The organism is Curvibacter cyanobacteriorum (genome assembly GCF_028649475.1).
GTDB classification, from domain to species: domain Bacteria; phylum Pseudomonadota; class Gammaproteobacteria; order Burkholderiales; family Burkholderiaceae_C; genus Curvibacter; species Curvibacter cyanobacteriorum.
On record NZ_JAQSIP010000005.1, the window covers coordinates 114,282 to 169,220 of the forward strand.

Annotated in this window: 54 protein-coding genes and 1 pseudogene (2 of these 55 running past the window's edge); 29 read left to right on the forward strand and 26 right to left on the reverse strand. The window is 66.7% G+C overall.

The genetic code is table 11. The features are described 5' to 3' along the window. On the forward strand, positions 1-2,431 hold the 3' portion of the coding sequence (gene glnE / locus PSQ40_RS12470; protein WP_273951843.1) for a bifunctional [glutamate--ammonia ligase]-adenylyl-L-tyrosine phosphorylase/[glutamate--ammonia-ligase] adenylyltransferase. 281 nt of this gene lie to the left of the window's left edge; the window shows 2,431 of its 2,712 coding nt (coding positions 282-2,712); the start codon falls outside the window, past its left edge; its stop codon occupies positions 2,429-2,431. Positions 2,432-2,480: 49 nt separating this feature from the next. Here the strand turns inward: glnE and PSQ40_RS12475 are convergent, their stop codons facing one another. Further along, on the reverse strand, positions 2,481-3,131 hold the full coding sequence (locus tag PSQ40_RS12475) for a DsbA family oxidoreductase (protein WP_273951844.1): 651 nt from the start codon (positions 3,129-3,131) through the stop codon (positions 2,481-2,483). Positions 3,132-3,266: 135 nt separating this feature from the next. On the opposite strand from PSQ40_RS12475, the gene PSQ40_RS12480 reads away from it, so the two are divergent. Both PSQ40_RS12480 and PSQ40_RS12485 read left to right on the forward strand, forming a co-directional pair. After that, positions 3,267-3,854: an IMPACT family protein gene (locus tag PSQ40_RS12480; RefSeq protein WP_273951845.1), complete on the forward strand. Its 588-nt coding sequence runs from the start codon at positions 3,267-3,269 to the stop codon at positions 3,852-3,854. A 152-nt stretch (positions 3,855-4,006) separates the two neighbouring features. After that, entirely contained in the window at positions 4,007-5,224 is a 1,218-nt protein-coding gene (locus PSQ40_RS12485; protein WP_273951846.1) for an HD-GYP domain-containing protein, read from the forward strand. A 135-nt stretch (positions 5,225-5,359) separates the two neighbouring features. Here the strand turns inward: PSQ40_RS12485 and PSQ40_RS12490 are convergent, their stop codons facing one another. Both PSQ40_RS12490 and PSQ40_RS12495 read right to left on the reverse strand, forming a co-directional pair. Continuing rightward, complete coding sequence (locus tag PSQ40_RS12490; protein WP_273951847.1) at positions 5,360-6,226, reverse strand: ferritin family protein; 867 nt, start codon at positions 6,224-6,226, stop codon at positions 5,360-5,362. A 50-nt stretch (positions 6,227-6,276) separates the two neighbouring features. Beyond that, positions 6,277-7,848 (reverse strand): cryptochrome/photolyase family protein, encoded by a 1,572-nt coding sequence (locus PSQ40_RS12495; RefSeq protein ID WP_273951848.1) that lies wholly within the window; start codon positions 7,846-7,848, stop codon positions 6,277-6,279. Between the two features lie 194 nt (positions 7,849-8,042). On the opposite strand from PSQ40_RS12495, the gene PSQ40_RS12500 reads away from it, so the two are divergent. The 9 genes from PSQ40_RS12500 to PSQ40_RS12540 all read left to right on the forward strand — a co-directional run bounded on the left by PSQ40_RS12500 (position 8,043) and on the right by PSQ40_RS12540 (position 15,980). Beyond that, positions 8,043-8,654 (forward strand): glutathione peroxidase, encoded by a 612-nt coding sequence (locus tag PSQ40_RS12500; protein WP_273951849.1) that lies wholly within the window; start codon positions 8,043-8,045, stop codon positions 8,652-8,654. Between the two features lie 267 nt (positions 8,655-8,921). Continuing rightward, the gene (locus tag PSQ40_RS12505; protein ID WP_273951851.1) at positions 8,922-10,229 is read left to right on the forward strand and encodes an NAD(P)/FAD-dependent oxidoreductase; all 1,308 of its coding nucleotides are present in this window, start codon (positions 8,922-8,924) and stop codon (positions 10,227-10,229) included. Then, positions 10,226-11,047, forward strand: coding sequence for a DUF1365 domain-containing protein (locus PSQ40_RS12510; RefSeq protein WP_273951852.1), 822 nt, complete (start codon positions 10,226-10,228; stop codon positions 11,045-11,047). The genes PSQ40_RS12505 and PSQ40_RS12510 overlap by 4 nt, the downstream gene beginning before the upstream one ends. A gap of 22 nt (positions 11,048-11,069) precedes the next feature. After that, positions 11,070-12,299, forward strand: a complete 1,230-nt coding sequence (locus PSQ40_RS12515) for a class I SAM-dependent methyltransferase (protein ID WP_273951853.1) — start codon at positions 11,070-11,072, stop codon at positions 12,297-12,299. After that, positions 12,296-12,853, forward strand: coding sequence for a chalcone isomerase family protein (locus PSQ40_RS12520; protein ID WP_273951854.1), 558 nt, complete (start codon positions 12,296-12,298; stop codon positions 12,851-12,853). Before PSQ40_RS12515 ends, PSQ40_RS12520 begins: the two co-directional genes overlap by 4 nt. Then, the gene (locus tag PSQ40_RS12525) at positions 12,850-14,130 is read left to right on the forward strand and encodes an MFS transporter (RefSeq protein WP_273951855.1); all 1,281 of its coding nucleotides are present in this window, start codon (positions 12,850-12,852) and stop codon (positions 14,128-14,130) included. The genes PSQ40_RS12520 and PSQ40_RS12525 overlap by 4 nt, the downstream gene beginning before the upstream one ends. Positions 14,131-14,139: 9 nt before the next feature. Continuing rightward, complete coding sequence (locus tag PSQ40_RS12530) at positions 14,140-14,676, forward strand: DUF3833 domain-containing protein (RefSeq protein ID WP_273951856.1); 537 nt, start codon at positions 14,140-14,142, stop codon at positions 14,674-14,676. A 3-nt stretch (positions 14,677-14,679) separates the two neighbouring features. Further along, positions 14,680-15,462: an SDR family NAD(P)-dependent oxidoreductase gene (locus PSQ40_RS12535; protein WP_273951857.1), complete on the forward strand. Its 783-nt coding sequence runs from the start codon at positions 14,680-14,682 to the stop codon at positions 15,460-15,462. Positions 15,463-15,488: 26 nt separating this feature from the next. Beyond that, a complete protein-coding gene (locus PSQ40_RS12540) occupies positions 15,489-15,980 on the forward strand; it encodes a nuclear transport factor 2 family protein (RefSeq protein WP_273951858.1) in 492 nt (163 codons plus the stop codon). 71 nt (positions 15,981-16,051) lie between these two features. Here PSQ40_RS12540 and PSQ40_RS12545 read toward each other — a convergent pair whose 3' ends face one another. Further along, on the reverse strand, positions 16,052-16,666 hold the full coding sequence (locus tag PSQ40_RS12545) for a glutathione S-transferase N-terminal domain-containing protein (protein ID WP_273951859.1): 615 nt from the start codon (positions 16,664-16,666) through the stop codon (positions 16,052-16,054). A 92-nt stretch (positions 16,667-16,758) separates the two neighbouring features. On the opposite strand from PSQ40_RS12545, the gene purB reads away from it, so the two are divergent. Beyond that, positions 16,759-18,138, forward strand: coding sequence for an adenylosuccinate lyase (purB, locus tag PSQ40_RS12550; protein WP_273951860.1), 1,380 nt, complete (start codon positions 16,759-16,761; stop codon positions 18,136-18,138). A 170-nt stretch (positions 18,139-18,308) separates the two neighbouring features. Then, positions 18,309-18,869, forward strand: a complete 561-nt coding sequence (locus PSQ40_RS12555; RefSeq protein ID WP_273951861.1) for a YaeQ family protein — start codon at positions 18,309-18,311, stop codon at positions 18,867-18,869. Between the two features lie 10 nt (positions 18,870-18,879). Here the strand turns inward: PSQ40_RS12555 and PSQ40_RS12560 are convergent, their stop codons facing one another. After that, positions 18,880-19,371 carry a DUF3717 domain-containing protein gene (locus PSQ40_RS12560; protein ID WP_273951862.1) on the reverse strand — a complete coding sequence of 164 codons (492 nt, stop codon included), beginning with the start codon at positions 19,369-19,371 and terminating at the stop codon, positions 18,880-18,882. A gap of 417 nt (positions 19,372-19,788) precedes the next feature. On the opposite strand from PSQ40_RS12560, the gene PSQ40_RS12565 reads away from it, so the two are divergent. From PSQ40_RS12565 to PSQ40_RS12575, 3 genes are all read left to right on the forward strand, one after another. After that, on the forward strand, positions 19,789-20,502 hold the full coding sequence (locus PSQ40_RS12565) for a TerC family protein (RefSeq protein ID WP_273951863.1): 714 nt from the start codon (positions 19,789-19,791) through the stop codon (positions 20,500-20,502). 66 nt (positions 20,503-20,568) lie between these two features. Then, on the forward strand, positions 20,569-21,027 hold the full coding sequence (locus PSQ40_RS12570; RefSeq protein WP_273951865.1) for a hypothetical protein: 459 nt from the start codon (positions 20,569-20,571) through the stop codon (positions 21,025-21,027). A gap of 60 nt (positions 21,028-21,087) precedes the next feature. Further along, positions 21,088-21,441, forward strand: coding sequence for a phage holin family protein (locus tag PSQ40_RS12575; protein WP_273951867.1), 354 nt, complete (start codon positions 21,088-21,090; stop codon positions 21,439-21,441). Here the strand turns inward: PSQ40_RS12575 and PSQ40_RS12580 are convergent. Together PSQ40_RS12580 and tfpZ are read right to left on the reverse strand one after the other, a co-directional pair. Further along, positions 21,409-22,929, reverse strand: a complete 1,521-nt coding sequence (locus tag PSQ40_RS12580; RefSeq protein ID WP_337961830.1) for a M48 family metalloprotease — start codon at positions 22,927-22,929, stop codon at positions 21,409-21,411. The genes PSQ40_RS12575 and PSQ40_RS12580 overlap by 33 nt on opposite strands. Positions 22,930-22,952: 23 nt before the next feature. Continuing rightward, complete coding sequence (gene tfpZ / locus PSQ40_RS12585; RefSeq protein WP_273951868.1) at positions 22,953-23,717, reverse strand: TfpX/TfpZ family type IV pilin accessory protein; 765 nt, start codon at positions 23,715-23,717, stop codon at positions 22,953-22,955. A gap of 68 nt (positions 23,718-23,785) precedes the next feature. On the opposite strand from tfpZ, the gene moaC reads away from it, so the two are divergent. After that, on the forward strand, positions 23,786-24,268 hold the full coding sequence (moaC, locus tag PSQ40_RS12590; protein ID WP_273951869.1) for a cyclic pyranopterin monophosphate synthase MoaC: 483 nt from the start codon (positions 23,786-23,788) through the stop codon (positions 24,266-24,268). Here moaC and PSQ40_RS12595 read toward each other — a convergent pair. The 9 genes from PSQ40_RS12595 to sucC form a co-directional block, all read right to left on the reverse strand. After that, on the reverse strand, positions 24,207-26,015 hold the full coding sequence (locus PSQ40_RS12595) for a PglL family O-oligosaccharyltransferase (RefSeq protein ID WP_273951870.1): 1,809 nt from the start codon (positions 26,013-26,015) through the stop codon (positions 24,207-24,209). The two genes, moaC and PSQ40_RS12595, sit on opposite strands and share 62 nt — an antisense overlap. A gap of 55 nt (positions 26,016-26,070) precedes the next feature. Continuing rightward, positions 26,071-26,568, reverse strand: coding sequence for a pilin (locus tag PSQ40_RS12600; RefSeq protein WP_273951871.1), 498 nt, complete (start codon positions 26,566-26,568; stop codon positions 26,071-26,073). 208 nt (positions 26,569-26,776) lie between these two features. Continuing rightward, entirely contained in the window at positions 26,777-27,568 is a 792-nt protein-coding gene (locus tag PSQ40_RS12605; RefSeq protein WP_273951872.1) for an MBL fold metallo-hydrolase, read from the reverse strand. Positions 27,569-27,579: 11 nt separating this feature from the next. Then, positions 27,580-29,841 (reverse strand): CHASE2 domain-containing protein, encoded by a 2,262-nt coding sequence (locus tag PSQ40_RS12610; RefSeq protein WP_273951873.1) that lies wholly within the window; start codon positions 29,839-29,841, stop codon positions 27,580-27,582. Between the two features lie 43 nt (positions 29,842-29,884). Then, positions 29,885-30,556, reverse strand: coding sequence for an FHA domain-containing protein (locus PSQ40_RS12615; protein ID WP_273951874.1), 672 nt, complete (start codon positions 30,554-30,556; stop codon positions 29,885-29,887). A gap of 60 nt (positions 30,557-30,616) precedes the next feature. Next, complete coding sequence (locus PSQ40_RS12620; RefSeq protein ID WP_273951875.1) at positions 30,617-31,402, reverse strand: Stp1/IreP family PP2C-type Ser/Thr phosphatase; 786 nt, start codon at positions 31,400-31,402, stop codon at positions 30,617-30,619. A gap of 343 nt (positions 31,403-31,745) precedes the next feature. After that, entirely contained in the window at positions 31,746-32,435 is a 690-nt protein-coding gene (locus tag PSQ40_RS12625; RefSeq protein ID WP_273951876.1) for a TerC family protein, read from the reverse strand. A 139-nt stretch (positions 32,436-32,574) separates the two neighbouring features. Further along, a complete protein-coding gene (gene sucD, locus PSQ40_RS12630; protein ID WP_273951877.1) occupies positions 32,575-33,471 on the reverse strand; it encodes a succinate--CoA ligase subunit alpha in 897 nt (298 codons plus the stop codon). An 18-nt stretch (positions 33,472-33,489) separates the two neighbouring features. After that, on the reverse strand, positions 33,490-34,650 hold the full coding sequence (gene sucC / locus PSQ40_RS12635; protein WP_273951878.1) for an ADP-forming succinate--CoA ligase subunit beta: 1,161 nt from the start codon (positions 34,648-34,650) through the stop codon (positions 33,490-33,492). 157 nt (positions 34,651-34,807) lie between these two features. Here sucC and argC point away from each other — a divergent pair, with 157 nt between their 5' ends. Further along, positions 34,808-35,743, forward strand: a complete 936-nt coding sequence (gene argC, locus PSQ40_RS12640; protein ID WP_273951879.1) for an N-acetyl-gamma-glutamyl-phosphate reductase — start codon at positions 34,808-34,810, stop codon at positions 35,741-35,743. 216 nt (positions 35,744-35,959) lie between these two features. Here argC and recX read toward each other — a convergent pair whose 3' ends face one another. Together recX and recA are read right to left on the reverse strand one after the other, a co-directional pair. Beyond that, the gene (gene recX, locus PSQ40_RS12645) at positions 35,960-36,436 is read right to left on the reverse strand and encodes a recombination regulator RecX (RefSeq protein WP_273951880.1); all 477 of its coding nucleotides are present in this window, start codon (positions 36,434-36,436) and stop codon (positions 35,960-35,962) included. Positions 36,437-36,496: 60 nt separating this feature from the next. Beyond that, positions 36,497-37,564 (reverse strand): recombinase RecA, encoded by a 1,068-nt coding sequence (recA, locus tag PSQ40_RS12650; RefSeq protein WP_273951881.1) that lies wholly within the window; start codon positions 37,562-37,564, stop codon positions 36,497-36,499. Between the two features lie 148 nt (positions 37,565-37,712). Between recA and PSQ40_RS12655 the strand changes: the two genes are divergently transcribed. The 3 genes from PSQ40_RS12655 (at position 37,713) to PSQ40_RS12665 (ending at position 40,468) form a co-directional block, all read left to right on the forward strand. Beyond that, the gene (locus PSQ40_RS12655) at positions 37,713-38,192 is read left to right on the forward strand and encodes a MarR family winged helix-turn-helix transcriptional regulator (RefSeq protein WP_273951882.1); all 480 of its coding nucleotides are present in this window, start codon (positions 37,713-37,715) and stop codon (positions 38,190-38,192) included. 137 nt (positions 38,193-38,329) lie between these two features. After that, positions 38,330-39,004 carry a response regulator gene (locus PSQ40_RS12660; protein ID WP_273951883.1) on the forward strand — a complete coding sequence of 225 codons (675 nt, stop codon included), beginning with the start codon at positions 38,330-38,332 and terminating at the stop codon, positions 39,002-39,004. Positions 39,005-39,013: 9 nt separating this feature from the next. Continuing rightward, entirely contained in the window at positions 39,014-40,468 is a 1,455-nt protein-coding gene (locus PSQ40_RS12665) for a sensor histidine kinase (RefSeq protein WP_273951884.1), read from the forward strand. A gap of 66 nt (positions 40,469-40,534) precedes the next feature. Here PSQ40_RS12665 and PSQ40_RS12670 read toward each other — a convergent pair whose 3' ends face one another. Genes PSQ40_RS12670 through PSQ40_RS12680 form a run of 3 tightly spaced genes read right to left on the reverse strand, consistent with a single transcriptional unit; the run spans position 40,535 to position 42,736 of the window. Continuing rightward, the gene (locus tag PSQ40_RS12670) at positions 40,535-41,191 is read right to left on the reverse strand and encodes an SPOR domain-containing protein (RefSeq protein WP_273951885.1); all 657 of its coding nucleotides are present in this window, start codon (positions 41,189-41,191) and stop codon (positions 40,535-40,537) included. 37 nt (positions 41,192-41,228) lie between these two features. Next, entirely contained in the window at positions 41,229-42,074 is an 846-nt protein-coding gene (locus PSQ40_RS12675) for a biotin--[acetyl-CoA-carboxylase] ligase (protein ID WP_273951886.1), read from the reverse strand. Positions 42,075-42,085: 11 nt separating this feature from the next. Continuing rightward, positions 42,086-42,736: an SET domain-containing protein gene (locus PSQ40_RS12680; protein WP_273951887.1), complete on the reverse strand. Its 651-nt coding sequence runs from the start codon at positions 42,734-42,736 to the stop codon at positions 42,086-42,088. 150 nt (positions 42,737-42,886) lie between these two features. Between PSQ40_RS12680 and PSQ40_RS12685 the strand changes: the two genes are divergently transcribed. Further along, a complete protein-coding gene (locus tag PSQ40_RS12685; RefSeq protein WP_273951888.1) occupies positions 42,887-45,814 on the forward strand; it encodes a DNA topoisomerase III in 2,928 nt (975 codons plus the stop codon). A gap of 192 nt (positions 45,815-46,006) precedes the next feature. Here PSQ40_RS12685 and PSQ40_RS12690 read toward each other — a convergent pair whose 3' ends face one another. Beyond that, positions 46,007-46,660, reverse strand: a complete 654-nt coding sequence (locus tag PSQ40_RS12690) for a TetR/AcrR family transcriptional regulator (protein ID WP_273951889.1) — start codon at positions 46,658-46,660, stop codon at positions 46,007-46,009. A 125-nt stretch (positions 46,661-46,785) separates the two neighbouring features. Here PSQ40_RS12690 and PSQ40_RS12695 point away from each other — a divergent pair, with 125 nt between their 5' ends. Together PSQ40_RS12695 and PSQ40_RS12700 are read left to right on the forward strand one after the other, a co-directional pair. Further along, positions 46,786-48,420 carry an acyl-CoA dehydrogenase family protein gene (locus PSQ40_RS12695; protein ID WP_273951890.1) on the forward strand — a complete coding sequence of 545 codons (1,635 nt, stop codon included), beginning with the start codon at positions 46,786-46,788 and terminating at the stop codon, positions 48,418-48,420. Between the two features lie 189 nt (positions 48,421-48,609). Next, a complete protein-coding gene (locus tag PSQ40_RS12700) occupies positions 48,610-49,593 on the forward strand; it encodes a tripartite tricarboxylate transporter substrate binding protein (RefSeq protein WP_273951891.1) in 984 nt (327 codons plus the stop codon). Between the two features lie 63 nt (positions 49,594-49,656). On the opposite strand, the gene PSQ40_RS12705 is transcribed toward PSQ40_RS12700, so the two are convergent. Continuing rightward, positions 49,657-50,385 carry a class I SAM-dependent methyltransferase gene (locus PSQ40_RS12705; protein ID WP_273951892.1) on the reverse strand — a complete coding sequence of 243 codons (729 nt, stop codon included), beginning with the start codon at positions 50,383-50,385 and terminating at the stop codon, positions 49,657-49,659. Between the two features lie 115 nt (positions 50,386-50,500). Between PSQ40_RS12705 and PSQ40_RS12710 the strand changes: the two genes are divergently transcribed. The 4 genes and pseudogenes from PSQ40_RS12710 to PSQ40_RS12725 all read left to right on the forward strand — a co-directional run. Continuing rightward, positions 50,501-51,682, forward strand: a complete 1,182-nt coding sequence (locus tag PSQ40_RS12710; RefSeq protein WP_273951893.1) for an MBL fold metallo-hydrolase — start codon at positions 50,501-50,503, stop codon at positions 51,680-51,682. Positions 51,683-51,770: 88 nt separating this feature from the next. Continuing rightward, positions 51,771-52,247 carry an FKBP-type peptidyl-prolyl cis-trans isomerase gene (locus PSQ40_RS12715; protein WP_273951894.1) on the forward strand — a complete coding sequence of 159 codons (477 nt, stop codon included), beginning with the start codon at positions 51,771-51,773 and terminating at the stop codon, positions 52,245-52,247. A gap of 23 nt (positions 52,248-52,270) precedes the next feature. Beyond that, positions 52,271-52,660, forward strand: a complete 390-nt coding sequence (locus tag PSQ40_RS12720) for an SUI1 family translation initiation factor (RefSeq protein ID WP_273951895.1) — start codon at positions 52,271-52,273, stop codon at positions 52,658-52,660. Beyond that, positions 52,657-52,860 (forward strand): annotated as a pseudogene (locus PSQ40_RS12725) (DUF3820 family protein); the annotation flags it as partial. The gene PSQ40_RS12720 and the pseudogene PSQ40_RS12725, both read left to right, overlap by 4 nt. A 58-nt stretch (positions 52,861-52,918) precedes the next feature. Here PSQ40_RS12725 and PSQ40_RS12730 read toward each other — a convergent pair. From PSQ40_RS12730 to PSQ40_RS12740, 3 genes are all read right to left on the reverse strand, one after another. Then, the gene (locus PSQ40_RS12730) at positions 52,919-54,091 is read right to left on the reverse strand and encodes a GGDEF domain-containing protein (RefSeq protein WP_273951896.1); all 1,173 of its coding nucleotides are present in this window, start codon (positions 54,089-54,091) and stop codon (positions 52,919-52,921) included. 174 nt (positions 54,092-54,265) lie between these two features. Continuing rightward, on the reverse strand, positions 54,266-54,706 hold the full coding sequence (locus PSQ40_RS12735) for a hypothetical protein (protein WP_273951897.1): 441 nt from the start codon (positions 54,704-54,706) through the stop codon (positions 54,266-54,268). 11 nt (positions 54,707-54,717) lie between these two features. After that, positions 54,718-54,939: the end of a branched-chain amino acid ABC transporter substrate-binding protein gene (locus tag PSQ40_RS12740; RefSeq protein WP_273951898.1), read on the reverse strand. Its footprint extends 927 nt past the window's final position; 222 of the gene's 1,149 nt are visible here — the last part of the coding sequence; its start codon lies off the right edge, out of view — the gene reads right to left on this strand; it ends in the stop codon at positions 54,718-54,720.

Genomic DNA, 54,939 nt, shown 5'->3' on the forward strand with positions numbered 1-54,939 from the left:
CACCGAAGTCCAGCAAGAGCTGGACAGCCGGCACGGTGCGCCGCTGGCACCCAACGGCCAGCGTGCCGAGCTGTGGGTGATCGGCATGGGCAAGCTGGGGGCGCGCGAACTCAATGTGTCCAGCGACATCGACCTGATCTATGTCTATGACCACGACGGAGAGACCGCCGGTCTGGCCGACGGGCGCGGGCGCATCACCCACCACGAGTACTTTGCGCGCGCCGTGCGCATGATCTTCGCGCTGATTGGCGACACCACCGAACACGGCTTTGTGTTCCGCGTCGACCTGGCGCTGCGCCCCAACGGCAACTCGGGCCCGGCCGCGGTGTCTTTGTCGGCGCTTGAAGAGTACTTTCAGGTGCAGGGCCGCGAATGGGAACGCTTTGCCTGGCTCAAGAGCCGCGTCATCGCCCCGCGCGCCTGCCTGGCCAACCCCGGCGTGCAGCAGCTGCGGGGCGTGGTGCTGCCCTTTGTGTTCCGGCGCTACCTCGACTACAGCGTGTTCGAAGCGCTGCGCATCCTGCACCGCCAGATCCGCGAACACGCGGCGCGGCGCAGTGCGGGCCACCCTGAGCGGGCCAACGACGTCAAGCTGTCACGTGGCGGCATCCGCGAGATCGAGTTCACCGTGCAACTGCTGCAGGTGGTGCGCGGCGGCCAATACCCCGAGCTGCGCTGCCGCCCCACGCTGGAGGCGTTGCAACGCCTGGCCCGCGCCGGCCTCATGCCCAGCGAAACCGCCGAGGCGCTGGCCCGCGCCTACACCTTCCTGCGCCGGGTGGAACACCGCATCCAGTACCTCGACGACCAGCAAACCCACCTGCTGCCGACCCAGGACGACGACCTGAAATGGGTGGCGCAGACCCTGGGCTTTGACAACTACTGCCCGTTCCTGCACGAACTGGACGCCCACCGCGAACTCGTGGCGCAGGAGTTCGACATCCTGTTGGGCCAGAGCGACGGGCAAAAAACCTGCCGTGGTGGCGGCTGCGGCGGCCCCAAAGGCGGCCAGCCGCCGGCCGAGATCGAAGGCTTGCTGGAGCAACTGCCCGAGCGCCTGCGCGAGCGCCTGGAGCTGTGGCGCGAGCACCCGCGCGTGCTGGCCCTGCGCGAGGACGTGCGGGCCCGCCTGATCCGCCTGATCCAACGCAGCAGCCTGTGGGTGCGCGAAGGTCGGGTCACCGAAGCCTCCGCGCTGCAACTGGTCAACTGGCTCGAACCGCTGCTGCGCCGCGAGAGCTACCTGGCGATGCTGCTCGAACGCCCCGCGGTGCACGAGCGCCTGATGCACCTGCTGGGGGCGGCCCGCTGGCCGGCCCGCTACCTGCTGCAACACCCCGGCGTGATCGATGAACTGGCCAGTGACGCGATGTTCAGCGAACGCTTCAACGCGGCCGAGTTCAAGGACGAGCTGTCGCGCCGCATCGGCTCGCTGCGCTCCACCGGCGAGGACGACGAGGAAACCCTGCTCAACCTGCTGCGCCGCGCCCACCATGCGGAAACCTTCCGCACGCTGGCCCGCGACGTCGAGGGCCGCCTGAGCGTCGAGCAGGTGGCCGACGACCTGAGCCTGCTGGCCGACACCCTGTTGCAGATCACCGTGCGCTGGTGCTGGGAGCGGCTGAAGAACCGCCACCGCAGCGACGCCGACCTGCCGCAGTTCGCCATCATTGGCTACGGCAAGCTGGGGGGCAAGGAGCTGGGCTACGGCAGCGACCTCGACATCGTGTTTGTCTACGAAGACGAGGACGAGCGCGCACCCGAGGTGTTTGCCGCCTTTGTGCGCAAGCTCATCAACTGGCTCAGCGTGAAGACCGGCGAGGGCGATCTGTACGAGATCGACACCGCGCTGCGCCCCAACGGCAACTCGGGCCTGCTGGTGACCACCTTCGAGGCCTATGCCAAATACCAGGCCCAGCGTGGCAGCAACACCGCCTGGACCTGGGAACACCAGGCCATGACCCGGGCCCGGTTCGTGCTGGGCAGCCCAGCATTGCAAGCGCGCTTTGACGCCGTGCGCGAGGCCGTGATCACCGCCCCGCGCGACGCCCAGGCGCTGCGCCAGGAGATCGTCACCATGCGCGAACGGGTGCGCAGCGCGCACCCCGTGCGACCCGGGCAGTTTGACGTCAAACACAGCGTCGGCGGCATGGTGGACGCCGAGTTCGCCGTGCAGTACCTGGTGCTGTCGCAGTCGGGCCAGCACCCCGAGCTGCGCGCCAACGTGGGCAACATCGCGCTGCTGCAACGCGCCGAAGCCACCGGCCTGCTGCCCCCTGGCGTGGGCGAGGGCGCCGCGGCGGCCTACCGCGAGCTGCGCCGCATCCAGCACCAGGCGCGCCTCAACGAAGAACCGACCCAGGTCGACCCCGCGCAGGTGAAAGCCGAGCGCGAGGCGATCGAGGCGCTCTGGAGCGCGGTTTTCAAGTGAGGTTCATCGGCGGTCGGGGCCCGGCCCCGCCCCCTACCAGGCCTGGCGCTCAGCCCGCGGCAGCGATCTGGCGCAAGGCCTGCTCGAACACCTCGGGGGGCTGACCGCCCTGGATCAGGTGCCGGTCGTTGATGATCACCGCAGGCACCGAATGGATGCCGTGCTGCTGGTAGAAGGCCTCCTGGGCCCGCACCTCGTCGGCAAACTCGTCACTGGCCAGGATGGCCTGCGCGCGCTGCGGGTCCAGCCCCACCGAGGTGGCCAGCTCGACCAGCACCGCCGGGTCGGACGGGTTGCGACCGGCACCGAAGTAAGCATCGAACAGCGCCTTCTTGAGCGCCAGCTGACGCCCCTCGCCCTCGGCCCAATGCAGCAGGCGGTGGGCGTCGAAGGTGTTGTAGATGCGGTCGCGGGCCGCCATGTTGAAGGCAAAACCCACCGAGGCACCACGCTGGCGGATGGCCTCACGGTTGGCGGCACTTTGCTCGGGGGTGGCGCCGTACTTTTCAGCCAGGTGCTCGGTGATGTCCTGGCCTTCGGGGCCCATCTGCGGGTTCAGCTCAAAGGGCTGGAAATGCAACTCGGCCTGCACCTCGCCATCCAGGCGCTGCAGGGCCGTCTGCAGCCCGTTCAGGCCAATGGCGCACCAGGGGCAGGACACATCGGAAACAAAGTCAATTTTCAGGGCAGCAGCGGTCATGGGGCCTCACAGCAAGGGGTGGCGCCCAGTCAGCGCCAAAAGGGATCGAATGGCCGCATGGTAGGGGAAAGCGCGGCGGGCTGCAGCGCCCGGTCGGCACGGCACGGTGCCGGCTCGGGTTAAGCTCCGGGCGCCATGCCCCAGACCCTTGCCGCGCCCGCCCACGCTGAACTGATCATCAAGAAGAGCCGCTTCATCTGCTGCGTCCAGCCCATGAGCGACCGCAGCGCAGCCCAGGCGGTGGTGCAACAGTTGCGCGCCGAACACCCCGGCGCCGCCCATGTGTGCTGGGCCTTGCTGGCGGGTGGGCAGTCGGCGGCGGTGGACGATGGCGAACCCGGGGGCACCGCGGGCCGCCCCATGCTCGATGTGCTGCGCCACCAAGACCTCGAGGGCGTGCTGGCCACGGTGGTGCGTTACTTTGGCGGCGTCAAGCTCGGCGCCGGCGGGCTGGTGCGGGCCTACACCGACAGCGTGGCCCAGGCGCTGCTGGCCGCCCCCAAAGTGAAGCTGGAGAAATGGAGCGCGTTGCGCTGCAGCGTGCCCTATGCGCTTGAGGGCACGCTGCGCCGCGAGCTGGAGGCCGCGCAGGCCGAGCTGCTCGACGTGCAACACGGCAGCGTGGTGGTGGCCCACTGGCGCTTGCCCGCATCGCGTGAATCGGCCCTGGTCGCCCGCTTGCAGGAGATCGGCCAAGGCCGGCTGGCCTGGCTGGAAACCTGAGTGCCCCGGGCGGACGCTCGACCTGTCTCAGTGAAGCGATGCAAAATTCATACAAATTGAGACAAAAAATTGGGCTCAACGGCTTGACAGCCGAGTCACCGTGCGAACGGGTGCCTCTCCAAGAGCCAAAAACCTCATAATCAATTTCGATCATGAAGCTCGTCAAGCTCGACCTCGAAACCATCCCCCTGGGCTACCCACTGCCTTTTGTGCTGCGCAGCAGCACCGGCGTGTTGTTGGCCCAGAAGGGCTATGTGGTGCAGTCCAAAGAAGAGCTGCAGGCCATGGCCATGCGGGGGCTGAACCTGTGCGTGGACACCGACGAGTCCGGCGACAGCCACCGGGCCTATGTCAGCAAGCTGCACGCCATGGTGCGCGAGGGCAAGACCCTGGGCACGATCGCCTCAACCCAGTTCATCACCGACGGCAAGGGCCCCGAAAGCACCGCCCCGACCATCACCGACCCCAGCCGGCGCCCCAACTGGCATGACATCCAGGTGCGCGCCAACGGCATGCTGCGCAACCCCGACAGCAGCGGCTTCATGACCCGCCTGTTCCAGTTGCACGCCGACCTGATGCTGCTGATGCAGCGCCAGACCGACGCCACCCTGTTCGCGCTGATGCACCTGTCCGCCAGCGAGACCCGCATGTACAGCGCCACCCACGCGATGCTGGTGTCGGTGGTCTGCATGTTGGCGGCGCGCAACGTGCTCAACTGGACCGAAGACCAGGTCAGCTGCCTCGGCAAGGCCGCGCTGACCATGAACATCAGCATGACCGAAATGCAGGACCAGTTGGCGCAGCAAGCCCAGCCGCTGACCAACCTGCAGGTGCAGACCATCGAAACCCACTCGGCCCAGTCGGTCGAACTGCTGAAGAAACTGGGCGTCGAAGACCCCGACTGGCTGGAGGCGGTGGCGCACCACCACGACCGCAAGCCCGGCCCCCTGGGGACACGGCCGATTGCCCAGCAGATGGCGCGGCTGATCCAGCGCGCCGACATTTTTGGCGCCCGCATGGCGCCGCGCGCCACGCGCTCGCCGCTGCCGTCGACCGCGGCCATGCAAGGCAGCTACTTTGACGAAGAAAAGAAAGTCGACGAAGCCGGCGCCGCCCTGATCAAGGCCGTGGGCATGTACGCGCCCGGTTCCTACGTGAAGCTGGCGTCGGGCGAGATCGCCGTGGTGACCAAGCGCGGTCAGACCCCCAGCACGCCACGCGTGGCGGTGCTGCTCAACCGCCAGGGCATGGCCACCGCCGAACCCACCGCACGGGACACCGCCCAGGCCAACTTCAAGGTCACCAGCGGGGTGCCGGTGCGCGAGGTCAAAACCCACCTGCCCCTGGAGCGCCTGCTGACCCTGATGTAGGCGCGCGGGTCCGGCCCAGCCAAGCCGCCCCCAAGCCAAACAAAACGGCCCGCGAAGGGCCGTTTTGCTGGGGCGCGTCGCGCAGCGTGAAACCCGCGGCGCCAGGGGACTGTGCAGCCCCCGGGTCGACTTGGATCAGACCGGCTGAACGCCGGCCACCGGCACCGCGGGCGCCAGGCTGGCGGCCAGCTCCTTGCGGTAGCGGTTGAGTTCCTGCACGCTCTTGAAGCTGCGGTCCATCAGCAGGCTCATGTTGTGCAGGATGCGGTCCACGACCTTGGTTTCCCACACGGCGTCGAAATTGATCTGCTTGTCCAGCCAGTGCTCCAGCCACTCGGGGTTGGGCAGGCGGCTCTGGATGGTGTCACGCGGGAACAGGTCCTTGTTGACGTGCAGATTGGTGGGGTGCAGCGCTTGCGCGGTGCGGCGGGCGCTGGCCATCAGCACGCCAACCTTGGTGAAGGCGGCCTTGGCTTCGTTGCCAAAGTTGTTGATGGCGCGCTTCATGTAACGCAGGTAAGCGCCCCCGTGGCGGGCTTCGTCCTGGCTCAGCGTGGTGTAGATCTGCTTGATCACGGGCTCGGTGTGCCACTCGGAGGCACGGCGGTACCAGTGGTTGAGGCGGATTTCGCCGCAGAAATGCAGCATCAGGGTTTCCAGGGCCGGGGCCGGATCGAACTCGAAACGGATCTCATGCAGCTCTTGCTCGGTGGGCACCAGGTCCGGGCGGAAGCGGCGCAGGTACTCCATCAGCACCAGCGAGTGCTTTTGCTCCTCGAAGAACCAGATCGACATGAAGGCCGAAAAATCGCTGTCACCCCGGTTGTCGCGCAGGAACATCTCGGTGGCCGGCAGCGCCGCCCACTCGGTGATGGCATTCATCTTGATGGTCTGAGCCTGCTCGTCTGACAGCTTGGAGGCATCGAACTGGTCCCACGGAATGTCCTTGTCCATGTCCCAGCGGACGGACTCGAGTTGCTTGAAAAGTTCAGGGTAGAGCATGGCGATCTTTCGTTATTCCCCCAATTTTAAGGGCTAGGCTCAAAAAATCCTTACAAATCATCGAGATGGTCAAGGACATCGGCCGCGGTTTGGTTTATACGCAGCCGCTCCTCGGGGCTCAATCGTGCGGTGCTCTTGACCATCAGGGCGGTGCGGGGGTTGCGCGCCAGTTCGTCGGCGTGGCGCAACAGAAAGTGCCAATACAAGGTGGTGACCGGGCAGGCGCGCGGGCCGGTGCGCTGGGCGGGGTCGTAGGCACAGCCCTGGCAGTAGTTGCTCATGCGCTTGAGGTACTGACCGCTGGCGATGTAGGGCTTGCTGGTGAAGCGCGGACCAGTGGCATGCAGGGCCATGCCCACGGTGTTGGGCAACTCGACCCACTCGACCGCGTCCACGTACATGGCCAGGTACCAGTCGCTGACCTGGCGCGGTTCGATCTCGGCCAGCAGGGCGAACTGGCCGGTCACCATCAGGCGCTGGATGTGGTGGGCATAGCCGTGGGTGAGGGTTTGCTGCACAACTTCGCGCTGGCAGGCCATGCGGGTCTGGCCGGTCCAGTACCAGGCGGGCAGGGCACGGTGGTGGTCAAAGTGGTTGGCTTCGGCCATCTGCGGCATGTCGAGCCAGTACAGGCCGCGGATGAACTCGCGCCAGCCCAGCACCTGCCGGATGAAGCCCTCGACGCTGGCCAGCGGCAGGTGCTGCTCACGCCAGGCGGCCTCGGCGGCGGCAATCACTTCGCGCGGGTCCAGCAAGTGCAGGTTCAAGGCCACCGACAACAGCGAATGCCAGCCCCAGGGCGTGCCGGTCCACATGGCATCCTGATACGGGCCAAACGGCGCCAATCGCACGCTGATGAAGCGCTCCAGCGCCTCCAACGCCTGGGCGCGCGTGACCGGCCAGACAAAATGGGCCAGGTCACCCGGGTGGTCCGGGAACAGCTCGGCCACCAGGGTCAGCACCTGCTCGGTGATGCGGTCCGGGGCAAACAACTCGGGGGCCGCAATCGGGCCCGGCCCCGAGGCCGGGAAGCCCTGGCGGTTGTCGCTGTCGTAGTTCCATTGGCCGCCGGCCGGGTCACGGCCCTCCATCAGCACCCCGTGGCGGCGCCGCATGTCGCGGTAGAAGAACTCCATGCGCAGCGTCTTCTTGCCCTGCGCCCAGCGCGCGAACTCGGTGCGCGAGCACATGAAATGCGGGTCTGCGAAGAGCTCAAGGTCCACCCCCAGGTCGTCGGCCAGCGCCTGGGCCGACGTCAGCGTGCGCCAGTCGCCAGGCTCACACAGGCGCAAGACCCGGGGCTGCAGCGACTGCAGCACGCGCTGCGCGCGCCCGGCCAGGCTGGGCTCGTCGGCCATGTCGGTCAGGCGCACATAGGTGTAGGCCCAGCCGAGTCGGTGCACGTCGTTGCAGAAATGCCGCATCGCGGACAGGAAGACGGCGATGCGGGCGCGGTGGTTCCAGACCGCGCGGGCCTCGCCTGGCGCCTCCACCATCAGCACATGGTCGGTGGCCGGGTTGAAGTCCACCAACGCCGGGTGGCCCATCCACAACTGGTCGCCCAACACCCACACCACCCGCTGCGGGCGGGTCCAGGCTGGGGCACTGCGGTCAGGGCTCATGCACACCTCCTGGCCTGCGGGCGGCTTGAGGGCCCCCGTCGGCGAATCTGACAACAAGCATCAAAGCGCATGGCAAAAGACAGGGTCAATGAAGTGGCGCAAAAAATACCGACTAGTATTCAAACAATACTAAGCAGTATACTAGCGAGGAGATAAAAAGAGATCTTTCCCTCCACCACGGATCCGAGGCCTGCATGCGACACCCACTCTACGCTTCCTTGCTGCCTTTGGCACTCTGCCTGCTACCGCTGGCCAGCGCTCACGCGGCCACGCCGCCAGCCCCGACCGCCGCAGCCCCTGGCCCCGCGGCAGGCGCCGACGCAGCGTGCCCCAGCTTGCTGCAACACACCTTCCCGCGCCTGCAAGACGAAAAGCCCCAGGCGCTGTGCCAGTACAAGGGCAAGGTCTTGTTGGTGGTCAACACCGCGAGCTACTGCGGTTTCACGGGCCAGTACAAAGGACTCGAAGCCCTGCATGCGCGCTTCAAGGACCAGGGCCTCGTGGTGCTGGGCTTCCCGTCCAACGACTTTTCGCAGGAAACCGGCAACAACCAGCAGATTGCCGAGTTCTGCGAAAACACCTTCGGGGTGAAGTTCCCGATGTTCGCCAAGAGCAGCGTTGCCGGCGCCCAGGCTTCGCCGTTCTACAAGCAGCTGGCCCAGATCTCTGGCCAGACCCCACGCTGGAACTTCTACAAATACGTGATCAACCGGCAAGGCCAGGTGGTCGGGAGCTACTCAAGCATGACCGGCCCCGACGACAAAGCCCTGCTCAAAACCCTGCAACGTGAGTTGGCCGCCCCCTGAGGCGATGGAGACTTTTGCCATGCCCCTTGTGCTTTACGGGAAATTAACTTCAAGTTCCTGGAACTTTTGGTCTGCAGCCCCACTCTACCGCTCACTGAAAACCTCTGGTTGGCAGTGTCTTTCGATGTTGCGAAGCCTTCTGGCGCCGTGTGGCCCGGATGAAATCCTGAAACGCTTCTCCTCCTCCCTCCCTCCCTCCTTCGTTTCGGGGCGCTTCGCAACACTTTTCTTCCCCCCGCTCCGGGCCACCCCGGCATGGAGGCTCGCATGAGAGTCGCCATTGTGGGTTCGGGTGTCTCGGGCCTGGCCGCTGCCCACACGCTGCGAGGCCATGCAGATGTCACCCTGTTTGAGGCCGGCAGCTACTTTGGGGGCCATGCCCACACGGTCGACGTGACGCTGCCCACCGCACGCGGTGAGGTCACGCACGGCGTGGACACCGGTTTTCTGGTCTACAACGAGCGCACCTACCCGCAGCTGATCAGCCTGCTGGCCGAACTCGGCGTGGCCACCGCGCCGTCGGACATGTCGTTCTCGGTCCAGGTGCCCGATGCGCTGGGCCCGGGGCGCAAGCTTGAATGGAGCGGTTCCAACCTGTCGACGGTGTTTGCGCAACGCGGCAACCTGCTGAACCGCCGCTTCCTGGGCATGCTGGCTGACCTGCTGCGCTTCAACCGACTGACCACCCAGATCGCACAGAACGGCGAAGAGTCGGCGCTGATGCAGCCGCTGGAAGACTTTCTGCGCCAACACCGCTTCGGCGACGCGTTCCGTGACTGGTATTTCCTGCCGATGCTGGGCTGCATCTGGAGCTGCCCCACCGACCAGATGCTGCGCTTCCCGGTCGCCACGATGATCCGGTTTTGCTACAACCACGGCCTCATCCAGGTCAGCAACCGGCCCGCCTGGCACACGGTCAGTGGCGGCTCGCGTCACTACGTGGACAAGATCACGGCCGGCATTGCCGACAAGCGCCTGAACACCCCGGTGCAGCTGATCGAGCGCGATGCCGCGGGCGTGCGCATCGTCACCGAAGGCCGCGCCGAGCGCTTTGACCGCCTGATCCTCGCCACCCACTCCGACCAGGCCCTGAGCCTGCTGCGCGACGCCAGCGGCCCCGAGCGCGACGTGCTGGGCGCCATCAGCTACCAGCCCAACCTCGCGGTGCTGCACACCGATGCGCGCGTGCTGCCCCAGCGCCGCAGCGCCTGGGCCGCCTGGAACTACGAGCGTGCGCAAGACAACTCACGCGAATCCGCCCGTGTCTGCCTGCACTACCTGCTCAACAAGCTGCAACCGATGCCGTTCGAGCAGCCGGTGCTGGTGTCGCTGAACCCGGTGCAAGACATTGACCCGGCCCAGGTGCTGGGCCGCTACGAGTACGCGCACCCGGTGTTTGACCAGGCCGCCATCCGCGCCCAGCAGCGCGTGCCCGAATTGCAGGGCCAGCAGCACACCTGGTTCTGCGGCGCCTGGACCGGCTACGGCTTCCACGAGGACGGTCTCAAGTCCGGCCTGCAAGCGGCGCGTCAACTGATTCAGAGCCTGCCGCAACGGCAAGCGCAGGCGGCATGAACCTGAGCCGCGTCCCGCCGTCCCACCCCGCGGGCCCGGCCCCGGGGACGCCAGACGAGCGCCCCCTGCTGGGCTTCGGCCAGGTGCGCCACACCCGCTTGCGGCCCGCACACAACGCCTTCGCCTACCCGACCTTTTTTGTCATGCTGCCGATGCGCGGCGCGGGCCTGCACGACAGCGCCCTGGCCATCAACCGGCCTGCTGCGCTGAGCTTTTTTGACCGCGACCATGGCGATGGCCGCCCGCCCGAGCAGGGTGGGGCGCTGGCCTGGCTCGACGAGCTGCTGGCGGCCGAAGGCATCGATGACGCCGATGGGCAGGTCTGGTTGCACTGCTACCCGCGCGTGCTGGGCTACACCTTCAAACCGGTGAGCTTCTGGTACTGCCACCAGCGCGATGGCCGCCTGCGCGCCATCGTGGTCGAGGTCAACAACACCTTCGGTGAACGCCACTGCTACCTGCTCGACCAGCCGGCCTGGGGCCGCGAACTGACGGCGCGCAAGGTGTTCCATGTGTCGCCGTTCTGCGCCATCAGCGGGGGCTACCGCTTTCGCTTCATGCGCACCCACCAGGCCGGCCAGGAGCGCACCGTGGTGCGCATCGACCACGACGACGAACTCGGTCCGCTGATCCAAACCAGCGTCAGCGGCCGCCTCGAACCCATCACCCGCGCCAGCCTGCGCCGCGCCCTGTGGGGCTACCCCCTGATGACGCTGGGCGTGATGGCCCGCATCCACCTGCAAGCGCTCAAGCTGTGGCTCAAGCGCGTGCCTTTCCACCGCCAGCCCAAGGCCCCCGACGCCTTTGTGAGCCGTTGAACCCCACCCCAACGACACCGCCATGAACAGCAGCACCGCCACCACCCGCTTCGCCCTGCCGCAGGGCACCCCCGCGGCCGCCCGCACGGCCATCCGATTGCTGCAACGCCTGCAGCATGGGTCACTGACCGTGCAGTTTCCAGACGGCACGCTGCAGCACTTTGGCAACGGCGACGGGCCGGCGGCGGCCATGACCCTGCGCAACTGGCAGGTGTGCCACGCGGCGCTCAAGTCGGGTGACATCGGCTTTGCCGAAAGCTACATCGCCGGCGACTGGACCACCCCCAACCTGACCGAGTTGCTGAAGGTCTTCCTGGCCAACCGCCAGCATGTGGACGACGTGATCTACGGCAGCTGGGCCGGGCGCCTGCTGTACCGCATCAAGCACCTGCTGCACCGCAACACGCGCAGCAACAGCCGCAAAAACATCCACGCCCACTACGACCTGGGCAATGCGTTCTACGAGCTGTGGCTGGACGACACCATGAACTACTCATCGGCCTGGTTCGAGGGCGGCGCGGCCACCCAGGGCATGCGCGAGGCCCAGCACGCCAAAGTGCGCCGCGCCCTGCGCATGGCGCGCGTCGAGCCGGGCCAGCGGGTGCTGGAGATCGGCTGCGGCTGGGGCGCCCTGGCCGAGATGGCCAGCACCGAATTCCAGGCCTCGGTGACCGGCGTCACGCTGTCCACCGAGCAACTCGACTTTGCCCGCCAGCGCATGCAGCGCCTGGGCGTGGCCGACCGCGCCGACCTGCGCCTGCAGGACTACCGTGACATCCAGGACGCGCCGTTCGACGCCATCTGCTCGATCGAAATGATCGAAGCCGTGGGCCGCGAATACTGGCCCACCTACTTCGAGACCGTGAACCGCCTGCTCAAGCCCGGCGGCCGCGCCTGCATCCAGAGCATCGTGATCGACGACGCGCTGTTCAACCGCTACATCAACTCGACCGACTTCATCCAGCAGTACATCTTCCCGGGCGGCTGCCTGCCCTGCCCGCGCGAGTTCCGCCGCGCCGCCGAGGCCGCAGGCCTGCAGGTCGAGGACAGCTTCGCCTTTGGCCAGGACTACGCGCTGACGCTGCAACACTGGCGCGATCGCTTCCTGGCCCAGCGCAGCCGCATCCAGCAACTGGGCTTTGACGAGCGCTTCATGCACATCTGGGAGTTCTACCTCGCCTACTGCGAGGCCGGCTTCGCGATGGGCAGCATCGACCTGGTCCAGTACACCCTGGTCAAGCCACAGCCATGAGCCCACGCCGCGTCAGCCGCCGCCGTTTCCAGCAGCACCTGGCCCTGGGCCTGACCGGCCTGGCCGTGGGCGCCCGGGCGCAGGCCCCCGTCAGCGAGCCCCCCTTGCCCGGGGTGAGGGCCGCCGGCACAGCCACCATGCGCTTCCTGGGCCTGGAGATTTACCAGGCCCGGCTCTGGCTCAGCCCGGGCTTCCAGGCCGAGCAGTACGCTGAGTTGCCGCTGGCCCTCGAGCTGCAGTACCAACGCGACTTCACGGGGGCGGCCATCGCCAAACGCTCGCTCGACGAGATGAAGCGCATCGGCGACTTCAGCCCCGAGCAAGGCACGCGCTGGCTGCAGCAGCTGCAGGCACTGCTGCCCGATGTGAAACGTGGTGACCGCCTGATGGGCCTGCACCAGCCCGGCGTGGGGGCCACCTTCAAGATGGACGGCCGGGCCATCGGCAGCGTCAACGACCCGGTGTTCTCGCGCCTGTTCTTTGGCATCTGGCTGTCTCCGGCCACCTCGGAGCCCAAGCTGCGTCAAGCCTTGCTCAGCCAGGCCAGCCCATGAACACCCCCCACTGGCGCTGGCAGCACGGGCTGAGCTATGGCCTGCTGGGCCTGCCCCTGGCCTTTGTGGCCCTGCCCCTGTATGTGCTGCTGCCCAACCACTACGCACGCGAATTCGGTGTGCCGCTGGCCAGCCTGGGCGCGCTGCTGCTGGGCGCGCGGCTGCTCGACGCACTGATCGACCCGGGCCTGGGCCGGCTCAGCGACCGCCTGTTCCAGCGCTCGGTGCATGCGGTGTGGCACAGCGCGACCGGCGCTTCGGTGCTGCTGGCGCTGGGCATGGTGGGGCTGTTTTTCCCGCCCACGCTGTCGGCCGACGGTCTGCTGGTGTGGGCCGGTGCCCTGTTGATGCTGACCTACGCCGCCTACAGCCTGTTGAGCATTGCCCACCAGTCCTGGGGCGCCCGACTGGGCGGCACCGAAGTGCAGCGCAGCCGCATCGTGGCGTGGCGCGAAGGCGCTGGCCTGCTGGGCGTCTTGCTGGCCTCGGTGCTGCCCACGCTGGCCGGCTTGCCCGCCTTGCTGGGAGCCCTGGCCCTGGGCCTGTGGCTGGGTGGCTGGGCCTGGCGCCACGCACCGCAACCCGAACGCGAAGCCCTGCAAGACGACCCGGGCGCCAGCCTGTGGCAGCCCTGGCAGCAGCGCGGTTTCAGGCACCTGTTGGGGGTCTTCATGCTGAACGGCATCGCCAGTGCGGTGCCCGCCACCCTGGTGCTTTTTTTCGTGCAGGACCGGCTGCAGGCCAGCGCCGCCCAAGAGCCGCTGTTCCTGGGCGTCTACTTCCTGTGCGCCGCCGTGTCGATCCCGCTGTGGCTGCGCGCGGTGGGCCGCTTCGGGCTGGCGCGCAGCTGGCTGGGCGGCATGCTCTTGTCGGTCAGTGTGTTTGCCAGCGCGGCCACTTTGGGCGCTGGGGACAGCCTGCCGTTCTTGGCGGTGTGCGCCCTCTCGGGCCTGGCCCTGGGCAGCGATCTGGCCCTGCCCGGGGCCCTGCTCGCAGGGCTGATCCAACAGGCTGGCGTGGGCCCGGCCCAGACCGGCCGCTATGTCGGCTGGTGGAACTTCGCCACCAAACTGAACCTGGCCCTGGCCGCCGGCTTGGCCCTGCCGCTGCTGGGCCTGCTGGGCTACCAGCCGGGCAGCCGCAGCGAGGCGGGGCTGCAAGCCCTGTCGTTGGCCTATGCCGTGCTGCCCTGCGGGCTCAAGCTGCTGGCGGCCCTGTGCCTGTATGCCCTGATCGTGCGGCCTGCGGCCGCCGCCGTCCCCCCTCAGTCCCCCTAGGAGTAAGTGATGCAACGACGACAAGTGATGTTGGGTGCCCTTGGCGCCAGCGCCTTGGCCCTGGGAGGCTGCGCCGGGCCCCAGGTCAGCGACTACCGCAACGAAAAACCCGTGCTGGACCTGCGCCAGTACTTCAACGGCCGGGTCGATGCCCAGGGGGTCTTCATGGACCGCAGTGGCCAGATCGTGAAGCGCTTCAGCGTGGTCATGGACTGCCAGTGGCAAGGCGCCCAAGGGGTGCTCGACGAGCAGTTCCTGTACGCCGATGGCAGCACCCAGCGCCGGGTCTGGCGCATCACCGACCTGGGGGGTGGCCGCTACAGCGGACGCGCCGACGACGTGGTGGGCGAGGCCACCGGCGAGGCCGCCGGCAACACCCTGCGCTGGGCCTACACGCTGGCCCTGCCCGTCGATGGCACGGTCTACCACGTGCAGTTTGACGACTGGATGATCCTGATGAATGACCAGGTCATGCTCAACCGCGCCACCATGAGCAAGTTCGGCGTGCGCCTGGGCGAGGTCATTCTGTCGTTTCAGAAACGCTGAGCCATGAGCCTCAATCCCCGCATCACCCGTTGGCAAGGCCGGCGTGTCTGGCTGATTGGCGCCTCCAGTGGCATCGGACGCGCCACCGCCAGCGCCTTGCACCACCGCGGCGCGCAAGTGATCGTGTCCGCGCGCAGTGCAGCGGCCCTGCACAGCTTTGTCGAGCAACACCCGGGCAGCGACGCCGTGGTGCTGGACTGTGCCGACGCGGCCCAGGTGCAGGCCGCGGGCCAGCGCCTGCTGACCGCCGGCCCGCTGGCCCTGGTGTGCTACTGCGCCGGCCACTACCGCGACCTGCGCGCCACCCAGTTCGACTTGGCCGAGATGCTGCGCCACCAGGAAGTCAACTACGTGGGCGCGCTCCATGTGCTGGCCGCCGTGCTGCCAGGGCTGCTGAGCCAAGCCCGCCAGGGGCAGCCAGCCCACCTGAGCCTGGTGAGCAGCGTGGCGGGCTTTCGGGGCCTGCCCAAGAGCCTGGCCTACGGGCCCACCAAGGCCGCCCTGATCAACCTGGCTGAAACGCTGTACCTGGACCTGCACGAGCACGGCGTCGGTGTGAGCGTGGTCAACCCAGGCTTTGTGGCCACCCCGCTGACGGCCCAGAACAATTTTTCGATGCCGGCCCTGATCACCCCGGAGGCGGCCGCACAGGCCATGCTGCAGGGTTGGGCGCAGGGCTGCTTTGACATCCATTTTCCGAAGCGCTTCACGCGCCTCATGAAGCTGCTGCGCCTGCTGCCCTATGGGCTTTACTTCCCGGTGGTGCGCCGCGCCACCGGCCTGTGACCCCGCTCCATCAGACTGCGCCACCGATGACCGTGATCCACTTCCCCCCGGCCACCCCGCCCACCCCCCAGGCCCCTGACACGGCGGCGCCGAGCGAGGCCTGGCCCCGCATCGTGCAGTTTTTTGAGCAGCTGCAAGCCAGCGACGTGGCGCGGCTGGGCCAGTTGTACGCCGCGGACGCCTACTTCAAGGACCCCTTCAACGAGGTGCGTGGCGTGCCGGCCATCGAGGGCGTGTTCGTGCATATGTTCCAGGCGCTGCACGAACCCCGCTTCGTCATCACCCACCAACTGGCGCAGGGCCAGGAGGCGTTCTTGAGCTGGGACTTTGTGTTCCGCTTCAAGGGGCTGGGCGGACCGCAGCTGCAGACCGTGCGCGGCGTCACCCACCTGCGGCTGGACCCGCAGGGCCGCATCGCCTGGCACCGCGACTACTGGGACGCGGCCGAAGAACTGTATGAAAAACTGCCCGGGCTGGGCACCCTGATGCGCTGGCTCAAACGGCGCGCCCGCAGCTGAACCGCCAGCGACAGCCCCATGAAAAAACCGGCCACGAGGGCCGGTTTGTGCGGGAGAGAAGCGGGACCGCGTCACTCGGGGCGCGTGTCCGCGAAGCTGGGACGCTGCATCAGCTTGTCCATCAGGCGCGCCAGGTTGGGGTGCTCGGTGCGCCAGGCGATCTCGGGGTAACGGAACTCGAGCCAACCCAGGGCACAGCCCACAGCGATGTCCGACAGGCTGAGGTGGATGCCACTGCAATAGGGCTTGTCACCGAGGCCTTGGCTCATGGCCTTGAGGGCTTCGTGGATCTTGCCGAACTGGCGGTCGATCCAGGCCTGGCAACGCTGCTCGGGCGGGCGGTGGGCCCAGACGACCTCCATGCGGGCCAGCAGACCGGCGTCCATCAGGCCGTCGGCCAGCGCCTCCCAGGTCTTGACCTCGGCACGCTCACGGCCTTGGGCCGGGATCAGCTTGCCGACCGGGGACAGGGTGTCGAGGTATTCAACGATCACGCGCGAGTCAAACACGGCTTCGCCGCCCTCCATCACCAGACAGGGCACCTTGCCCAGGGGGTTGGAGCTGCTGATCGTGGTGTCGTCGGCCCAGACGTTCTCAACAACGAACTGGTAATCGAGTTTTTTTTCAGCCATCACGATGCGCACTTTGCGCACATAGGGGCTGGTGGTGGATCCGATCAGTTTCATGGGTCTCATTATCAGGGTAGGGGACGCCAGGTCCTTGGGGCGCATTCTATCGAGTCCCCCCTTGCCCGAGGCGGGCGTCCTACAATTCAGGGATGAGCTCCTCACCCATCTCCGCCCTCTCGCCGCTGGACGGCCGTTACGCCAGCAAACTCAGCCCCCTGCGCCCACTCATGAGTGAGTTGGGTTACATGCACCGCCGCGTGCAGGTGGAGGTGGCCTGGTTCATCGCCCTGTCGGACGCCGGCTTCGCCGAATTCAAGCCCCTGACCCCGGGCGCCCGCACCTACCTGCTGGGCCTGGTGAAGAACTTCTCCGAGGCCGACGGCCTGGCCATCAAAGAGATCGAAAAGACCACCAACCACGACGTGAAGGCCGTGGAGTACTGGATCAAGTCCAAGTTCGACGCCCGCCCCGAATTGCTGGCCGCGTCGGAGTTCGTGCACTTTGCCTGCACCAGTGAAGACATCAACAACACCAGCCACGCCCTGCAGATCAAGGCCGCCCGCGACCAGGTGATCCTGCCCGCCCTGGATGGCCTGATCAACAAGCTGCGCGACATGGCCCAGGCCTACGCCGACGTGCCGCTGCTGAGCCGCACCCACGGCCAGACCGCCAGCCCCACCACCGTCGGCAAGGAAGTCGCCAACGTGCTGGTGCGCCTGGCCGCCGCGCGCGAGAAGATCGCAGCCGTCAAGCTGATGGGCAAGATGAACGGGGCCGTCGGCAACTACAACGCCCACCTCTCGGCCTGGCCTGACTTTGACTGGGAAGCCTTCAGCCGCAAGGTCATCGAAACCCCCGAGCCGCTGGGCCTGGGCCTGACCTTCCAGCCCTACAGCATCCAGATCGAGCCGCACGATTACATGGCCGAGTTCTTCGACGCTGTGGCCCGCGCCAACACCATCCTGGTGGACTGGGCTCGCGACGTGTGGGGCTATGTGAGCCTGGGTTACTTCAAGCAGCGCCTGAAGGCCGGCGAAATCGGTTCGTCGACCATGCCGCACAAGGTCAACCCGATCGACTTCGAAAACGCCGAAGGCAACCTCGGTCTGGCCAACGCCGTGCTGCGCCACCTGAGCGAAAAGCTGCCCGTCAGCCGCTGGCAGCGTGACCTGACCGACAGCACCGTGCTGCGCAACATTGGCGTCGCACTGGGCTATGCCTCGCTGGCCTACAGCTCGCTGAGCACCGGTCTGAACAAGCTCGAACTCAACGAAGAAGCGCTGGCCGCCGACCTCGACGCGTCGTGGGAAGTGCTGGCCGAGCCGATCCAGACCGTCATGCGCCGATTCGGCGTGCAAGGCGCCTACGAGAAGCTCAAGGAAGTCACCCGCGGCAAGACCGTGACGGCCGAAGCCCTGCACGGCCTGATCCGCTCGCTGGAGATCCCGCAAGCCGAAAAGGACCGCCTGCTCGCCATGACGCCGGCCAGCTACGTGGGCAAGGCCGCCGAACTGGCGCGCCGCGCCTGACGCCCCCTGCCACCGTGTCCTGCCCCCAGGCCTGCGGGCCCTGGGGTGGGCGAACGGGGCCTCGCGGGCCCGCAGGCCACCCGGCCGAGCGGGCCCTGGTCACCACCTGCATGTCCTCTGCGCCTTGGCCTTGCCTTGCTCTTTGGCGCCGGGCCTGAACACCCTATCCCATGGCCCTCAAATCCACCATCTTCAAAGCCTCGCTGTCGATTGCCGACATCGACCACAACTACTACGCCGACCACGCGCTGACGCTGGCCCGCCACCCCAGCGAGACCGATGAACGCATGATGGTGCGCCTGGCGGCGCTGGCCTTGCAGGCCCACTGGCTGCAAGACCTGTGCAACGGCGACGGCACCCTGGCCTTCGGCGCCGGCCTGTCGGACCCGGACGACCCCGACGTGTCGCTGACCGATTTCACGGGCCAGAAGCGGGTCTGGGTGGAAGTGGGTCAGCCCGAAGACAAGCCCCTGCTCAAGGCCTGCCAAAAGTCGGATCAGGTGCTGGTCTATTGCTTCCACCACGCCGCTGAAGTCTGGTGGCGGGGCATGGAAAGCAAGGTCGCCCGCATGGACAAGCTGCAGGTCTGGCGGGTGCCCACCGACAGCTCGCAGGCGCTGGCCAAGCTGGCACAGCGCAGCATGCAGTTGCAGGCCACGGTGCAGGAAAACACCCTGATGCTCGGCGACGGCGTGCAGACCGTCGACATCGAGTGCGTGCGCTGGAAATGAACTGAGGCGCTCAGTCCTCGCCCAGGCGCGGCCGTGGCCGCCGGCGCGCCGGGGGCTGCTGGCCGGCTGCAGCCACAGCAGCGACCGCCGCATGGGGGCCTTCGGCGGCGCGCTCGACATAGCGGTTGAAACGCCAGGCATCGCCCTCCAGGGTGATGCGGCGCCAGGTGTGGCGCTTCTCGGCCGGGCTCATGCCCGGCCAGTGCTGCACCTCGGAGAAAGTGCGGCCACAGCCCTTGCACAACTCGTCGCCCTGGCTGGTCGAGCAGATCGCAATGCAGGGGGTGTCGGGCGTGCTGTCGTACCAGTGTTGCCAGGCCGCGGCGGCGGCCACGGGCAGGGTGAACTCGTCGGCCTCGTCCTCGTGGAAATACACCATCAGCGCATACACCTCGGCCAAGGCACGCAACTCGGGCGGCAAGGTCACGCCGTCGGGCGATGGCCTTTTGTGGCGCCAGTAGTTGATGGCACTTTCGATGTCGGTGATGTGGATTCCAGCCATGGCAAAAAAGGATCAGGGGGCGCGATCATAAGGCCCGACCACCCGCGCCGGGCGGGAGCACACCGATGCCCTTGGCCCCGACAGGCCCGAACAAGACCCCATGAATAATCCGGTTTTTTGTTGGTTCCGTCCGAGTGATGGTTAAATCAGTGCCACGAAGGGGAGTAGCTCCCTCGGTCATTTCGGCGTATAGCGCTGTTTGACCAGATCAGCAAGTCGTCAATACGAAGCACTTCAATGGCTTCCGGCTTGCTGGGCATATTTCTGCATGTCTCCATGCCGAGCAAGACCTTCGATTCGAACCTGGAGCAGGGTTTGGTCGAAGTGCGCTTGGAGCCGCACCCGCTTGGGTGCGCGCGTCTGATCCATCGTCCACCGCATCCAGGGTATGTATTTCCACATCTGGAGCCTTTTCGCATGGAATTCATGTCCGCACCCTGGTGGTCCGCTTTGCTGGCCATCATCCTCATCGACCTCGTTCTCGCCGGCGACAACGCGATCGTGATCGCCCTGGCCGCACGCAACCTGCCGCCCAACCTGCAGAAGAAAGCCATCCTTTGGGGCACGGTGGGCGCGATTGCCGTGCGCTCCGTGATGACCGTGGGGGTGGTCTGGCTGCTCAAGGTCCCGGGCCTGATGCTGGTCGGGGGGTTGGGCCTGCTGTGGATCGCCTACAAGCTGCTGGCTGACCAAGAGGACGAGCATGGCGACGGCCCCGTGGTCAGCACCTTCTGGGGTGCCATGAAGACCATTGTGGTGGCCGACGCCCTGATGGGGATCGACAACGTGCTGGGCGTGGCCGGCGCTGCCCACGGCGCTTTTGACCTGGTCATTCTGGGCCTGCTGATCAGCGTGCCCATCGTGGTGTTCGGCAGCTCGGTGGTGCTCAAGCTGGTGGAACGCTTCCCCATCATCATCCAAGCCGGTGCCGCCGTGCTGGCGTTCACGGCTGCCAAGATGATCATTGGCGAACCGCTGCTGGACGCTGTGTTCGATCCGCCGGAGACGGTCAACAGCATTGCGCGCTGGGCCACCTACACCGTCGCCATCCTGGGCGTGCTGGGTGCCGGTTGGCTGAGCACGCGCCGCCGTGGTAACGGCGATACATCGTCCCAAAATACCGCTGCCTGAGGCAAGATAGGCATGAGCCCAGTTGATTCAACCCGGCCGACCGAGGCCACGACGCAAGGAGACGCTATGGACACCCTGATTGCCTATATCGACGACGGCGAGCATGCCAGCCAGATGCTGCTGCCCATGCGGGCGGCCCGCCAAGCCGACGCCCCCAACACGCAGTGGATCCTGGTGGCCTGCCCGCCCCGCATGACCCGTCGGGTCAGCCAATGGGTGAGCCATGCCAACCGCGAACACTGGCGCGCGCGCTGGGCTGAAAAAGTGCTCGGTCCGCTGGTCGACCAGCTGCGCAGCCAAGGGGACCAGGTCACCTGGCAACTGGCCCAGCAACCCTTGGTCTCGCTGACCCAGAGCCTGCGCCAACAGCACCCCACGGCTCGGGTGCTCGATGCGCGTCGGCCCAAGCTGGGTGTGGACCTGGCACCGGTGAGCGCCGATCAGCCCGCTTCGCGTGACGCCCGCTGGAGCGTGCCGAGCGCCCTCGTGGGCATGGGCGCCGCCCTGCTGCTGGCCACGGACTGACGTCCTCCCCACCCGCCCCCCCCTGGACCTGGGGGCGGGACCGGGTGCTATGCTGCGCCCATGAAACTCATCCTCAAATGGCTGCTCAGCGCTGCATCGCTGCTGTTTGTGGCCTATGTCTATGCCGGCGTGCAGGTCAGCAGCTTTGCTTCGGCCCTGATCGCGGCCTTGGTGATCGGCCTGCTCAACACCTTGCTGCGCCCCCTGCTGGTGCTGTTGACCTTGCCGGTCACAGTGGTCACGCTGGGCCTGTTCCTGTTCGTCATCAACGCGCTGATGTTCTGGGCCGCCGCCACCGTGCTGGACGGCTTTCAGGTCACGGGATTTGTGGCGGCGCTGATCGGCTCACTGATCTACTCGGGCCTGGGCATGGTGATCGAGTCAGCGCTGGCTCGCCTGCTCCCGCAGGAGTAAACCCACCTCGCGCGATCGCGCGTCAATGATCGATGCTTCGACGTGGTCGGTGCCGGCCTCGCCGCCACGGCGCACCAACTCCTGCGCGGCCTTGAAGCGGTCCATCGCGGCCTGGAAGTCAAAGCGAGCCACCTGGGCCTCGGCCTCGGCGCGCAAGGCACGCAAGGGCTTGCCTGCGGCGCGCCAGGCCTGGGCCAGCAACAGCCACGCCCCCGCGTCGTGCGGCCGCAGCGTGACCCAGGTCTGCAGGGTTTCGGCGGACGCCTCAACCGCATCGCGCCCCCCTTGGGCCAAGCGCCCCTGGACCGCCAAAAACAACGCTGGTCGTGGCCCCTGGGCGCTCAAGGGCTGCGCAGCGGCCACCGCAGGTCGTCCCGCGGCTAGGTCGACCTCGGCCAACAGCCAGGTTTGCAGGCGCTGCGCCTCAGGCTGGCCCCGCACCTTGTCTTGCAGGCGGGCCGCCCACTGGCGTGCCTTGGGCAGGTCGCGCAACTGCAAGGCGGCCAGCGCCGCGGTGTACAGGATGCCGGCCTGGCGGGTCACGGGCAGGGCCGCAAAGCCCGCGCCCTCGGGCTCGGCCACCCATTGGCGCTGCTGGTCGATGTTCACACTGCTCAAGGCCCGGGCACGGGCGGCGATCAGTGCATGCTCCAGCGTGAGGGGCGCAGGCACCACCTCCTTGAGTTGCTGGCGTGCCTGCATGTCGGCAATGCGCTCAGTGGTCAGCGGGTGGCTGCGCAGGTAGGGATAGGCGCCGTTGTCGTTCAGGCGCGACGCCTGCTGCAGCTTGTCAAACATGGTGACGAAGCCCTGGCCGTTGTAGCCAGCGTCGGTCATCACGCTGTAGCCCACCCGATCTGCCTCGCGCTCCATGTCGCGCGAGAAGCGCAACTGGTTCTGCAGGGTCAGCGCCTGGCCACCCACCATCAGCGCACTGGCCGCGTCGGGGCTTTTGCTGGCGGCCAGCGCGGCCAGGATCAGAGCCGCAATCATCAGCGGTGTCTGCTGACCTTCCTTGGACATGAGGCGCGCAATGTGCCGCTGCGTGATGTGGCTCAGTTCGTGGCCCAGCACCGAGGCCAGTTCATCGCGGTTGGCCACCACGGCGATCAAGCCGAGGTACACCCCCATGTAGCCCCCGGGCAGTGCAAAAGCGTTGACCTGCCGATCCCGCCCCAGCACCACGGTCCAGGCAAAGCGCTCGTCTTGGTCGGGGGTCAGCTCGCCGCGCGCGCGTGCGGCCTGCATGAGGGACAACCAGATGTCCTCGACATAGGCCTGCAGCACCGGGTCATCGAGGTAATCGGGGTCACGAAACAACTCCCGGGCGATCTGATCCCCCAGGCGGCGCTCCGCCCCCAAGGTCATGCCGTCGCCGCCCCCCATCGAAGGCAATTGCGCGGTCGCCAGCGGCGGTGCGCTCAGGCTGGCACACAGCAGCCACGCGACGGGACGCCACCAAGACCGAGAGAATGAAAAACGCGCCACGGCGGCACCTGCTCAACAAGAGGTCAGAAGGAGTCGATGGGCAGGAAACCCTGCACCGACCAAGAAACGGGGTCCAGCACCACGGTCCAGAACAGCTTGCGCCCCACCATGGGAATGTAGACCAGGGCATCGCTGGGGGCGCCAGCGGGTCGCTGGCGCAGCCATTCGGCGATGACCGGGGCCTGGGCGGGCAAGCGCTGGCTCAGCTCACCCAAGGGGCGAGCAACCGCCTGGAGGGCCTGATGGGCCTGGTCATAGGGCTGCCAGAGGTCTGGTCGGGCGGACAAGGACACGCCACTGAGGGCCGCCAAGGTCGCTTCCTGCTCTTCTTGGGGGCTCTTGAACGGACGCAAAGCCACCAGGGTCGGGCCACGCCAGGGCAGTGCCTGCAGCCCAGGAGGTGCCTGCGCCAGCAGCCCCTCATCGATCTCGACCGCATGGACCACCCGGAAGCGGTTGATCTCGAACACCAGGTGCACCGGTCGCGCCACCGCCACGGTCCACAGGCCATAGCACAGCGCCGCCACCTGTAACAGGCCGATGACCGAGAAGTCGAGTACCCGTTCGCGCCGGGATTTGGCCGGGTTGAAAACCAGCAGGGTGATCAGGGGGCCGACGATGACATCGACACCCACCACCAACAAAAACAGCTCGCGCCCGCCCGAAACCTCGCGGTAGGGGTAGGGGTACCAAAGCCCGAACACCACGGCCGCGGCCAAAGCTGCGACCATCAAGCTCAACGACAGGTGAAGGCCGCTGGCGCGCAGCCTCGCTGGGATAGGTTTCATACCCGTATGATGGCGAAAAAATGTTAACCCACGGCAAACCGATGGCTTGCCGCACTGCGCCCGCCGCCATGAATCCCCTGACCCACTTTGACGAACACGGCCAAGCCCACATGGTGGACGTCGGTGCCAAGGACCACACCCGCCGGGTGGCCGTGGCCCAGGGCTCGATTTTGATGGAAGCGGCCACCCTGGCGTTGATCCTGTCGGGCAGCGCCAAGAAGGGCGATGTGCTGGGCATTGCGCGCATCGCGGGCATCCAGGGCGCCAAAAAGACCAGCGACCTGATCCCCCTGTGCCACCCGATCGCCCTGACCCGTGTGGCAGTGGACTTTGAACCCTTGCCCAACGATCAAGGCTGCGGTGTGCGCTGCACCGCACGCACCGAATGCACCGGCCCCACCGGGGTCGAGATGGAAGCCCTGACCGCGGTGCAGGTGGCGCTGCTGACGATCTACGACATGTGCAAGGCCGCCGACCGCGGCATGACCATCACGAACGTCCGCCTGCTGGAGAAGCAGGGCGGGAAGTCGGGTCATTTTGTGGCAGCGTGAGGGCCTCTTTCGGAGGTGGCCGGTTGTCGTAGAACACGTCTGGTGAGGGGGCCTGGCGCAGGACTTCTGTGAGTTCGGGGTAGGGGCCTGCGGCGAACGCTTGCAAGGCCTTGAGCTCCTGTTCATAGGTGGCGCGGCCATAGACGTTGCCCATGGTGCGCAACTGATGCAGGGCTTCATCGCCTTGGTGGTTGAGGGCTAATGCGACGATGTACTTGCGATGTAAGCCACCCCAAATGAAGTTACGGTTGGTCTGTTCGATGCGCTTCAGTTCATCCGTCGACATACCTCGGCGTGGCTCAAGGCGCCCCAGCGTCAACAGAGCATCGAACTGATCGAGCAAATGCAACTCTGGGTCCTCAAACTCGGCAGGGCGCGCACCCACCTTGCGCATTTCAAAACGCATCACCCGATAGGCGTCTTCAACTTCGGCATATTCCCAAGCCACCCCAATCGCCAAACCGGACCAAACCAGAAACACACTGGCGAAGACCAACTGCTGCACGTGGCTGCCATTGATGTCGCGTGCCCCACTGGACAATGCCTCGGAGGCCAAGCGCGCGCAGAGACCGCCCCAGACCACTGCCACCGGAAACAAAAAGAAGGCATACGCAAACGGGAACTCCAGCTGGGAATGCACCAGCACAGGGATCGTGAATGCCAGCAACGCCACATCCAGAGGCTGTCGAGCTCGCCAGACCAGACGCGCCAAAAACCAGATCATCAACCCGATCGTGACCAGCCCCAGCGGGATACCCAACCATGCCAGCAAGTCCAACGGCAGATTGTGAGCATAGTCGGTCGGCACCGGGCCGGGCCAGACCTCCGCGCCCACCCGCTGAGCAGCAGTTGTCGCGCGCCAACCGTACCCGAACCAAGGCGCTTGGGAAAGTCCCTCCAGGACTTGCCGCCAGAGGATCATCCGGATGCTGTCGGTTCCAAACTGGAGGTCACGGGGAGCCTCCAAACCGGCGCTCAACGCGAGCGCGCCGTGGAGCATGCGCAGGCCCCATAAACCACCAGCCCAGGCCAACACCTGACGCCATGGCACAGAGCGACCCGCACGCCACTCTGCCACCAACCAGTAAACGCAGACACAAACCACGCTGAGCAAGGCGGCACGTGATTCCGTGAGCACAATGCCGAAACTCAAGGCCAACACCACCAAGCCCAACACCCACGGCCCCAAGCGTTGAAAACGATAAAGACCATAGCTGGCGACGACCGACATCACGAGCAAGGTTCCCAATAGATTGGGCTGAGCCAGATTGCCAACAGCGCGGCCGCCAACGCCAAGATCAACCGCAAAGATCCCAATGGAATCTTCCACACTGAGCCACTGGGTAGCGGCTACGTAGGTCGAAAGCCCGCCAGCGATCAACAGCACGAAAGCGGTAACAACCAGGTACCTTGAGGCCGCAGAGCGGTCCTGAACCAACGAAAAACCCAGAGCCCATGCCACCCCAGCGCCCACAACATACAGGCTGACCAGCAGTGCTTCTCCATGAAAGTAAATGAGCCCCAAGGCCCACTGCCAGCCCACGATCACCAATAGCCAGGCCCACACAGCCCAGGCCTGTTTTGGTAGCAGGCCAATCTTCCTCCACCCAATTTGACAACCCCCAAATATTGCCAGGGCAACAAACGTCAGCGCTTCGTTGTGAAAACTGGTCCAAGGAGGGTAATGGTTGGGGGCCAGCCAACTCAAGGCAAGGAGGGCTGCGGCAAGTGATAACAGGATCGGCATAAAAAAACGCCCCGTCCGGGGCGTTTCCTGGTGATAGGCTGCTCAAGCAGGTTGATCAACCGCGGCAGGAACCCGGCAGATACTTGGAGGGCATGGTGGTGCCGTCAGAGGATTTGCCACAGCGCCAGCCGTAAAGCGGGGTACCAATATTGGTCGTAGCAGCTGCAGTGGTGGCGTTGGCCAACGGCACCAGGGTCACCACTTTGGCATCCACGTTGGTATCAGAGAACCCTTGAGTGGTCACCGAGATCTTGCCGTTTGCATCGGTGGTGACAGAAGCAACGTACTTGGTCTGCTGAGATGCGTTAGACGTGCCAGTGCCAGTCTCGCAACCCCAGCCATTGGCAGCCGGCACGCTGGAAGCGCTACCCGTCTGGTACGTTTCCGTGATCGAAGTGCGGCAAGCCGAACCAGCCAAAATGACTTCCGACACCTTGGCGCGCACGGTGTAGTCTTGGTAAGCCGGCAGGGCCACTGCGGCCAAGATGCCGATGATCGCAACCACGATCATCAGTTCGATCAAGGTGAAACCTTGTTGGATGGAACGCTTCATGTGAAAACTCCTGAAATGAAGGGGATAGACAGTCCAATTCAGCAGATTCCATGCCACCCCCGAATCAAACCTTCCGGGGGTTCAGAACAGGGTTTGGCGGACAGAAATGTCGGGAAGTGCATCATCTGAATCCAGATGTTGATACCAAACCGACATTTTTGTCATGTCAAAAATGTCAGATATTGATGATGCAAGGCCGTTCGCGAACTCAAATGATGAATTCGTCACCGGCAGTCAGCCATTTGAGGGTCAGAGGCCAACCGACCGGGTGGTCCGCGTGGGCCTCCAGGGCCGTCAACTGGGCGGCGATGTCGGCGGTTTCCGAGGGCTTGGTGTGGGTGATGTGAATCGGGTATTCAGGGGCGCGGGGCAGGTGGCGCAATTCCTGGATCAGGGTGATCGGTGACAAGTGCCCGCTGCGCACCGCCAGCTCATGCTCAGCCTCCCCGAACGCGGTCTCGATGACCAGGGCTTTGACTGGCAGCTGCTGCACTCGGGCCCAGAAGCGGGCGTCGCCACCGGTGTCACCGCTGAAGACCCAGGCGCCCGTGCCGCCATCCACCGCCACCCCCACGGCCGGGACCGAATGGGTCGCAGGCAGGACCTCGACCTGCAAACCCGCCAGTGACAGCACGTCGCCCGTGTCGAACGGGTGCAGGGTCACAAAAGGCCGGTCCGGGCGCGGCAGGCGCGTGAAATCAGGCCAGATCACGTCATTGAACACATGCTGGCGCAAGGCCTGCAGGGTGGCCGTGAGACCGTGCACGCGCAGCGGTTGCTGGCGCAACTTGGCGACGGCGTCCAACATCAACGGCAGGGCCGCGATGTGGTCGAGGTGGGAATGGGTCAGGAACACATCGTCGATGCGCGCCATCTCGGCCAGGGTCAAGTCGCCCACGCCGGTGCCTGCGTCGATCAGCAATTGCGAATCAACCAAAAAGGAGGTGGTACGGCAGTCCCGTGCGATGGCACCAGAACATCCCAGAACCCGAATTCTCATGAAGCCATCCCTCATTTGGTGTCGAGCCCGGTCACGCCATCCCAGTCGTCGGCTGGAGGATGCTGCTGAAACCGGCTCAGGCGCTGCGCAAAAAGCTGACACAGCCCGACCAGACACTCTGTCTTCTGCAAATTTTCCAACAACTGCTCACAGACAGGCCAGTCTTTTGAGCGGTAAGCGAGAAGAAATTGATCCCAGGCCTGCGCTTGATCGGTCGACAAGCCCGGCAGCGCGCCAAAAGGCGCCCAAGGCCCGGGACTGAAGATGGTCACGGCGCCTTCCTTGCCCTGCACCCGGACCCGGTCCAGCGCCAGCCACTGGCCCACCCCTGTGGCCTGCTGGCGGGTCGTCTCGCTGGCCACCACCGACACCCCGTACAGCTTGGACAGCCCCTCCAGCCGCGAGGCCAGGTTGACCGCATCACCGATCACGGTGTAGCTGCGGCGCAGGTCCGAGCCCATGTCCCCGACCCGCATGAGCCCGGTGTTGAGTCCAATGCCGACCGAGATCGGCGCCTGCCCCAGCGCCTGCCGCGCCTGGTTGAAGGCAGCCACCTCGGCCACCATGTCCAAGGCCGCAGCCACCGCCTTGGCCGCATGGTCGTCCTGCGCCACCGGCGCCCCCCAAAAGGCCATCACGCAATCGCCCATGTACTTGTCGATCGTGCCCTGATGGCGCCGAATGCACAGCGTCAGGCGACTGAACAGGCTGTTGAGCAGGTCCTGCAAGGCCTCGGGCGACAGGCCCTCGGACAGGCGGGTGAAGCCACGCATGTCACAGAACATGACGGTCAACTCACGACTCGCCGCGCGCATCGAATAGCGCTCGGGCGCCAACAGCATCTGATCGACCAGTTCGGGCGGCACATAGGTGCCGAACACATTGGCCAGACGCCGTTTGGCGCGGCTCTCGACCAAGTAGCCGTAGCTCATGTTGAGCATCAGGGCCAGCAGCACCAGCAGCACCGCGCTGGCCAGGGGAAAGACGAGGCCCGCCGCTTGGTACAGGCCCACGTTGAGCCCCACCACCGCCACACCGGTCAGTGCCCCCCAGCACAGGGCCATGACCGCACTCACCCGGGGCAACACCCAGGCCAGCCAGCCCCCGACCAGCAACAGCACCAAGGCCTCGTAGCCCAGGGCATAGTCTGGGCGCACCGCCAGGCGCTGGTCCAGCAAGCCGCTGACCACGTTGGCATGCGATTCGACCCCGGGGTAGGTCTGCCCGACCGGGGTGGCGCGCAGGTCCAGCAAACCGGGCGAGGTGGAACCGACCAACACAATGCGGCCCCGCAGCACTTCGGCCGGGGCCCGCCCCTGCAACACATCGACCGCCGACAGGTACCGGTAGGAGCCCCCCTGCGGACCGCCCGGCCCGCGGAAGGGCACCAGGGTCGTCCCGCGCTCATCGACCGGGATGACCTGCTGCAAGCCTGGCCCCGACAAGCGCAAGCCCTCCAGGACGGGCACCACTTGCCCCGCGCCAGGGGCCAGCACCGGCAGCACCTCAGGCCGCCCTTGGGCCGCCCGGTACAGCGCCAACGCCAGCGATTCATAGTACTGCCCCTGGTAGCGGGCAAGCAGGGGCAAGGAGCGCACCACGCCGTCCTCGTCGGTCACCGAGTTGAAGAAGCCCGCCAAAGGGGCCGCGGCAGCCAACTCGGGCAGGCTGGCGCCATAGCCGTCCCACTCCAGCACGCGCAGACCCTGGGCGGGCAAGGCGTGGCTGTCCAGCACCGGCGCGGGCAGCACGCCTTTGCGACGCCCCTCGCGATCGCTCGAAAAGTAATACCCCAGCACCACCGGACGCTGCGCCAACACCCGGGCAAAGCGGCGGTCGTAGTTGAGCTGCTCCCCCAGTTGCTGCACGCGTTGCGCAAACCATGGGTCGTCCTGGAAGGTGCTGCGCGCCAGGTCTTGCAGGGAATGCAGACCCGAACTGGTGTCGGCCTCCGAGAACAGCACGTCAAAGCCCAGCGCGCGGATGCCGTACTCGTCAAACAGGCGCTGGGTGAGGTGGGCGAGCTGGTCGCGGCCCCAAGGCCAGTGGCCCACTTCGGCCAGGCTTTTTTCGTCGATGTCGACGATCACCACGCGTTCGTCCAGCGTCCCGGGCAGGGTCAGGCGAAGCCGGGTGTCGTAGATCAGCGCGTCCAGGCGGGTGATGAGGGCCAGTTGGTAAGCCCCCGTCAGGTGGCCCAACAACAGGCACAAAGGCAACAAGATGACGGCCATGCGCCGCCCATGCTTGCGCAGGCCCACAGACCACCGCATCAGAAGGGCGGGCCACGCCATGGGTCCCAGCCCCCGAGCCCGATCAGGCCTGGAAGAATTGCATCTGCGTGCCCGCGAGTTCCATCACGTCACCGCTCTTGAGCGTGACCGGCTCGGCGCCCACCGCATTGCCGTTGAGCGTGGGCAAGGTGCCGCCTTCGACATGAGCGAGCACAAAACCGTGCGGACGGCGGGTGATGGCCGCCACCGCCACACCGGGCTTGCCGATGGTGGTGACGACCTTGGTCAGGCTGACCTCGCGCCCCGCCGCCGAGCCCGACAGAACCTTGATGGAGCCCGACAGCGGTTCATTTGGATGCAGCGGCGGCGACTGGTAGCTGCCCATGGACGCCGGCACAGTGGGCAACACACCCGGCGCGGAGTGCGGCGGGCGGATCACCATGGTCTTGTCGTACTCGGGGGTTTCGACCTCGCCAATGAAGCGGATCTTGTACTTGCCCACCTCGATGGTGTCACCGTTGTGCAGGGCCTGCTTCTTGACCGCCTTGCCGTTCACATAAGTGCCGTTGGTGCTGTTCAGGTCTTCCAGCATCACCTCGGTGCCCACCACCTGCAACACCGCATGCTCACCGCTGACAGCCAGGTTGTCGATCACGATGTCGTTGTAGGGGCGACGACCCAAGGTGGTCCGTTCCTTGGTCAACTGCACTTCCTTGATGACGACCCCATCGATCGAGACGATCATCTTGGGCATGTTCGGTACTCCTGAAAACCTGGCTTGTTATGAAATGACGGTGACTCGCGGCTGGGTGTTTTACGCACCCCAAAGGCGTGACAGCAACCCTCTTTTGGACAAGGCGTCCCCAGCGCGCACCAGCAGCACGCTGATATTATCGCGCCCCCCATGGCGATTGGCGAGATTGATCATTCGCGTTGCTTTTTGGGTCAGCGACTCGGACGCCGCCAACAAATCGGCGATGTCGGACGGGCTCAGCATGTCTGACAAACCGTCGGAACACAGCAGGTACAGGTCGCCGTTTTCGACCCGGCACTCGCTGACCTCCAGCAAGGCCGCGTCCTCCACCCCCATGGCACGGGTCACCAGGTTGCGGTTGATCGACACCGCGGCCTGCTCGGGCGTGATCAGGCCGGCATCGACCTGCTCCTGCAGCAGGGAATGGTCTTTGGTGAGCTGCAGCAACTCGCCCTTGCGCATGCGGTAGCAACGCGAATCGCCGATGTGCCCCAGCATCAGGCGGGCGTCCTGAAACACCCCCATCACCAAGGTTGTGCCCATGCCCGAGTACTGAGGATTGCTGTGCGCGGCATTGAAGATGGCGCGGTTGGCATTGTCGACACAGATCTCCATGGCCCGCTGGATCTCTTTGGCATTCGCATGCCGACCCGCCTGGGCCAGCCAACGGGCCAGCTCGGTGCGGATGAAGGTGGTGGCCATGCCACTGGCCACCTCGCCCGCGTTGTAGCCCCCCATCCCGTCGGCCAGCACCGCCAGACAGGTGGACTCATCAAAGGTCACCGAATCTTCGTTGTTGGCTCGGGCCAAGCCCGGGTCGGTGAAGGCACAAAACTCGTATTTCATTGCTTGACTGTCTGGGACTCCATCCGATCCCGGGCTCCCCGCCAGCCCTCAAAGCCGATGGCGACATCACCCTCCTCGGTCGATGGACACCCGCCCCCTGGGTCGCAGACCCGTGGAACTCAATTGGAAAACGGGCCCCTCCCAAGCGGCTGCCATGGCCGCCGCACAGCGGCCCGTTGGCAGCCCCCATGGCCCCCAATGTGGTATCAATGTCACTCATTTGTGACAAAAACCGACAGGTAGCACGTTAGCAGAGCCCCAGCGGGCGGACAAGTCGGGGCCCAAAAAAAAAGGCCACCGCAGGTCGCGGTGGCCCTCGGTGAGCCGAAGCTCAACCATTCACTCAGGCAGCGGCATGCTTGCTCGCGCTGCGCGCTTGCAGCCACTTGCCCAGACCGATCACGACGGCCGCGCCCACGGCCGGTGCCACGGTGTGCAGCCAACCGTTTTCCTTCAGGAAGCCTTCCAGGAACACGTCGCTGACGATGGTCTCGCCTGCCACCCAGCCGATCAGACCGGCCCCCAGCATGACGATGATCGGGAAGCGTTCCATCAGCTTGATCATCAAGGTGCTGCCGAAGATCACCAGCGGGATGCTGATGGCCAGGCCGATGATCAGCAGCGTGTCGCTGCCCTTGGCGGCGGCGGCCACGGCAATCACGTTGTCCAGGCTCATCACCAGGTCAGCGATCAGGATGGTGCGCACGGCGGCCATCATGCCGCCAGCGGCCTTGGATTCGCCTTCGTCCTCTTCCTCTTCGCTCAGCAGTTGCACGCCGATCCACAGCAGCAAACCACCACCCACGATCTGCAGGAAGGGCAAGCCCAACAACTTGGCGGCGACGAAAGTCAGCGCGATCCGCAGCACCACCGCTGCGGCAGAGCCAAACAAGATGGCTTTCTTTTGCTGCTCAGGGGGCAGCGAGCGGGCGGCCAGAGCGATCACCACCGCGTTGTCCCCCGACAAAATGATGTTGATCCAGACGATCTTGATCAAACCGATCCAGAACTCCGGGTTGTTCAGCATGTCCATGCACGTTCTCCTATGTTTGAATGCGAAAAGCGCCCGAAACCTGCGTTTCGAGCGCTTCTCTGATTTTGGAAGCCGAAGTGTAGCGGCCCCTTGGGCCGCAGCCGTCCGTAATTCTGCGTACGGCCAGGCGGTTTGCGCCTTACTTCAGTTGTGCCTTGAGCAGCTTGCCCAGTTCGGACGGGTTGCGCGTGACGACGAAACCGCACTCTTCCATGATGGCGAGCTTGGCATCGGCGGTGTCAGCACCACCCGAGATCAGGGCACCGGCGTGGCCCATGCGCTTGCCGGGAGGCGCGGTCACGCCAGCGATGAAGCCCACCACCGGCTTCTTCATGTTTTCCTTGCACCAGCGGGCAGCGTCGGCCTCGTCCGGGCCGCCGATTTCGCCGATCATGATCACGGCGTCGGTGTCCGGATCGTCGTTGAACGCCTTCATCACGTCGATGTGCTTCAGACCGTTGATCGGGTCGCCACCGATGCCGACAGCGCTCGATTGGCCCAGACCGACTTCGGTCAGCATGGCCACGGCTTCATAGGTCAGGGTGCCGGAACGCGACACCACGCCGATGCGGCCCTTGCGGTGGATGTGACCGGGCATGATGCCGATCTTGATTTCGTCGGGCGTGATCAGGCCGGGGCAGTTTGGGCCCAGCAGCAGGGTCTTCTTGCCGCCGGCAGCTTCCTTGGCCTTCATCTTGTTGCGCACTTCGAGCATGTCGCGGACCGGAATGCCTTCGGTGATGCAGATCGCCAGGTCCAGGTCGGCTTCAACGGCTTCCCAGATGGCGGCAGCAGCGCCGGCGGGCGGCACGTAGATCACCGACACGGTGGCGCCGGTCTGGTGAGCAGCTTCCTTGACGGAGGCGTAGATGGGGATGTTGAAGATCGACTCGCCGGCCTTCTTCGGGTTCACGCCAGCCACGAAGGCGTTCTTGCCGTTCGCGTATTCCTGGCACTTTTCGGTGTGGAACTGGCCAGTCTTGCCCGTGATGCCCTGGGTGATGACCTTGGTGTCTTTGTTGATGTAGATCGACATGTTTCTTCTCCGGGCTTCTTACTTGACGGCAGCAACGATCTTGGTCGCAGCTTCGGCCATGGTGTCGGCAGCAATGATCGGCAGACCAGATTCGGCCAGCAACTTCTTGCCCAGTTCTTCGTTGGTGCCCTTCATGCGGACCACCAGCGGCACGGACAGGTTCACGGCCTTGCAAGCGGTGATCACGCCGTTGGCGATGGTGTCGCACTTCATGATGCCGCCGAAGATGTTGACCAGAATGCCTTCGACCTTGGGGTTCTTCAGCATGATCTTGAAGGCTTCGGTGACCTTCTCAGCGGTGGCGCCGCCGCCCACGTCCAGGAAGTTGGCCGGCTCGCCGCCGAACAGCTTGATGGTGTCCATGGTGGCCATGGCCAGACCGGCACCGTTCACCAGGCAGCCGATGTTGCCGTCCAGCGAGATGTAAGCCAGGTCGAACTTCGAAGCTTCGACTTCAGCCGGATCTTCTTCGTCCAGATCGCGGAAAGCCACGATTTCCGGGTGACGGAACAGGGCGTTGGAGTCGAAGTTGAACTTCGCGTCCAGGGCGATCAGGTTGTTCTTGCTGTCGCGGTTCAGCGGGTTGATTTCAACCAGCGAAGCGTCGGTGTCCATGTAGCACTTGAACAGCTTCTGGAAGATGTCAACGGCTTGAGCGGTCGACTCGGCGGGCAGGCCGATGCCGTTGGCGATCTTGGTGGCTTGCTCAGCGGTCAGGCCGACCAGCGGGTCGATGAACTCGGTGATGATCTTTTCGGGCGTGGAGTGGGCCACTTCCTCGATGTCCATGCCGCCTTCGCTGGACGCAATGAAGGCGAGCTTCTGCGTGGCGCGGTCGGTCACGACGGACACGTAGTATTCCTTTTGGATGTCAGCGCCATCTTCGATGTACAGGCGACGGACCTTCTGGCCTTCGGGGCCAGTTTGGTGCGTGACCAGTTGCATGCCGAGGATGTCGCCAGCCAGCTTCTTCACGTCTTCGATGGACTTGGCCACCTTGACGCCGCCGCCTTTACCGCGGCCACCAGCGTGGATCTGGGCCTTGACAACCCAAACCGGGCCGCCCAGCTTTTGGGCAGCTTCAACAGCTTCTTGAACTGTAAATGCAGGAATGCCACGGGGAACGGGCACACCAAACTGACGCAAGATTTCCTTGCCTTGGTACTCGTGAATCTTCATGAGGGCTCTCTCAGGAATGGATGATTTTCACCCGGCGACCTCGCAATTTGCCGGCGTCGGGCAGTGGACACAGCAACCCCGAAATGTATCATGTTGCTCTGCACAATCCTTGTGCGTAACTGACACGGCATGAACAGCATTGGGGCACGAAACAACCATGGCCAAGGTTTTTATTGATGGCGAAGCCGGTACCACCGGCCTGCAAATCCGCGAACGTCTGCAGCACATGCCGACCATTGAGGTGGTCAGCATTGCAGCGGACCGACGCAAAGACCCCGCCGCCAAACGCGAACTGATCGCGGGGGTGGACCTGGTCATCCTGTGCCTGCACGACGATGCGGCGCGCGAAACCGTGGCCATGGTGGACGAGCTCGAGGCCAGCACCGGCCGCCCGGGCCCGAAGATCATCGACGCCTCGACGGCCCACCGGGTCGCCCCGGGCTGGGTGTTTGGCTTTCCGGAGCTGGCCCCGGGCCAGCGTGCCGCGGTGCAAGCGGCCCGACGAGTGGCCAATCCGGGCTGCTATGCCACCGGCGCCATCGCCCTGTTGCGCCCACTGATCGATGCCGGCCTGCTGCCCGCCGACCACCCGGTGGCGCTGCCTTCGGTGAGCGGTTATTCGGGTGGCGGCCGCCCCATGATCGAAGCCTACGAAAAGGGCGAAGCGCCTTTGTTTGAAGCCTATGCACTGGGCCTCAAGCACAAGCACATCCCTGAAATCATGGCCTACACCGGCCTGACCCGCCGGCCGCTGTTTGTGCCCGCCGTGGGCAACTTCCGCCAAGGCATGCTGGTGCAACTGCCGCTGCACCTGGACACCTTGCCAGGCCGCCCCAAGGCCGCCGATCTGCACGACGCCCTGGTGCGCCACTACGCGGCCAGCGCAGCCGAGGGTGGCTGGGTCAGCGTGCAGGAGGCCACCCCGGACGGCAAGCTCGACGCCCTGGCACTGAACGACACCAACAAGCTCGAACTGCGGGTGTTCGGCAACGACGACTACCAACACGCGGTGCTGATCGCCCGCCTCGACAACCTGGGCAAGGGCGCCAGCGGCGCAGCGGTGCAAAACCTGCAACTGATGCTGGGCCTCTGAGCCAAGGCCTGAAGGCCTCCGAAGCCGGCCAACAGCCCCTTCAGGCCCTACAGACCCTTGAGCCCGATTGAAAAAGGCCCCACCGGGGCCTTTTTTCATGCCCGCGCGAGCACGCCGGGGCAGGGGGTCAGGGGGAGGGCATGGGGCGCTGAACCCGCCCTTGGGATGGACCCACGGGGTCCGGAGTGCCCCAGCCGCGGCCCCTGAGCGATCGGCTCAATCCGGGCAGAAATCTGCGCCGTCATCGGGCACCCCCTGGCCCGCCAACACACGGCGCACGACCTCGGACGAGAAGCCCCGCGTCAACAAGAAACGGCTTTGTTTGGCGCGCGTGGGCGCATCGCTGGGCAGTTGGTCAAAGCGCTTGGCCCAGACCGCCTGAGCACGCGACAGCTCACTGTCCTTGAGGCCGGCCAGCGCCTGCTGCACCGCCTCACCCTGCAAGCCTTTGGCTTGCAGCTCCTGGCGCAGCCGGCCAGCGCCCAGGCGCGAGGCACGGCGGTAGAGCAGCGAGTCGATCACCCGCTGTTCGTCGATGAAGCCGCGCGCCTGCAAGTCATCGAGGGCCTGGGCGAGTTCGCCCGGCACTTCTTCGTGGGGCGCAAGCTTGCGTTCGAGTTCGGCACGCGAATGCTCGCGCATCGACAGGTAGCGCAGGGCGCGCCCCTTGAGCGAGATTTTTTCAAACGACATGCGGGCCTGGGGTCACCCTGCGGTGCGCGACCGAGGCCGCACACCGCGGGAGCGATCCGCTCACTCGTCGTCGGACACCGCCGCGGCGGCGCTCAGGGCCGGCGGCAGCAGGGCGATGCCCAGGCTTTCGCGCACCTTGTTCTCGATCTCGCGGGCCAGGTCCGGGTTCTCACGCAGGAACTCACGCGCGTTGTCACGGCCTTGGCCGATTTTTTCGCCGTTGTAGGCGTACCAGGCACCCGACTTTTCGATGATCTTGGCGTTCACACCCATGTCGATGATTTCGCCATGGCGGCTGATGCCTTCGCCGAACAGGATGTCGAACTCGGCCGTCTTGAACGGGGGCGAGACCTTGTTCTTCACCACCTTGACCTTGGTCTCGTTGCCGATCGATTCCTCGCCCTTCTTGATGGTGCCGGTGCGACGGATGTCCAGGCGCACCGAGGCGTAGAACTTCAGCGCGTTGCCGCCGGTGGTGGTTTCGGGCGAACCAAACATGACGCCGATCTTCATGCGGATCTGGTTGATGAAGATGACCATGCAGTTGGTCTTCTTGATGGTCGAGGTCAGCTTGCGCAGCGCCTGGCTCATCAGGCGGGCCTGCAAGCCGGGCAGCGAGTCGCCCATTTCGCCTTCGATTTCAGCCTTCGGGGTCAGGGCAGCCACCGAGTCGACCACGATCAGGTCCACCGCGCCCGAGCGCACCAGGCTGTCCACGATTTCGAGCGCCTGCTCACCGGTGTCGGGCTGGCTGATCAGCAGCTCCTGCAGGTTCACCCCCAGCTTTTGGGCGTACTGGATGTCGAGGGCGTGCTCGGCGTCCACGAAGGCGCAGGTGCCGCCTTGCTTTTGCATTTCGGCCACCACCTGCAGCGTCAGCGTGGTCTTGCCCGAGGATTCCGGGCCGTAGATTTCAACCACCCGGCCGCGCGGCAAACCGCCCACGCCCAGCGCCACGTCCAGGCCCAGCGAGCCGGTGGAGATGACCTGGATGTCCTCGATCACCTCGCCCTCGCCGAGGCGCATGATGGTGCCCTTGCCGAACTGCTTTTCAATCTGGGCCAGCGCGGCCTGCAGGGCCTTGGCTTTTTCGGGATTGGCGGCGTTGCCTTTGACGGGTGCGTCCATGGTGTGACTCCTGGTGTGTGTGTCTTGAAACCGGTGGGATCAGCACTGTGATTGGTCACAGGCTGGATGCTTGAACAGTAGTTTACGCAAGCCTTGAAAAAATATCTCTGATTTTTTAGTCAGTTTGCCTGACTATTAAAATCCCCCCATGGCCACCCTTCCCGACCCCCATGATGCGTGGCGCCAGACCCACCTCGGACGCCTGATGGGCCACGCTTTGCGCCGATTCGACGAGCGGGTGCTGACGCTGATGGCGCACAACATCGAGGTGCCCCTGGCCCTGTCCAACCTGGCCGCCCGGGCGCAGGTCAGCGCCGCCCACATCCACATCACGCGCCACCTGGCGCTGGAAGGCTCGCGCCTGACCGACCTCGCGGCCAGCGCCGGCATGAGCAAGCAGGCGATGGCGGACCTGGTCACCCAGTGCGAGGCCTGGGGCCTGGTGCAGCGCGAGCCCGACCCGCTGGACGCCCGGGCACGCCGGGTCTGCTTCACACCCACGGGCCTGGCCTGGCTGCAGGCCTTCCGGGACGCCGTGACCCAGGCCGAGGCGGAGTTCCGCCAGGCGGTGGGCAAGGAGGTGGCCACCGTGGTGGCCCTGGGCCTGGAGGCCTATGCCGGCGCCTGAGCCCCGCCCGGACAGGACGGAGGCCCTCCCAGCACCCGCGCCCCCGGGTCAGCCCCAGTGCCGCCGGCGCGGAAGCCGGGGCCTTCGCGCCTAAAATTTGGCCATGGGGCGTTTGCCCCCATCGCCCAGGAGACCCCATGAGAATTCTGATTGCCGAAGACGACCAGGTGCTGGCCGATGGCCTGCTGCGCACGCTGCGCGCCTCGGGCGCTGCGGTCGACCATGTGGCCAGCGGCACCGAGGCCGACGCGGCGCTGATGACCAACAACGAGTTCGACCTGCTGATCCTGGACCTGGGCCTGCCGCGCCTGCATGGGCTGGAGGTGCTCAAGCGCCTGCGCAGCCGCGGTTCGGCCCTGCCGGTGCTGATCCTGACCGCCGCCGACAGCGTGGAAGAGCGCGTCAAAGGGCTGGACTACGGCGCCGACGACTACATGGCCAAACCCTTTTCGCTGCAAGAGCTGGAGGCCCGTGTGCGCGCCCTGACGCGGCGTGGCATGGGCGGCACCAGCAGCGCCATCAAACACGGTCCGCTGGTCTATGACCAGGCAGGCCGGGTGGCCACCATCGACGGCAAGATGGTCGAGCTGTCGGCACGCGAGCTCGGCCTGCTCGAAGTGCTGCTGCAGCGCGCCGGTCGGCTGGTCAGCAAAGACCAGCTGGTGGAGCGCCTGTGCGAATGGGGCGAAGAGGTCAGCAACAACGCCATCGAGGTCTACATCCACCGCCTGCGCAAAAAGATCGAGCGCGGGCCGATCCGCATCGCCACCGTACGCGGGCTGGGCTACTGCCTCGAAAAAATCCCGAACTAGGCGCCCGCTTTGAAAATCTTCCAGCGTGAGCAGCGCTCGCTGTTCGGCGAAATCCTGGACTGGATGCTCACGCCGCTGCTGCTGCTGTGGCCGGTCAGCCTGGCGCTGACCTGGCTGGTCGCGCAGGGCATCGCCAACAAGCCGTTTGACCGGGCGCTCGAGTACAACGTGCAAGCGCTGGCGCAGCTGATCACGGTGCAAAACCACCGCGCCCACTTCAACCTGCCCCAGCCCGCCAGCGAGTTGCTGCGCGCCGATGATTCGGACATGGTGTACTACCAGGTGATGGGCACACGCGGGGAGTTCCTGTCCGGCGAACGCGACCTGCCCCTGCCCACCGAGGAGGACAAAACCGTCATCGGTGTGGTGCGCCTGCGCGACGACGAGCTCAAAGGCCTCGAAGTGCGGGTGGCCTACATCTGGGTGCGCCTGCCGCTGGAAAACGCCGAGCCTGCCCTGGTGCAGGTGGCCGAAACGCGCGAAAAGCGCTCCGTGCTGGCGACCGAAATCATCAAGGGCGTGATGCTGCCGCAGTTCGTCATCCTGCCGCTGGCGGTGCTGCTGGTGTGGCTGGCGTTGGCGCGCGGCATCAAACCGCTGTCGCAATTGGAGGAGCGCATCCGCGCCCGCGACCCGGACGACCTGAGCCCGCTCGACGACAAGGCCGTGCCCATGGAGGTGGCGCCCCTGGTGTCCTCGGTGAACGACCTGCTGACCCGGCTCAACGACTCCATCGCGACCCAGAAGCGCTTCCTGGCCGACGCGGCCCACCAACTCAAGACCCCGCTGGCCGGCCTGCGCATGCAGGCCGACCTGGCGCAGCGCGAAGGCACCAGCACCGCCGAACTCAAGCAGTCGCTGCAACAGATCGGTCGCTCCAGCATCCGCGCCACCCACACCGTCAACCAGTTGCTGGCCCTGGCACGGGCCGAGAGCAGCGGCGCGGTGCTGGCCCGCCAGCCCTGCGACCTGGCGCGGCTGACCATGGAGGTGGTGCAGGACTCGGTGCCCCGGGCGCTGGAGAAGCGCATCGACCTGGGCTACGACGGCGCCACGCCGGGCAGCCCGGGTGTGCAGTTGCAGGGCAACCCCACCCTGGTCAAGGAGCTGATTCGCAACCTGGTGGACAACGCCATCAACTACACCCCGTCCAGCGCGGCCCGGCCTGGCGTGGTGACGGCGCGCGTGCTGGCCGACAACTTCAGCCGCACGCTGCTGCTGCAGGTCGAGGACTCCGGACCGGGCATCCCGGAGGCCGAGCGCGAGTTGGTGTTCCAGCCCTTTTACCGCGCCTTGGGCACCGATGCCGACGGCTCGGGCCTGGGCCTGCCGATCGTGCTGGAGATCGCGCGCCAGCACGATGCCACACTGACCCTCACCGACGCCCACCCGGGCCAGCCCGCCCCCGGTGCCTGCTTCACGGTGCGCTTTGTCTCGACCAGCCCCGAGGGCCTGCCCAGCTGAGCGTGGCGGCCTGCCAGCGGCAGACGCCGCGCGGCCCCGCGCCTGAACGCAGCGCCCGCCCCGGCCTCAACAGGGGCGCAGCGGTTTGTTGCCCAGTTGCTCACGCACCGGGTCCAGTTTGGCCTTGAGGGCCTCGTCGACGGCCGGCAGCTTGAGGCTGAAGCCCTTGGCGTCGGCGCGCTCCTGCTGCACGCGGGCGGTGCGCACGCCGCGCTGCGACAGCGCGTTGAGCTCCTCCGTGGCCGCGCCCGGGCTCGAGAAACTGCCCAGGGACAGGCCCGGCTCCAGCGCTGGCACGCCCACCGGCTCGAAGGGAATGCGGCGCGCCCGCAGTTCGGCCTTCTTGCGGTTCAGGGTGTCCACATCGGGGTAACGGCCCATGTAGATGATCCAGCGCCCCGGCACCGTGACCGGGTCCAGGCTCCAGGCCTTCTCGTCCAGGGCCTGGCTCAGCAGCGGCCGCAGCGCAGCGGCCAGCTTCTCGTCCAGCGGACCGGCCACCAGGCATTCCTTGGCCGCTTCGGCCGCGGCCTCGGCGGCGGCGCTGAGGCGGCGGCTTTCTTCGGCGCTCAGCACCTTGAGGGCTTCGGGCTTGATCTGCAGCGCCAGCCGCTGGGGTTCAGCGGGGTTGACCGGGCCCCAACCCAAACCAGCCAGGTGGCCCTGGCTCCACGCAAAGTAGGCCCCATTGGCCAACAGGAGCAAAACAAGGAGCAGGCGCATGGGTGAGGGCGGGTCTCTTCTTGGCGGCGTGGATCGGTCAGTCGGGCGCAGCCACAGGCCGCACACTCACCTCGGCACTGTGGATGGCCTGGGTGCCCTGAAGAGTATGCACGAGCAAAGCCCCATCGGCCCCGACACCGAGCGAGGTGCCCTCGAGGCCGTCGCTCGCGCGCACCCCACGCCCGCGCAGCACGTCGCGGGTGGCAAAGCGCGTTTGCAAGGGGGCAAAGCCCTGCTCGGCAAAGTCGTGCACGGTGCGGGCCAAGGCCGGCACCACGCGCTCCAGCGCGTGCGGCGCCGTGGCCTCAGGCCAGAAGTCGCGCAGGCAGGCGGGCGGCGTGGACAAGCCCTCGGCCTGGCGCGGCAGCACATTGAGCCCGATCCCGATCACCACATAGCGCGGCGGCACGGGCTGACCCGCGGCCACGGCCCCGGTGCCAGCGGTCTCGATCAGGATGCCGCCGACCTTGCGGTCCTGCAGCCACAGATCGTTGGGCCACTTGAGCCCCAGGCCCGCGGTACCGCCCGGGTCCAGCGACTCGGCCAGCGACAGCCCCACGGCCAGCGACAGGCCCGACCAGTCGCGTGGGGCCAAGGGCAAACCGAGCGACATCATCAGGGACGGCGGACCGTCGGCCGCGTCACCCAAGCTGCCCTCGGCGCCGCTTTGCCAGACGCGCCCCATGCGGCCGCGGCCCGCGGTCTGACGCTGCGCCACCAGCAGCACGCATTCGTCGCGCCCGGCGCGCGCCCGGCGCATCAGCTCGGTGTTGGTGGAATCGATCTCGGGCAGCACCTCGACCGAGAAGCTGGGCCACAGCGGCTGCACCGCCTGCCAGACCGCTTCAGCGGGCCAGCGCACCACGGACGGCAGGGGGCTCATGGCGGGTCCTTTCAGCGGCGGCGCGGGGCGGGGGCGGTCGACCGGGCCTGCGGCTTGGCCGGCGCCTTGGCGGGGGACTGGGGCTGGGATGCCACCTTGGCCTTGGGCTTGCTGGGCTGGCCGCTGGCCTGGGGCTTGGCCGCGCGCTGCGCCTGCGCCTGCCGCTGCGGCGGGATCTTCGGCGTGGCCGGGCGGCGCTTGGGCGCCAGCAAGGTGCCGCGGCATTGATCGGCACCGCACCAGCAGGGGTACTCGGCCTTGAGCTTGGGCGTGTAGCGCTCGTCGATGATCAGCCCGTAGTCGTAGTTGAGCTCTTCACCCGCGTGGATGTGGCGCAGCGCCTTGATGAAGATGCGGCCGTCTTCCTCGTCGGCGATGCAGTTGGGGTCGCAGCTGTGGTTGATCCAGCGCGAGGAGTTGCCACCGTTCAGGGCATCGATCACGCGGTCTTCGTCCACGTGAAAGTAGAAGGTGTGGTTGGGGTCGTTCGGGTCGTGCGGGTGGCGGTCCTGGGCTTCGTCCCAGGTGATGACCTCGCCCACGTACTCGATCACGGTTTCGCCCTCGGCGATGTCCTGCAATGCGAAGACGCCCTTGCCGTGCACGCCTGAGCGGCGTGTTTGAATGCGGCGACCGGAATTCACGGGGGCTTTTGCAGACATGACCAAAAACTCTGTTAATTTGAAAGGGCACCTGCGCGTGCATACACGTGCACGTGTGCGTGCATGTGCGTGCATGTGCGCGCGAAACCCGGATTGTAGGAGGCTGGCAGACCAGCCTCGGACCGGACCTTGAAAAGGGAAGACGCTGAAATGACAAAAACTCTGGTGATTGCTGAAAAACCCTCGGTGGCTCAGGACATCGTGCGGGCGCTCACCCCGACGGCAGGCAAGTTCGAGAAGCACGACGACCATTTCGAAAACGACCGATTTGTGGTGACCAGCGCCGTGGGCCACCTCGTGGAGATCCAGGCCCCCGAGCAATTCGACGTGAAACGCGGCAAGTGGAGCTTTGCCAACCTGCCGGTGATTCCGCCGTACTTCGACCTCAAGCCGGTCGACAAGACCAAGAGCCGACTCAACGCAGTGGTCAAACTGGCCAAGCGCAAGGACGTCAGCAACCTCGTCAACGCCTGTGACGCGGGCCGCGAAGGGGAGCTGATCTTCCGCTTGATCGAGCAATACGCCGGCGGCCAAAAAGGCGGGCAGTACCAATCCCTGGGCAAACCGGTCAAGCGCCTGTGGCTGCAGTCGATGACGCCGCAGGCCATCCGCGACGGCTTTGACAAGCTGCGCAGCGAAGCCCAGATGGCCGGCCTGGCCAGCGCGGCCCGCAGCCGCTCCGAGGCCGACTGGCTGGTGGGCATCAACGGCACGCGCGCCATGACCGCCTTCAACTCGCGCGATGGCGGCTTCTTCCTGACCACCGTGGGCCGGGTGCAGACCCCCACGCTGGCCGTGGTGGTGGAGCGCGAAGAGCAGATCCGCAAGTTTGTCAGCCGCGACTACTGGGAAATCCACGCCAGTTTCGGCGCGGCCGCGGGCGAATACCCGGGCAAGTGGTTCGACCCCAAGCACAAGAAGGACCCCGAAGACGCCGAGAAGCGCGCCGATCGCGTCTGGAGCGCGGCCCAGGCCCAGGCGATTGCCGACGCCACGCGCGGCCGCCCGGCCACCGTGACCGAGGAAAGCAAGCCCACCACGCAGGCCTCGCCGCTGCTGTTTGACCTGACCTCGCTGCAACGCGAAGCCAACGGCAAGTTCGGCTTCAGTGCCAAGACCACGCTGGCCCTGGCGCAGAGCCTGTACGAACGCCACAAGGCCCTGACCTACCCCCGGACCGACTCGCGTGCCCTGCCCGAGGACTACCTGCCGGTGGCCAAGCAGACCTTCGAGATGCTGGCCGACAGTGGCATGCGCCACCTGGCGCCGCACGCGCTGACCGCGCTCAACAATGGCTACATCAAGCCGTCCAAGCGCATCTTCGACAACGCCAAGGTCAGCGATCACTTTGCCATCATCCCCACGCTGCAAGCGCCCAGCGGCCTCAGCGACGCCGAGCAAAAACTGTACGACCTGGTGGTGCGCCGCTTCATGGCGGTGTTCTTCCCCAGCGCCGAATACCAGGTCACCACCCGCATCAGCCAGGTGCTCGAACACCATTTCAAGACCGAAGGCAAGGTGCTGGTCAAGCCCGGTTGGCTGGCCATCTACGGCAAGGAAGCCGCCGCCGAAGTCAGCGATGCCAAGGACGGCGACAAGGGCCAGAACCTGGTGCCTGTGGCCCCGGGCGAGAAGCCCGTGGCCGACAGCGTGGACGCCAAGGGCCTGAAGACCCGCCCGCCCGCGCGCTACTCCGAAGCCACCTTGCTGGGCGCCATGGAAGGCGCGGGCAAGCTGGTCGAAGACGACGAGCTGCGCGAAGCCATGCAGGAAAAAGGCCTGGGCACGCCTGCCACGCGCGCAGCCATCATCGAAGGGCTGATCCTGGAGAAGTACATGCTGCGCGAAGGCCGCGAGCTGATCCCCACCGCCAAGGCTTTCCAGCTCATGACCCTGCTGCGCGGCCTGGGCGTCGAGGAACTCTCGCGTCCCGAACTGACCGGCGAATGGGAGTACAAGCTCACGCAGATGGAAAAGGGCCTGCTGAGCCGCGACGAGTTCATGCAGCAAATCGCGGCCATGACCGAGCACATCGTCAAGAAGGCCAAGGAATACGACCGCGACACCGTGCCCGGCGACTACGCCACCCTGTCCACGCCGTGCCCCAAATGCGCGGGCGTGGTGAAGGAAAACTACCGCCGCTACAGCTGCACCGGGGCCGATGGCCACAGCGAGGGTTGCGGCTTCTCGTTCACCAAATCGCCCGCGGGCCGCACCTTCGAGCCCGATGAGGCCGAGATCTTTTTGCGTGACAAGAAGATTGGCCCGCTCGACGGCTTCCGCTCCAAGGCGGGCTGGCCGTTCACGGCCGAGATCGGTCTCAACTTCAGTGAGGAAGAGCAGAACTGGAAGCTCGAGTTCGACTTTGGCGACGACAAGGACGGCGAAGAAAGCGGCGAACTGCAGGACTTCAGCGGCCAGGAATCCCTGGGCCCCTGCCCCAAGTGCGGCTCGGCCGTGTACGAGCACGGCAGCAACTACGTCTGCAGCCACTCGGTGCCCACCGCGGAGCAGCCGACGCCGAGCTGCGACTTCAAGAGCGGCAAGATCATCCTGCAGCAACCGGTCGAACGCGAGCAGATGCACAAGCTGCTGAGCAGCGGCAAGACCGACCTGCTCGACAAGTTCGTCAGCATGCGCACGCGGCGCAACTTCAAGGCCTTCCTGGCCTGGGACGCCACGGCCAACAAGGTGAACTTCGAGTTCGAACCCCGCGCCAGCAAGTTCCCGCCGCGCAAGACAGCGGCCGGTGCCGCCGCCAAAGCCGTGCCAGCCGCCAAGAAAGCCGCCGGCAAGAGCGCTGCCAGCAAGGCCGCCAAAACGCCCAAGGCGCCGCGCAAGGCCACGCCCGGCAACGGCCTGACCCCGAGCACCGAACTCGCCGCGGTGATCGGTGGCGAGGCCGTGGCCCGCACCGAGGTGATCAAGAAGGTCTGGGACTACGTGAAGGCCAACGGCCTGCAAGACAGCGCCAACAAGCGCGCCATCAACGCCGACGCCAAGCTGCTGCCGGTGTTTGGCAAGCCGCAGATCACGATGTTCGAGCTGGCCGGGATCGTCGGCAAACACCTCAAGTGAAGCGGTAGGCGCCCATGGTCGCGCACGGCGTGTCGCGTCCTGCCCATAGAGGGGGCCGCAGGCCGCCGGGTCTTTCACCCCCACGCAACCCTCACTCCGTGGGGGTCGCTGCCCCCCAAGGGGGCCACAGGCCGCCGTCGGGCGGCCGGGCGGCGGCTTGGTCTTTCACCGCCTGATTCCGCTCCTTGGGGCTCAATCCGGGCGCATCAAGGCCTGGCCCAGGTAACCCCGCAAGGCCTGGCTGGCCTGGCGCTGCAAGGCGGTCAGGTCGGGGGCCCGGTCGCTGCCCAGGTGGGCGTGGGCGACCAGGCCATACAACACCGTCTGGCAGCCGCGGGCGACCTCGGGCAGCGGCGTGGCGGGGGGCTGGGGCACATCGGCGGCGGCCTCCAGCACCTGCACCCAGGCTTCGATGAAGCGCTGGTACATCTTGCGGTAGGCGGGCACACCCGACAGGTGCCGCTCCAGCAGGTAGTGGGCCGCCCACTCGGCCGCAGCGCCGCGGTGGGCCCCCAGCTGGGCACTCAGCACGGCCTGCAACAGCGCCTCCAGGGGCTGCCCGGCATGCGCCTGGGCCACCTGCTGCAAAGCGCTCAGCAGGGCCTTGGAGCGCAGGTGCAGGCAGACCCGGGCCAGGTCCTCCTTGCTCGCGAAGTACTCGTAGAAACTGCCCAGGCTGGTGCCGGCCAGGCCGGTGATCTCGCGGATCGTGATGCGCTCGTAGCCGCGCTCCACCAAAAGCTGAACAAAGGCCTGCTGCAAGGCCTCGGCCGTGAGGCGCGCGCGCGACTGGCGCGGGCGGCGGCGCAAGGGTTTGGCAGGGGCGGCAGAGGGGCGGGCGGTCATGCTGGCCAATCCGGACACCCCCGGACCAGGGTGTCCCTAGAATTTTTCGGAGGCTCCGGGCCTGCCATTGTGGCGCGGTCCGGCACTCGCCCCCCGGCCCAACGACCGGCTCCAGGAGACAGCGCATGATTGGCATCCACCCCGACAACCAGGTCCCCGAACTCAAGGACTACAACCTGTTCAGCAGCGACCCCGCGTTGCAGCGCGCCGTGCGCCACGGCCAGGCCGACTGGCGCGCCGCCGAGTTGCGGCGCCAGGGCGCCGAGTACGGCAGCGAAGCCACCCTGCGTGCCGCCGAAGACGCCAACCGCTACCCACCCGAGCTGCACACCCACTCGGCCACCGGCCAGCGCATCGACTTCGTGAAGTTCCACCCCGGCTGGCACACCATGATGGCGATGGCCCGGCGCAACGGCAACGCCAACCTGCCCTACCTCGACCCGCGCCCGTCGGCCTGGAGCGCCTATGGCGCCTCGATGTACTTGCACAGCCAGATCGAATCGGGCTCGGGCTGCCCGACCACCATGACCAAGGCCTGCATCCCCGTGGTGGCGCTGAACCCGGCGCTGTACGCCGAACTGGCACCCAAGCTGTTGTCGCTGGAACATGACCCGCGCGACCTGCCCCTGGCCCAAAAGACCTCGATCACCATCGGCATGGGCATGACCGAAAAGCAGGGCGGCAGCGACGTGCGCAGCAACACCACCCGGGCCGTGCCGGTGGGCAGCGGCCCCTGGGGGGACGGGTTCCTGCTGACCGGGCACAAGTGGTTCTTCTCGGCCCCGATGTGCGATGGCCACCTGGTGCTGGCCAAGACCGATGAGCACGGCGCCACCTGCTTTTTTGTGCCGCGTTGGGGCCCCGATGGCCGCAAGAACCCGATCCACATCCAGCGCCTCAAGGACAAGGTGGGCAACCGCTCCAACGCCAGCAGCGAGGTCGAGTTCAAAGAGGCCTACGGCGTGCGCGTCGGGACCGAGGGGCGCGGCATCCGCACCCTCATCGAGATGGCCAACTACACCCGGCTGGACTGCGCGCTGTCCAGCGCGGGCTACCTGCGCCAGGGCCTGGTGCAGGCCCTGCACTGGGCGCGCAACCGCTTTGCCTTTGGCCGCCTGCTGGCCGAGCAGGCAGCCATGCAGACCCTGCTGGCCGACATGGCGCTCGAGTCCGAAGCCGCCACCGTGCTGGCCATGGACCTGGCGGCCCGCTTTGGCTCGGACGCTCCGTCCGACCTGGCCTGGCGCCGCCTGCTGACCCCGGCCGCCAAGTTCTGGAACTGCAAGCGCGCGGTGGGCTACTGTGGCGAAGCCATGGAAGTGCTGGGCGGCAACGGCTATGTCGAGGCGGGCCCGCTGGGGCGCCTGTTCCGCGAAGCCCCGGTCAACTCGATCTGGGAGGGCTCGGGCAATGTCATGTGCCTGGACGTGCTGCGCGCCGTGGCGCACGCCCCAGACGACGCCCATGCGGTGCTCGACCACCTGCAGGCGGTGGCCCGCCAAGCCCCCGAGGTGCTGCGCCAGGTGCAGCAGTTGCGCGCGGCGCTGCGCCAGCCCCCCGAGGAGCTGGAGGCCCAGGCCCGCCGCTTCACCCAGCGCCTGGTGCTGACGGCCCAGGCCTGCCTGATGCTGCAACAGGCCAGCCCACTGGCGGCCGAAGCCTTCATCGCGAGTCGCTTCGACCCTGACTGGGGGCCGGTGATGGGCATTGCCGCGGGCACTCCACAGACCGCCGCACTGCTGCAAGCCGCCTGGGCCTGAGGCCGCGGCCCAGCCCACCACCGGGCCCAAGGGGACCGAGGCCCGCGCAAGGCGGGGCGCCCCACAGGGCCCCCCACAGCGCCCCATGCCCCATGCCCCATGCCCCATGCCCCATGCCCCATGGTCACCCAGGTGGCGCGCTATCGGGGCGCGGCGCAGCACAATGGGGGCATGACAAGGAGACCCCCCATGCGCCGTTTCACCCTGTGCACCGGTCTGGCCCTGCTGGCCGGTGCGCTGCTGGCCCCCGCCGCCCACGCCGCGGCCTGGCCCACCGAACGCCCGATCAAGCTCGTGGTGCCATTCCCGCCCGGACAGGCCACCGACATCTTTGCCCGCGCCCTGGCCGAGCAACTCAGCACGCGCCTGGGCCAGAGCGTGGTGGTGGACAACAAGGCCGGCGCGGGCAGCAACATCGGCAGCGAAATGGTGGCGCGCGCCACGCCCGACGGCTACACCCTGCTGGTGGCCGGCAGCGCCATGGCGGTCAACCAGACGCTCTACAAAAAGGTCAACTTCGACCCCACGCGGGACCTGGTGGGCATCTCGCTGATTGCCAAAGTGCCGTTGATTTTCCTGGCCACGCCCTCGTCCGGCATCACCAGCCTGCGCCAGCTGGTGCAACAGGCCCAGGCCGCGCCCGGCAAGCTCAGCTACGCCAGCGCCGGCATCGGCGGCACCCAGCACCTGTCGGGTGAAATGCTCAAGGCGCAGGCCGGGCTGTTCATCACCCACATCCCCTACCGCGGCAGCGGCCCCGCGCAAGCCGACTTCCTGGGCGCCCAGGTGCCCTTGATGGTGGACTCGGTGACCGCCGCGCTGCCCCATGTGCAGACGCACAAGGCCGTGCCCCTGGCCGTCACCTCGGCCACCCGCTCGCCCCAGCTGCCCGATGTGCCCACAGTGCGCGAAAGCGGCGTGCCCGGGCTCAAGGACTTCGAGGCCGTGGGCTGGTTGGGCCTGATGGCGCCGCGCGGCACCCCGCCCGAGGTGCTGCAACGCCTGAACACCGAGGTGGTGGCGGCGCTGCGCTCCGAGCGGCTGGCCCAGTTCATCCGCGAACGGGGCTCCGACCCGAGCCCGACCACGGGCGCGGAGCTCGATCAGTTTGTGGCGAGCGAAATCGTCAAATGGGGGCGCGTGGTCAAGAGCTCTGGCGCCAGCGCCGACTGAAGCGCTGCGCCGTGCGCCGCCCCAGCCCCAGCCCGCGCGCAGGCGTAGGGCCGGTGCCAGGCCTCAAAGCGGCAGCGTGGCCCGGTTCAGCGGGCCCCTGAAAGCGCCACGCTGGTAACTCAGCAGCCGGCCTTTGTAGGCCAGGGTGTCGGCCGAGGCCACCTGGTCCAGGCGCTCTTCGTGCATGCGAAAACCCTGCTCGGCCATCTGGCGGTGGAAAGCCGGGCGGTTGCCCCGGTCGGGGTCGACGATCCAGACCTCCGACTCGGCCGCGGCATGCTGGCCAATGAAACCCGCCAGGTCGGCGTGGGCATCGCGCTCGTACAGCAGGTCACTGCCAATGATGAGGTCAAACAGGCCCGTCACGCAGGCGCGCGCCGGGTCGCCGACGTGGGCCTCGGGCGCCCCCCAGTGACCATGGCGGTACTTGAGCGGCGGCAGGTCGTTGAGGCGCAGGTTCTCCAGCAGAAAGGCCGAGGTGAGCGGGTGGCAGTCGCTGGCGGTCACGTCCGAGCCGCGCCGGTGTGTGACCAGGCTGGCCAGCGCCAGGCCGCAGCCGATCTCCAGGATGCGCTCGCCCTGGCACAGGGTGCGGCGGGCCATGCGGGCGGCGAGTTGCGCCCCCGAAGGCCACAGCAGGCCAAACAGCGGCCAGGAGGCGGAGGAAATCCCCAGGCGCTCGGCCTCACCGAGCGGGTCGGCAAACTGCTGGCGGTCGAGCAGGGATCGGATCTGGAGGTGGTCGGCGCCCGCCACGGCGACGCTCTCTTGCTTGGTTTGGTAGCCGGGCATCGTCGGGGCCCGGTCGGCTTGAATGACCAGGGCAGGGGACTGAAAGAAGGGGGCATTATGCGCCCCCGCCCCAAGCCGAGGGCGGCGCGCCAAAATGCAGCCCATGCCCCAGCCGATGTCCGCCCCCCGCCCCCGTCCCTTTCTGAGCCGCTGGCCGAGCCTGAGCACCTGGGCCCGGGCCGCCCGCCCACCCAGCTGGGCCGTGGCCTGTGGCCTGGCCCTGCTGGGCCTGGCCGGCTGCAGCAGTGCCCCGGCCAACGAGCGCGCGGACGCGCCCCACCACACGGCCCAGGGCTTCCGCAACCCCAGCGGGGTGCAGGTGCAAAAGCCGTTCAGTGCCTTGCTGCGCTGGCAATGGGACAAATGGCGTGAGGGCCTGCCGCTGGCGGCGCGCCAGGCCACGCCGCAGCAGGCCCCGGACCTCGACTTCATCCACCGCAACGCGCAGGCGGGGGCCCAGATGCAACCGGCCCTGACCTGGATCGGGCACGCCAGCACCCTGGTGCAGGCCAGCGGGCTCAACGTGCTGACCGACCCCATGTTTTCGCAGCGCGCCTTCATGGTGCAGTGGGTCGGGCCGCAGCGCCAGCAAGCACCGGGCCTGGCCCTGGGCCAACTACCGCGCATCGACGTGGTGCTGATCTCGCACAACCACTACGACCACCTGGACCGCGACAGTGTGCAAGCGCTGGCCGCCCAGGCCGGCGGATCGCCCCTGTTCCTGGTACCGCTGGGCCTGAAGGCCTGGATGCAGGCGCAGGGCATTGCGCGCGTCGAAGAACTGGACTGGTGGCAAACGCAGCGCGTCGCGGGGGTGGACTTTGCGCTCACGCCCGTGCAGCACTGGTCGGCCCGCGGCCTGCACGATGCCAACCATTCGCTGTGGGGCGGCTGGGCCGTGCTGGGGCCGGACTTTCACTGGTACTTCAGCGGCGACACCGGCTACAGCGCCGACTTCGTGGCCACGCGCCAGCGCTTTGCCGAGCGCCAGAGCGCGGCCCAGGGCGGGGGTTTCGACCTGGCACTGATCGCCATCGGCGCCTACGCGCCACGCTGGTTCATGAAGGAGCAGCACATCGACCCCGACGAGGCGGTGCAGGTGCACCTCGACCTGGGCGCCAAGCGCAGCGTGGGGGTGCATTGGGGCACCTTCTTGCTCAGCGATGAGGCACTGGACCAGCCACCGCTGGACCTGGCCCAGGCGCGCCAGGCCCGCGGCTTGCGCGAGGCCGACTTCGGCGTCATGGCCCTGGGCGAAACCCGGCGGCTGCCGCGCCGGGCGCCGTCGCCCCCCTGAGCCCACGCGCGGCGGCGGGGCTGGCCTGCAGCGCAGGCCACAGTGCGCGACAATGCGGCCCTCATTTCCTGCGCATGAAAGCCGCCCCATGAAAATCGACCAAAACACCGTCGTCACCCTGCAATTCAAAGTGGCCAATGCCCAGGGCAAACTGATCGAGCAAAGCAAAGAGCCCATGGTCTACCTGCACGGGGGCTACGACAACACCCTGCCCAAGATCGAAGAAGCCCTGCAAGGCCAGGAAGCCGGCTACAAGGTGCAGCTGAACCTGGCCGCAGCCGACGCCTTTGGCCTGCGCGACGAGAGCCTGGTGCGCGTGATCCCGAAGAGCGAGTTCCCGCCCGGCGTCAAGGTCGGTGGCCAACTCGAAGGCCGCAACGACCAGGGCGAAGCCCAGATCTACACGGTCATGAAGATCAAGGGCCCTGAGGTCCACCTCGACGGCAACCACCCTCTGGCGGGCCAGGACCTGCAGTTCAGCCTGCACGTGACCGGCGTGCGCGCCGCCAGCGAAGAAGAAATCGCCCACCGCCATGTGCATGGCGAGCACGGCCACCAGCACTGACACCGCGACCGGCGAGCCCCCGCATGAAGAAGAACGGACTGGCCGACTTGGGCCAACTGGCCCAGTTGGCGGGCCTGCGCACCGTGGCCGCCACCGAGCGCGCCTGCCCCGGCTGCGGTGAACCGCTCGACGCCTGCCGCTGCGCCGCGCTGGCGCAGGCCCAGGCGGTGCGCAACGCCCCGGTGCGGGTGTGGCTGGAGACCAAAGGCCGGCGCGGCAAAGGCGTCACCCTGGTCAAGGGCCTGCCGCTCGACGAGGCCGCGCTGGAGGCCCTGGGCAAGCAGCTCAAGACCGCCTGCGGCTCGGGCGGCACGGTCAAGGACGGCGTGATCGAAATCCAGGGCGACCACCGCGACACCGTGCTGGCCGCCTTGCTGAAGCAAGGTTACGCTGCCAAACGGGCCGGCGCATGAAGCCCGAGGACCTGCAGCGCCTGGTCACGCTGGCCATGCCCTTTGGCAAGCACCAAGGCACCGTGATCGCCGACCTGCCTGCCAACTACCTGCATTGGTTTGCGCGCGAGGGCTTTCCCAGCGGCGAGCTGGGGCGCCTGCTGGCCCTGATGCGCGAGATCGACCACAACGGCCTGGGCGAACTGCTGACGCCGCTGCGAGCCGCCGCCGGTCGCCGCCCTTGGGTCGCGGCGGCACCTCCGCCCGCATCAGCCCCTCTCAGGCCACCCGCGCCGTGCGCAGCGCCTTGAGCCGGGCCTTGTCGGCGTACATGCGCTGATCGGCCTGCTGCACCAACTGCCCCGGCTGCACCCCATCGACGGGCCACAGCGCGTGGCCCAGGCTCAACTCGACCGGCACCGCCTGCCCCTGCAGGCGCATGGGCCCGTCGAGGGTGGCGCGCAAGCGGGCCACCGCCTGCTCGGCCAGCGGCACCGAGCCGGTGTCGTGCAGCAGCACAATGAACTCGTCACCGCCCAGCCGGGCAACAAAATCAGCGCCGCGGGCGAAGGACTGCAAGCGCCGCCCCACCTCGACCAGCAACGCATCGCCAGCCGTGTGGCCGAGGCGGTCGTTGACCTGTTTGAAGCCGTTGATGTCTGCCATCACCACCGCGAAAGCGTCCCCGTTGCGCTCGGCTCGGGACACCTCGCGGTCCAGCATCTCATCGAAATAGCGCCGGTTCGGCAGCCCGGTCAGCGCGTCTTCACGCGCCAGGTTCAGCACCTGGGCCTGGGCCAACTGGTAGCAAGCCAAGCTGACGCTGTAGGTCCAGCCCATGGTGAAGATCACGATCGCCAGGTAGATGGGACCCTGCACCGGGTGGTTCTGCATCAGGGCGTCGTTGCTGGCCTGCCAGGACAGGGCCCAGCGCAGGCAGAGGGCCAGCGCCATGAGCATCAGAAAAGCCGCCGCCAGCCGCTGTGCGGCCTTGGCCTGGGGCCGGCTGTGCCAGCTGAGGGTGAAGGCCGTGCCCAGCAGCAAGCCGATCGACAGCAGGTCGTGCATCAGGTAACGGCGGATCGCATGGTCCCGGTTCCACCAGGCCAGGGCCAGGACCAGCCCTCCCCAGAGCAGCCACAGCCCCGGCCACTGACCGCGGCGGGCCAGCGCGCAATTGCAAAACGCCAGGCTGCCTTGCAGCATCAGGGCCAGGCTGACCAGGCTGGCCGCGTGGTTGAGCGCCAGGGCGCCGTCAAAAGGCCAGCCCAGCCACTGTGCGATCGGCATGGTCAAAAAGCCCAGCACGCTGCACAGCGAGGCGCCCATCCACCAGCGCAGGCCTCGGATCTCGCGGTTGATCATCCAAATGGTGATCATCACCGTGAGGGTGACCAAGGACACGCAGGCCACCACGACCGCCAGGGTTTGGCGGTCCAGAAGAGACAACATGAAGCCCACACTTTCCAACCCCAGGGGCTTGAAGTGCCTGACAGGTACCTGGCAAGCCGTGGGGGACGCCTAAATTGTCCCTCCCGGGGGCACGCCAGCGTTGATCCTGATCAAGTCAGGGGGGCCCGGCGAGGGCCCCGCGCACCAGCGGCGGGGCGGCCGGGCACGCGCGCCTCAGCAGGCCAGGCTGGCAAAAAAAGGCAGGCCCGCCAGGCCCTCGGCGCGCAGCCAACGGCCATGCCAGTGCCACTCGCCCCCCTGGCGCCAGTGCAGTCGCAGTTGCAGCTCGCCGTGCAGTTCGGTGGGCAGGGGGAGGGTGGGCCAGGTCTGGCCGTTGCACTGCAGCCAGACCGCCTGAACGGCCCCTTGCGCGGGCGGCAGGTCCAGGCCCGCGGCGTCGTCGAGCCAGAGCCGCCAGCCCCGCACATGGCCGCGCTGGGGTGGCAAAAAGGCCGGCGCCCCCGGCGCCTGGCCCGCCACCGCTGCCGCGGCCCAGCGCAGGGCGCGCTGCGGGCCCTGGGGCCCGACCTCGCGCGGCGCCAGCGCGACCAGCTCGGAGTCGCTGCCCTGCCAGACCCACTGCAGCGCGGGGTCGGCCTCGGCGGGAGCGCTCATGGCCGGGCCGCTCAGTTCAACGGCGTGCGCACGCCGTCACGGTAGCCGTACAGCGTCACCGCGGGCTGCGTCAGCTCGCCCTTGGGGGTGAAGGCGATGGCCCCGGTCACGCCCTTGAAGTTGGTCTTGGCCAGCGCCGCCAGGTAGACCTTGGGGTCAACCGAGTTGGCGCTCTTCATGGCTTCGATCAGCACGCGGGCCGCGTCGTAGGCGTAGGGGCTGTAGATCTGGAA

Bases quoted from the DNA above. Each gene is read 5' to 3' on its own strand.
- PSQ40_RS12475 (WP_273951844.1), bottom strand. From the start codon at position 3,131: ATGACCGCTGCTGCCCTGAAAATTGACTTTGTTTCCGATGTGTCCTGC.
- PSQ40_RS12480 (WP_273951845.1), top strand. From the start codon at position 3,267: ATGCCCCAGACCCTTGCCGCGCCCGCCCACGCTGAACTGATCATCAAG.
- PSQ40_RS12485 (WP_273951846.1), top strand. From the start codon at position 4,007: ATGAAGCTCGTCAAGCTCGACCTCGAAACCATCCCCCTGGGCTACCCA.
- PSQ40_RS12490 (WP_273951847.1), bottom strand. From the start codon at position 6,226: ATGCTCTACCCTGAACTTTTCAAGCAACTCGAGTCCGTCCGCTGGGAC.
- PSQ40_RS12495 (WP_273951848.1), bottom strand. From the start codon at position 7,848: ATGAGCCCTGACCGCAGTGCCCCAGCCTGGACCCGCCCGCAGCGGGTG.
- PSQ40_RS12500 (WP_273951849.1), top strand. From the start codon at position 8,043: ATGCGACACCCACTCTACGCTTCCTTGCTGCCTTTGGCACTCTGCCTG.
- PSQ40_RS12505 (WP_273951851.1), top strand. From the start codon at position 8,922: ATGAGAGTCGCCATTGTGGGTTCGGGTGTCTCGGGCCTGGCCGCTGCC.
- PSQ40_RS12510 (WP_273951852.1), top strand. From the start codon at position 10,226: ATGAACCTGAGCCGCGTCCCGCCGTCCCACCCCGCGGGCCCGGCCCCG.
- PSQ40_RS12515 (WP_273951853.1), top strand. From the start codon at position 11,070: ATGAACAGCAGCACCGCCACCACCCGCTTCGCCCTGCCGCAGGGCACC.
- PSQ40_RS12520 (WP_273951854.1), top strand. From the start codon at position 12,296: ATGAGCCCACGCCGCGTCAGCCGCCGCCGTTTCCAGCAGCACCTGGCC.
- PSQ40_RS12525 (WP_273951855.1), top strand. From the start codon at position 12,850: ATGAACACCCCCCACTGGCGCTGGCAGCACGGGCTGAGCTATGGCCTG.
- PSQ40_RS12530 (WP_273951856.1), top strand. From the start codon at position 14,140: ATGCAACGACGACAAGTGATGTTGGGTGCCCTTGGCGCCAGCGCCTTG.
- PSQ40_RS12535 (WP_273951857.1), top strand. From the start codon at position 14,680: ATGAGCCTCAATCCCCGCATCACCCGTTGGCAAGGCCGGCGTGTCTGG.
- PSQ40_RS12540 (WP_273951858.1), top strand. From the start codon at position 15,489: ATGACCGTGATCCACTTCCCCCCGGCCACCCCGCCCACCCCCCAGGCC.
- PSQ40_RS12545 (WP_273951859.1), bottom strand. From the start codon at position 16,666: ATGAAACTGATCGGATCCACCACCAGCCCCTATGTGCGCAAAGTGCGC.
- purB (WP_273951860.1), top strand. From the start codon at position 16,759: ATGAGCTCCTCACCCATCTCCGCCCTCTCGCCGCTGGACGGCCGTTAC.
- PSQ40_RS12555 (WP_273951861.1), top strand. From the start codon at position 18,309: ATGGCCCTCAAATCCACCATCTTCAAAGCCTCGCTGTCGATTGCCGAC.
- PSQ40_RS12560 (WP_273951862.1), bottom strand. From the start codon at position 19,371: ATGGCTGGAATCCACATCACCGACATCGAAAGTGCCATCAACTACTGG.
- PSQ40_RS12565 (WP_273951863.1), top strand. From the start codon at position 19,789: ATGGAATTCATGTCCGCACCCTGGTGGTCCGCTTTGCTGGCCATCATC.
- PSQ40_RS12570 (WP_273951865.1), top strand. From the start codon at position 20,569: ATGGACACCCTGATTGCCTATATCGACGACGGCGAGCATGCCAGCCAG.
- PSQ40_RS12575 (WP_273951867.1), top strand. From the start codon at position 21,088: ATGAAACTCATCCTCAAATGGCTGCTCAGCGCTGCATCGCTGCTGTTT.
- tfpZ (WP_273951868.1), bottom strand. From the start codon at position 23,717: ATGAAACCTATCCCAGCGAGGCTGCGCGCCAGCGGCCTTCACCTGTCG.
- moaC (WP_273951869.1), top strand. From the start codon at position 23,786: ATGAATCCCCTGACCCACTTTGACGAACACGGCCAAGCCCACATGGTG.
- PSQ40_RS12595 (WP_273951870.1), bottom strand. From the start codon at position 26,015: ATGCCGATCCTGTTATCACTTGCCGCAGCCCTCCTTGCCTTGAGTTGG.
- PSQ40_RS12600 (WP_273951871.1), bottom strand. From the start codon at position 26,568: ATGAAGCGTTCCATCCAACAAGGTTTCACCTTGATCGAACTGATGATC.
- PSQ40_RS12605 (WP_273951872.1), bottom strand. From the start codon at position 27,568: ATGAGAATTCGGGTTCTGGGATGTTCTGGTGCCATCGCACGGGACTGC.
- PSQ40_RS12610 (WP_273951873.1), bottom strand. From the start codon at position 29,841: ATGCGGTGGTCTGTGGGCCTGCGCAAGCATGGGCGGCGCATGGCCGTC.
- PSQ40_RS12615 (WP_273951874.1), bottom strand. From the start codon at position 30,556: ATGCCCAAGATGATCGTCTCGATCGATGGGGTCGTCATCAAGGAAGTG.
- PSQ40_RS12620 (WP_273951875.1), bottom strand. From the start codon at position 31,402: ATGAAATACGAGTTTTGTGCCTTCACCGACCCGGGCTTGGCCCGAGCC.
- PSQ40_RS12625 (WP_273951876.1), bottom strand. From the start codon at position 32,435: ATGGACATGCTGAACAACCCGGAGTTCTGGATCGGTTTGATCAAGATC.
- sucD (WP_273951877.1), bottom strand. From the start codon at position 33,471: ATGTCGATCTACATCAACAAAGACACCAAGGTCATCACCCAGGGCATC.
- sucC (WP_273951878.1), bottom strand. From the start codon at position 34,650: ATGAAGATTCACGAGTACCAAGGCAAGGAAATCTTGCGTCAGTTTGGT.
- argC (WP_273951879.1), top strand. From the start codon at position 34,808: ATGGCCAAGGTTTTTATTGATGGCGAAGCCGGTACCACCGGCCTGCAA.
- recX (WP_273951880.1), bottom strand. From the start codon at position 36,436: ATGTCGTTTGAAAAAATCTCGCTCAAGGGGCGCGCCCTGCGCTACCTG.
- recA (WP_273951881.1), bottom strand. From the start codon at position 37,564: ATGGACGCACCCGTCAAAGGCAACGCCGCCAATCCCGAAAAAGCCAAG.
- PSQ40_RS12655 (WP_273951882.1), top strand. From the start codon at position 37,713: ATGGCCACCCTTCCCGACCCCCATGATGCGTGGCGCCAGACCCACCTC.
- PSQ40_RS12660 (WP_273951883.1), top strand. From the start codon at position 38,330: ATGAGAATTCTGATTGCCGAAGACGACCAGGTGCTGGCCGATGGCCTG.
- PSQ40_RS12670 (WP_273951885.1), bottom strand. From the start codon at position 41,191: ATGCGCCTGCTCCTTGTTTTGCTCCTGTTGGCCAATGGGGCCTACTTT.
- PSQ40_RS12675 (WP_273951886.1), bottom strand. From the start codon at position 42,074: ATGAGCCCCCTGCCGTCCGTGGTGCGCTGGCCCGCTGAAGCGGTCTGG.
- PSQ40_RS12680 (WP_273951887.1), bottom strand. From the start codon at position 42,736: ATGTCTGCAAAAGCCCCCGTGAATTCCGGTCGCCGCATTCAAACACGC.
- PSQ40_RS12685 (WP_273951888.1), top strand. From the start codon at position 42,887: ATGACAAAAACTCTGGTGATTGCTGAAAAACCCTCGGTGGCTCAGGAC.
- PSQ40_RS12690 (WP_273951889.1), bottom strand. From the start codon at position 46,660: ATGACCGCCCGCCCCTCTGCCGCCCCTGCCAAACCCTTGCGCCGCCGC.
- PSQ40_RS12695 (WP_273951890.1), top strand. From the start codon at position 46,786: ATGATTGGCATCCACCCCGACAACCAGGTCCCCGAACTCAAGGACTAC.
- PSQ40_RS12700 (WP_273951891.1), top strand. From the start codon at position 48,610: ATGCGCCGTTTCACCCTGTGCACCGGTCTGGCCCTGCTGGCCGGTGCG.
- PSQ40_RS12705 (WP_273951892.1), bottom strand. From the start codon at position 50,385: ATGCCCGGCTACCAAACCAAGCAAGAGAGCGTCGCCGTGGCGGGCGCC.
- PSQ40_RS12710 (WP_273951893.1), top strand. From the start codon at position 50,501: ATGTCCGCCCCCCGCCCCCGTCCCTTTCTGAGCCGCTGGCCGAGCCTG.
- PSQ40_RS12715 (WP_273951894.1), top strand. From the start codon at position 51,771: ATGAAAATCGACCAAAACACCGTCGTCACCCTGCAATTCAAAGTGGCC.
- PSQ40_RS12720 (WP_273951895.1), top strand. From the start codon at position 52,271: ATGAAGAAGAACGGACTGGCCGACTTGGGCCAACTGGCCCAGTTGGCG.
- PSQ40_RS12730 (WP_273951896.1), bottom strand. From the start codon at position 54,091: ATGTTGTCTCTTCTGGACCGCCAAACCCTGGCGGTCGTGGTGGCCTGC.
- PSQ40_RS12735 (WP_273951897.1), bottom strand. From the start codon at position 54,706: ATGAGCGCTCCCGCCGAGGCCGACCCCGCGCTGCAGTGGGTCTGGCAG.